Source organism: Streptomyces sp. NPDC006529, from assembly GCF_040611795.1.
Lineage (GTDB): Bacteria > Actinomycetota > Actinomycetes > Streptomycetales > Streptomycetaceae > Streptomyces.
Genome location: NZ_JBEXPB010000034.1, coordinates 1 through 56852, shown reverse-complemented (window position 1 = coordinate 56852; position 56852 = coordinate 1). Strand labels below are relative to the sequence as shown.

The following is a 56852-nucleotide window of genomic DNA, read 5'->3' as shown; positions in this document are numbered from 1 at the left end:
CGGGCCACCGAGGGCACCTGCCTGGTCGTGCGCCCCGACGGCCACCTCGGCGCCCTCGCCGACAGCGCCCGCCCGGAGCGGTACGGCGACACCCTCGCCCGCTGCGCGCTGGCCACGGCGGCCCCCGCCGGGGAAGCCGCCGCGGCGGACGCCCGGATCCCCGTCGGCGTCTGAGCCCGGCCCCCACCCCCCTTCGTAGGAGTACGCGATGACCGCCCCCCAGCTCCCCCAGCTCCCCACCCACGCCTGGCTCAACGGCTCCGTCGTGGACTGGGAGAACTGCACCGTCCACGCCCGCTCGCAGGGCGCCTTCTGGGGCGCCAACGTCTTCGAGGGCCTGCGCGCCTACCGCCGCCCCGACCGCGAGGGCCTCGCGGTCTTCCGCGTCGACGAGCACCTGGCCCGGCTGCGCCGCTCGATGAAGTCGCTGCGCATGGAGATCCCCTTCAGCGACGAGCAGCTGAAGGAGGGCGTGTTCGACGTCCTGAAGGCCAACGCCTTCGAGGAGGACGTGCACGTCTGCGTCGTCTCCTACTTCAACATGGGCCCCAACGGCGACCCGCTCAGCCACACCACCGACGCGGGCGCGCACATCACCTCCACCCGCGCCCCCCGCGGCCGCGGCTTCGACGGCGGGCTCTCCGCCACCATCTCCTCCTGGCGCCGGATCAGCGACGACAGCATGCCGCCGCGCATCAAGGCCGGCGCGAACTACCACAACAGCCGCCTCGCCCACCACGAGGCCGTCCGCAACGGCTACGACACCACGCTCCTGCTCAACCAGCGCGGCACCGTCTCCGAGGCGCCCGGCTCCTGCGTGGTCATGCTGCGCGACGGCAAGCTCGTCACCCCGCCCGGGACCAGCGGCGTCCTCGAAGGCATCACCGTCGCCACCCTCGGCGAACTCGCCGCGAACGAGCTGGGCATCCCCATGGAGCGCCGCGAGATCGACCGCACCGAGCTGTACACGGCGGACGAGGTCTTCGTCGCGGGCACCCTCGCCGAGGTCGCGCCGGTCACCACCATCGACCGGATCCCGGTCGGCGACGGCGCCCCCGGCGTGACCACCCGCAAGCTCCAGGAGCTCTACGACGCCGTGGTGCGCGACCAGCACCCCGACTACCGGCACTGGAACACGATCGTCCCCACCACGGAGACCGCCGCATGAGCACCGCGCCCGCCACCGCCCCGGCCGCCTCCGCCCCTGCCACCGGCGCCACCGCCCTCGGGCCGCTGCTGAGCGCCCTCCTCGACGGCTCCGTCGAGGTCGTCGACCTGACGTCGCCGCTGTCCGAGGAGACCCCGCTGATCCAGCTGCCGCCGGAGCGCGGCCAGCCCTGGCCGTTCGCGCGCGAGGTGATCAGCCACTACGACGAAGCCGGACCGACCGTCTACTGGAACAACATCCGCCTCTCCGAGCACACCGGCACCCACTTCGACGCGCCGGTCCACTGGCTCACGGGCCGCGACCTCGACGACGTCTCCCAGGTGCCGCCGCAGCGCCTGGTCGGCCCCGCCGCCGTGCTCGACTTCTCGGCCGAGGCGACCGCCGACCCCGACTTCCTGCTCACGCGCGAACACGTCGAGGCCTGGCAGCGGGACCACGGCCCGCTGCCCGCCGGCGGCTGGCTGCTCTACCGCACCGGCTGGGAGGCCCGCCAGGGCGACCAGGACACCTTCCTCAACGGCCGGCACACCCCCGGCATCGCCCCCGACTGCGCCCGCTGGCTCGCCGAGGAGACCGGGATCATCGGCATCGGCGTCGAGACGGTCGGCACCGACGCGGGGCTCGCGGGCGAGTTCGAGGACCAGCCCTACCCCTGCCACTGGTACTTCCACGGCGCCGACAAGTACGGCATCACCCAACTGCGCAACCTCGACCGGCTGCCCGCCCGGGGCGCGGTGCTGATCGCCGCACCGCTGCCCATCGTCGGCGGCTCGGGCAGCCCGGCCCGCGTCCTCGCCCTCGTCCCGGGCCCCGCCGCCTGACCGGCGCTCCCGACTCCCCCTCCCTCTCCCGCTTCCGCTTCCGTCTCCGCTCCCGGAAGGAAGGGCACCCATGAGCCCGACGCCCGACGCCCTGGCCGCGCTCCGCCGCAGGTCGGTCAACCGCATCCTGGTCCTGCACGGCCTGTCGTCGTTCTGCTACGGCATGGTCTTCCCCTTCATCGGCATCCACCTGGCCGCCCGGCCGGACATCGGTACGGCCGGGGTCGCCGTCTACTACGGCGCGTCCGGCCTGGCCAACCTCGCCGTGTCACTGCTGCTCACCGCCGCGGTCGTCCGGATCCCCCGGCACGCCCTCGCCCTCCTCGGGCTGCTCCTGTGGGCCGGCTGCTTCGGCGTCCTGACCGGGGCCGGGACCCTGCCCGAGGCGGGTGCGGCGGCCCTGCTCGGCGGCGCGGGCCAGGGCGCCTTCATGGCCGCGATCATCCCGATCGTCAACTCCCTGGTGCCGCCCGAGCAGCGGCGCGGGGTCTTCGCCCGCCGCTACCAGATCCTGAACGCCACGCTCGCGGGCGGCTCCCTGGTGGCCGGGCTGTTCCTCGCCGTCTTCTCCCGGGAGGCCATCACCTGGCTGCTGCTGGTGAACGCGGCCGGGTACCTGCCGGTGGCCCTCGTCCTGGTCCTGGCCCGCAAGGTCCCCGGGATCCCGGAGGCCGAGACGGCGCCCGGGGCCGCGGCACCGGCGCAGGACGCCGGACCGGATGCCGGACCCGCCGCACCGGCCTTCGGCACCGGCATGCTGATCCGCGCCACGCTGACCGCCGCCCTCTTCCAGTTCGGCGCGTACCTCTTCGGCTTCAGCCAGTTCGAGGCCACCGTCCCGCTCGTCGCGGACCGGCTCATGGGCACCGGCATCGGCTGGATCTCGGTGATGCTCACCGTCAACGTCGTGGTGATCGTCGCCTGTCAGCGCCCCCTGGGGAAGCTGCTGGAGCGGCACTCCGAGGAGCGCGGCCTGCGCGTCGCCGTCGCCTTCTGGGTGGCCGGGTTCCTGACCGCCTTCGCCACCGCCTTCGGGCCCGGGCCCGTCCAGCTCGCCGGCCTGCTCGCCTACGCCGCCCTCTTCGGGCTCGGCGAATGCGCCTACTCCTGCTCGTTCCACCCCTGGCTGATCTCCAAGGTGCCCGACCGCGAACTGACCCGGGCCAGCGCCCTGTGCAACTCGATGATGGGCATCGGCATGTTCTTCGGCCCCTCCGCGGGCATCGCGCTCATCGGCTTCGGCGACCCCGTCTGGGTGTGGCTGCCGCTGGCCGCGCTGTGCGGGCTCGTCGCCCTCACCACCCTGCGCCGTACGCCCCGTACCGCCCCCGCCGCACCCGCCGACCCCGGCGCCCCCGAGCTCGTAGCGGCGCTCTGATCCGCCCGTGACCACCGCAACGGAGAACCCCATGCAGCCCGACGACATCGCCGTCCTCGACCAGCAGATCATCCACCTCGTCGGCCGCCGCGCCGAGGCCGCGCGCGAGAGGACCCACGCCCGCGTCACCTCCGGCGGCGCGCGCACCTCGCTGACAGAGGAGAACGTGGTCATCGACCGCTACCACGAGGAGTTCGGCCGCCCCGGGGTCAACCTGGCCCTGCTGCTGCTCGGCCTCCCGGACCGGCTCCCCCGGCGGTGACCGGCCCGGCGGTGAGGGTGCCGGCCCTGACGGCCGGGGCGCCGGGCGGCCCGCGTCCGGCGGCCGTCCGGTGCTACGTCTACGCCCGCGCCCCCGCGCCGTCCGGCGGCGGCCGGCCGGGCCCCTGGCTGGCCGGGATGCTGCCCGGCGGCGCGGCCGTCCTGCCGCACGCCCCCGTCTCCCGGGGGGACGACCCCGCCGCGGCCGCCGCCCTGGTCGCGCGGCTGACCGGCCGGACCCCGCGGCTGCTGGCCCCGCCGGTGCCGCCGCTGCCGGGCGCGGGGAGCGCCTGGTGGATCCGCGCACCGCGCGGGGGCCCGTACGCGAGCGAACACGAGTACGTGATGACCCTCCCCGGCACCCCGCCGCCCGGGCTGGAGTGGCGGGACCCGCGCGATCCCCCGGCCGCGGACCCGCGGCCCGCGCCCGCGCTCGCGCTGGCGCTGGCGCTCGGCGCCGTACTGGACGCCCTGATCGCCGGGAGACACACGGCCGGCGTCCTGCGGGCCATGACCCTCGGGCACAGCCGCCGCGACGTGGGCCCCCCTAGGCCCCTGCCCCGGTGGTGAGCGGGTCCGGGCCCTCCTCGGCACCCGCGTCGGCCGCACCCCGGCCGTCGACCGGCACGCCCGCCTCTTCCAGACCGACCAGGTAGCCGATCTGGAAGCGGCTCTTCGCGTCGAAGGAGCGCATGATCTCCGCGACGTGCCGCTGCACGGTCCGCACCGACATCCCCAGCCTGCGCGAGATGGCCTTGTCGTCCAGGCCCTCCGTCAGCAGCCGGACGATCGAGTGCCGCAGGTCCTCCGAGACCTGCTTGGCCCACTCGCGGTCGAAGCCCACCGGGAAGGGGTCGGCCGCCCGCCACGCCGTCTCGAAGGAGGTCACCATGAACGCCACGAGATTGGGCTCGTACACCGCCAGGGCGTGCGCCGAGTTGCCCTGCACGCTGACCACCGCCACCCGGCGGTCGTAGATCAGCATCCGGTCCGGGCCGTCCGCGAGGGTCCGCACCTCCGCACCGCGCTCCATCATCCACTCGGCGAACTCCACCGTGTGCTGGCTGTAGCGGGCCGGGTGCTGGTAGATCGACCGGCTGCTCACCCCGCGCTCCAGCAGCCGCTCCATGCTGCCGCGCGCCTTCTGCAGCGCCTCGGGGTCGCGCGCGCCGCCCGGCTGCACGTGCAGCGCCTCGGTCTGGCAGCTGTCGGTCAGCCCGTCGATGAGGCGTCGTACGTCGTCCAGATCGGTCAGCAGTTCCACGGCCTTGCGCTGCTGGCGCTGCTGGCCCTTCTGGTAGCAGGGCGCCAGCGTGGCGAAGGAGGTGCGGATCCGCTCCACGGCCTCCGACTGCCGGCGGATCCTGCGCTCCATCGGCCACAGCAGCTGACCCGCCGCGAACTGCGGCGAGACGACCGCCAGCCGGTTCGCGTTGTCGGCGTCCCGGCGCAGCAGCCGCAGTTCCTCCAGCTGCTCGACGGCGGCGAACAGCTCCAGCTCGCCGAGGCCGAGCACGCCCGCCACCTCTTCCGGGGTGAAGGAGGGCAAACCCGCCGCGAGCTCGTAGAGCCGCAGCCCGTCCACGGACAGCTCCGCTTCCGGGACGTACGTCTCGGCGGCGCCGTTCTCGGCGTACTTCATCGGCTTCGCCACCCTTCGTGTTTGCGACAGACGTGAATACCGCAGGTCAAGGGGGGTCCCCTGCGGCGGTCGGGCGCGGCAAGCTGCTCGAAGACAAGGCAGCCGGTCACCCGGTGAGATCAAGTCTGGCCGATCCGCGCCGCATGTCGACCCTCAAGCCAATGCTGTCCTGACCTCTCAGCATGAAAAGGACCCACACAATGCAGTCGATCTCCGCCAGAATCGCCCTGCTCATCGCCGGCGCGGCCGCGGCGCTGGCCCTCATTATCGGCCACTCCCCCATGGCCTCCAGCTCGGGTCAGGACGTGGCCGGGGACAACGGCTGGTCGGCCGCGACGGTGTCGGTCTCGGCCGCGGCGCCCGTGACGGACACGGCGCAGGACAACGGCTGGTCCTAGCCGGAACACACCGCCCCGGCAAGGCACCGGGGCGGGCGGTGGAAAACGCCGAGGGGCCCTTCCCCCGTCGCTCTCGCGACGGGGGAAGGGCCCCTCAGTGGTTGGCGCTCCGGAGAGCTGCCGGGTCAGATCAAGATCAGGCGTTGATCTTGGTGACCTGGCCGGCGCCGACGGTCCGGCCACCCTCGCGGATGGCGAACTTCAGGCCCTCTTCCATGGCGACCGGCTGGATCAGCGCGACGGTCATCTCGGTGTTGTCACCGGGCATGACCATCTCGGTGCCCTCGGGGAGGGTCACAACGCCCGTTACGTCCGTGGTGCGGAAGTAGAACTGCGGGCGGTAGTTGTTGAAGAACGGGGTGTGACGGCCACCCTCGTCCTTCGACAGGATGTAGGCCTGAGCCTCGAACTCCTTGTGCGGGGTGACCGAGCCGGGCTTGATGATGACCTGGCCGCGCTCGACGTCCTCGCGCTTGATGCCACGGAGGAGCAGACCGACGTTCTCGCCCGCCTGGCCCTCGTCGAGGAGCTTGCGGAACATCTCGATACCGGTGACCGTGGTGGTGGTCTTGGTCTCCTTGATGCCGATGATGTCGACGGTCTCGTTGACCTTCAGGACACCACGCTCGATGCGGCCGGTGACGACCGTACCGCGACCGGTGATCGTGAAGACGTCCTCGACCGGCATCAGGAACGGCATGTCGGTGTCACGCGGCGGCGTCGGGATGTGCTCGTCGACCGCAGCCATGAGACCGAGGAGCTTCTCGCCCCACTCCTTGTCGCCCTCGAGCGCCTTCAGAGCGGAGACCTGGACGACCGGAAGGTCGTCGCCCGGGAACTCGTACTCGGAGAGCAGCTCGCGGACCTCGAGCTCGACGAGCTCCAGGATCTCCTCGTCGTCCACCATGTCGGCCTTGTTCAGGGCGACGACGATGTAGGGGACGCCGACCTGGCGGGCCAGGAGCACGTGCTCCTTGGTCTGCGGCATCGGGCCGTCGGTGGCGGCGACCACGAGGATGGCACCGTCCATCTGCGCGGCACCGGTGATCATGTTCTTGATGTAGTCCGCGTGACCGGGGCAGTCGACGTGGGCGTAGTGACGCGCCTCGGTCTGGTACTCGACGTGCGCGATGGAGATGGTGATACCGCGCTGGCGCTCCTCAGGAGCCTTGTCGATCTGGTCGAAGGCCGAGGCCTCGTTCAGGTCCGGGTACGCGTCGTGCAGCACCTTGGTAATGGCGGCCGTGAGGGTCGTCTTACCGTGGTCAATGTGACCGATGGTGCCGATGTTGACGTGCGGCTTAGTCCGCTCGAACTTCGCCTTCGCCACGGGGTCCTCCTGGAGAGTGGTTCTGTACGCCTTACAGATTGGCGCCAGGTGATCTTTGCTGGAAAGCCGGTCCCTCCGGGGCAAGGGAGGGTTGCTCCTGTTGCCCCAGAGGCTCCGGTGACAAGCCTAAAGCGTGTACTCCGAAGAGTTATTCGCCCTTGGCCTTCGCGATGATCTCCTCAGCGACGTTCCGGGGAACCTCGGCGTAGGAGTCGAACTGCATCGAGTAGCTGGCGCGACCCGAGGTCTTGCTGCGGAGGTCTCCGACGTAGCCGAACATCTCCGAAAGGGGCACGAGGCCCTTCACGAGGCGAGCACCGTGACGCTCCTCCATGGCCTGGATCTGGCCACGGCGGGAGTTGATGTCACCGATGACATCGCCCATGGACTCCTCGGGCGTGGTGACCTCAACGGCCATCATCGGCTCGAGCAGTACCGGCGACGCCTTGCGCGCGGCCTCCTTGAAGGCCTGCGAACCGGCGATCTTGAAGGCGAGCTCCGAGGAGTCGACCTCGTGGTAGCCACCGTCGAGAAGAATGACGCGGACGCCCGTCATCTCGTAGCCCGCGAGGATGCCGAACTGCATGGCTTCCTGCGCACCCGCGTCGACCGAGGGGATGTACTCCCTCGGGATGCGGCCACCGGTGACCTTGTTCACGAACTCGTACGCGGGACCGTCGGCCTCGAGGATCGGCTCGATCGCGATCTGCACCTTGGCGAACTGACCGGTACCACCGGTCTGCTTCTTGTGGGTGTAGTCGTGACGCTCGACGGTCTTGCGGATCGTCTCGCGGTAAGCGACCTGCGGCTTGCCGACGTTGGCCTCGACCTTGAACTCGCGCTTCATACGGTCGACCAGCACCTCGAGGTGCAGCTCGCCCATACCGCCGAGGATGGTCTGGCCGGTCTCTTCGTCCGAGTGAACGTGGAAGGAGGGGTCCTCCTCCGCGAGAGACTGGATGGCGACACCCAGCTTCTCCTGGTCACCCTTGGACTTGGGCTCGATGGCGACCTGGATGACCGGAGCCGGGAAGTCCATGGACTCCAGGATCACGGGTGCCTTGTCGTCACACAGCGTCTCACCGGTGGTGGTCTGCTTCAGGCCCATGACGGCGACGATGTCACCGGCGCCCACCGACTCGATCTCCTCACGCTTGTTCGCGTGCATGCGGTAGATCTTGCCGATGCGCTCCTTCTTGCCCTTGACGGAGTTCAGCACCGCAGTGCCGGCCTCCAGGCGGCCCGAGTACACCCGGACGAAGGTGAGCTTGCCGAGGTGCGGGTCGCGCATGATCTTGAACGCGAGCGCCGCGAGGGGCTCGTCGTCAGACGGCTTGCGCTTCACGACGACCTCGGCGTCCTTGACGTCGTGGCCTTCGATGGCCTCGATGTCGAGGGGCGACGGGAGGTAGCGGACGACCGCGTCGAGCAGGGGCTGGACGCCCTTGTTCTTGAACGCCGTGCCACAGAACACCGCGGTGATCGTGGCGCCGCTGTCACCCTTGGAACCGATGATGATGCGACGCACGGCGGCGTGCAGCTGCTCGACCGAGGGCTCGACGCCCTCGAGGAACAGCTCCATGATCTGGTCGTCGTTCTCGGCGACCGTCTCGACCAGCTTGGCGTGCCACTCTTCAGCGGCTTCCTTGTGGGTGTCCGGGATGTCGACGATGTCGTACATCTCGCCCTTGGTCGCCTCGGCGGACCAGACGAACGCCTTCATGGTGACCAGGTCGACAACGCCCTGGAAGTCCATCTCGGCACCGATGGGGAGCTGCATGACGATCGGAACCGCACCGAGGCGGTCCTTGATCATCTCGACGCAGCGGTGGAACTCGGCGCCGGTGCGGTCCAGCTTGTTGACGAAGCAGATGCGCGGCACGCCGTAACGGTCGGCCTGACGCCACACCGTCTCGGACTGCGGCTCCACACCGGCGACACCGTCGAACACGGTGACGGCGCCGTCGAGGACGCGGAGCGAACGCTCCACCTCGACGGTGAAGTCGACGTGACCCGGGGTGTCGATGATGTTGATGGTGTGGTCGACGTCTTCGAGCGGCCAGTGGCAGGTCGTCGCGGCGGACGTGATCGTGATGCCGCGCTCCTGCTCCTGCTCCATCCAGTCCATCGTGGCAGCGCCGTCGTGGACTTCACCGATCTTGTAAGACACACCGGTGTAGAACAGGATGCGCTCGGTGGTGGTCGTCTTACCCGCGTCGATGTGAGCCATGATGCCGATGTTGCGCACCTTGGCCAGGTCAAGCGAAGTGGTAGCCATATCGGCTCAGTCTTCTCTCGGTCTCGATGTGGGTTGGGACTACCAGCGGTAGTGCGCGAAGGCCTTGTTGGACTCGGCCATCTTGTGCGTGTCCTCGCGCTTCTTGACAGCAGCGCCAAGACCGTTGGAGGCGTCCAGAAGCTCGTTCATCAGGCGCTCGGTCATCGTCTTCTCGCGGCGGGCGCGGGAGTAACCCACGAGCCAGCGCAGCGCGAGGGTCGACTGACGACCCGGCTTGACCTCGATCGGCACCTGGTAGGTGGCGCCACCGACACGGCGGGACTTGACCTCGAGGGACGGCTTGACGTTCTCGAGCGCGCGCTTCAGCGTGATGACCGGGTCGTTGCCGGTCTTCTCGCGGAGGCCTTCCATGGCGCCGTAAACGATGCGCTCGGCGGTGGAGCGCTTGCCGTTCAGGAGGATCTTGTTGATGAGCGACGTCACCAGGGGAGAACCGTAGACCGGGTCGATGATGACCGGGCGCTTCGGGGCGGGGCCCTTACGAGGCATTTCTACTTCTCCTTCTTGGCGCCGTAGCGGCTGCGGGCCTGCTTGCGGTTCTTGACAGCCTGGGTGTCAAGCGCACCGCGGATGATCTTGTAACGAACACCCGGCAGGTCCTTCACACGGCCACCACGCACGAGCACGATCGAGTGCTCCTGCAGGTTGTGTCCCTCACCCGGAATGTAGGCCGTGACCTCGATGCCGGAGGTCAGACGCACACGCGCGACCTTACGGAGCGCCGAGTTCGGCTTCTTCGGGGTGGTCGTGAACACACGCGTGCAGACGCCGCGACGCTGGGGCGAAGCCTCAAGCGCGGGGGTCTTTGTCTTCTCGACCTTGTCCTGCCGGCCCTTACGGACCAGCTGCTGGATCGTAGGCACTACTTCTCCGGTTTCTGTGTGCCGTTAGTGAAGCTAACCTGGAACATTTGCCGACCCACGCGGTCGGGTGTGTCGTACCCGCTCAGCCCCCGCTCAGCGCGGAGACCCTACGGATAACGGCGGCCAGTTTCGGCTCGCGTGCGGTTGATGGACACGCACGGGAGCCCAGGCACACCCCAGGCACAAGGTCTGAGCGTACCTACCGCATTCACTCCGGTCAAAACAAATGCCCCCGCCGGGTCCACCGCCCCCCGGGACGCGGGCCGCGGCCGCTTAAACTACCCGAAACCATCCATCGTACCGATCATGGAACAGCGCACACGAACAGTGCGCCGCCGAGCACCAGGAGCGAGACATTGGGCACCGTGGCATCCGAGCGGACAGCGGTCGGCGGCCCGCCCCCCGAGCCCGGCCGGCCCGCCCGCCGCCGCCTGCGGCCCGCCCTGCGCCGCCTGGCCGCGCCCCTGCTCGCCTTCGTCGTCACCACGGCCGCGTTCTGCTCGGCCTGGGCGCTGCGGGGCTCCTACCCCTTCGGCGACACCGGGCGCGCGCTGAACGACCAGGCCAACCAGTACGTCCCGTTCCACCGCGCCCTGTGGGACCTGGTGCACGGACAGGCCGCCGGGGACCTCCTCTTCACCTGGCGCGGCGGCTTCGGCCAGCAGTTCCTCTCCGACTACCACACCTACCTCGGCAACCCGGTGTCCTGGCTGACCGTGCTGGTCCCCCGGGCCCGCGTCGACCTCGCGGTGTTCCTGGTCACCCCGCTCACCATGGGGCTGGCGGCGGCCCTGATGGCCCTCTACCTCGGCAAGCTGGCCCGGGGCCCCTGGTGGCAGCGCGGGGTGCTGGGCGCCTGCTACGGCCTCTGCGGGTGGGCGCTCAGCGACGCCTCGTACATCCCGATGTGGCTGTGGGGCCTGGTGGCCCTGCCGATGCTCGGGATCGCGGTCGAGTGGTGCCTGGAGCAGCGCCGCTGGCCGGGCGTCGCCGTCCTCGTCGCGCTGGCCTGGTACGGCAACTTCTACACCGCGATGATGGCGACGATGGCGGCCTGCGTGCTGCTCGCCATCCGTCTCGGCACGCGGGACATGGAGTCCGGTGCGCGGCTGCGGGCCGTGGGGCGCGCGGCGAGCGCCGCGGCGGTGGGCATCATGCTCACCCTCCCCCTGCTGCTCCCGTCCTTCCTCTCCAGCGGCGCCGCGCAGCCCACCGACGTCTCCGCCTTCCACCCGCAGCGCATCGAGGTCTTCCTCACCGGCATGCTGCCCGCCACCCACCTGTGGGGCGGCCGGCCCCGGCTCTACATCGCCTCGCTCGGCCTGATCCTGGCCGGGTCCTTCCTGCTGAACACCGCGGTGGCCCGGCGCACCCGGCTGGTGTGGGGCGCCGCGACCGTGCTGGTGGCGGCCTCCTTCCAGTTCCCGCCGACCCAGTACGTGTGGCACGGCCTGGCGGTCCCGAACGGCAACCCGTACCGCGAGGCCTTCGTCTTCAGCGGCATGCTGGTGATGCTGGCCTGGCTGGCGCTGGCGCACCGGCCGCGCCCGCTGCACCTGGCGCTCAGCGCCGCCCTGCTGGTAGCGGCCGCCTTCGTGCTGCGCCACACCGACGACTTCGGCGGCGCCACCTGGGCCGCCGTCCTCGCCGGCGGCGGCGTCTCGCTGCTCGCCCTGCTCCTCCTCGGCCTCGGTCGTGGCGGGAACCGGCGTTGGCTGGTCCCCGTCGCGGCGGTCCTGATGGTCGGCGTCGTCCTCGCCGAGTCCACCCTCGCCGCGGTGAACGCCGACTCCCGCCGCGCCCGCGAGCGCTGGGCCACCCCGGCCGCCACCTCGAACGCGTCGATCGCCCGGCACGCCGAGGCCGTCCGCCAGGTGGACGGCTGGCCCGCCTACCGGACCGACTCGGGGGCGCCGCAGACCTCGTACAACGACGCGCTGGCCCTGCGGGCGGAAGGCCCGCAGTACTACAGCAGCTACCTCCCCGAGGCGACGTACCGCGCGCTCGAACCGCTCGGCTACGGCTACAAGAACGACGGCCGGACCATCTTCGGCGCCGACAACCCGGTCCTCGACGCCATCTTCTCGATCGGCGCACGGGTCCGTCCGGGGGACGCCGCGAACACCTGGACGGCCGAGCGCTTCCCGGCCCCGCCCCTGGTCACCCTGCGCAGCGCCCCCTACACCTCGCCGAACCCGGCCGACAGCGTGTACGCCCACCAGGAGAACGTCCTCGGCGCCACCGTCTACGAGGTCCCCGTAACCACCCGGACGGGGACGGACACCGCACAGACGTACGCCGCCCGGTGCACCCCCGGCTCCGAACTGTTCTGGTACTCCCCCGCCCTCTACGGCACGGTCGTCCACGAGGGCACCCGGCGCCCCATCGAGGACCGCGTCACCGGCGTCATGAAGCTCGGCCCGGTCCCCGCCTCCGGCCGCGTCGAGGTCACCGTCGAGACCCGCACCGACGCCCGCGCCCCGCAGTCCCCGGTCGGCTGCCTGGACCGCGCCAAGCTGACGGCGGCGGTCTCCCACCTCACCGCCACGGGGGCCACGAAGGTCACCACCGGCGGCCACTCCATCGAAGCCACCCTCCCCCGCGGCGCCTCGGGCACCGCCGTCCTCGCCATGACCGACGTCCCCGGCTGGCAGTGCACGGCGGGCTCCCGCACCACCGCGCCGACCTCCTTCCACGGCCTGGTCTCCCTCCCGGTCACCCCGGACACCACCGCGCTCTCCTGCTCCTTCACCCCCCGCGGCCTCACCCCGGGCCTCACCGCCGGCGCCCTCGCCCTCCTGGCCCTCACGTCGGTCACCGTGACCGGCCTGCGCCGGCGCCGCACATCCGGCTGATCTCGGCGTTCCGGGACCGCCCGCACCCGGTGTTCAGTACATTGACCGCCCTGATCACCGGGACGGGGGGCGACAGCGGATGACCGGGCAAGCGCATGTCATGAGCGGGGACGGCGGGCTCGACGACCGGGTCCCCTTCCTCGCACGGCTGGAGGACGCCGACGGCGCCGCGTTACGGGCCCTGGGGCACGAGGTGACCTACCCCGCCCGCGCGACCCTGCTCCACCAGGACGAGCCCACGGCCCACGTGCTGCTCGTGCTGCGCGGCTGGACCAAGGTCACCGCCGCGCACGCCAACGGCTACCAGGCCCTGCTGGCCCTGCGCGGCCCCGGGGACATCATCGGCGAATCCGCCGCCCTCACCCGGCGTCCCCGGTCCGCGACCGTCACCGCGCTCGAACGCGTCCATGCAGTGGTCATCGAGCACGAGACCTTCCGCGCCTACCTCGGCCGCAGCCAGGAGGCCTTCTTCCAGCTCGCCGCCCTCGTGTCCGACCGGAGCCGGGCCGCGGACCGGCGCGCCCTGGAGTTCGCCTCCCTGAGCGTGCGCGAACGGCTCGCCGTGCTGCTGCTGGACTTGGCCCAGATCCACGGCAGGCGTACCGACGAAGGCGTGGAGGTGGCCGTTCCGCTGACGAAGCAGGAGCTGGCGGGCGCCGTCAGCGCCTCCCGGGAGATGGTGCAGCGCGCGCTGAAGGACCTCCGTGACCGCGGCGTGGTCAGCACCGGCCGCCGGGCGCTGGTGATCGTACGACCCGATGTGCTGCGCCGGATCGCCCGGTCCCAGCCGCCGTCCGCGGGCTGACCCGTCGGCCCTTCAGTGCACACGGTCACACTCGGGGAGGGTCATACGACCTCACGCCGCGGCTCGCCGCTGCCGCACGCTCCTCCCATGACGACGACCCCGCACCCCGCGCATCCCCTGCCGTACTCGATCCTCCTGATCGACACCGAACGTTTCAGCGACCGCGACGACGTCCAGCAGACCTACCTGCGCCGCATGCTCTACGGCATCGTCGACCGCACGCTGCTGGCCGCGGGGGTCGACCAGACCCTGCGGCGGCGCGCCGACCGCGGCGACGCGATCACCGAGCTGATCGACTCCTCGGTTCCCCTCACGACGCTGCTCAGCACCCTGCTCACCACGGTGCCCGCCGAACTCCGCTCGGTGAACCGGCTGGCCGCGGACTCGGCCCAGATCCGTCTGCGCGCCGTCCTGGCCACGGGCTTCGTCCTCATCGATGAGCACGGTGAAGGGGTCGGCAGCGACCTCAACCAGGCCTACCGCCTGCTGGACGGGGACCCGCTGCGGGCCGCGCTGCGGGAGAGCACGGACGACTACGCGCTCTGCGTCTCCGAACCGGTGTACGCGGGCATCGTGCGCCACAACCACACCGGAATCCCGGCGGACCGGTTCCACCGGGTCGCCATGGAGAGCAAGAACGGCCCGCTGTCGGCGTGGCTCCACGGAGCGCCGACGACGTCCTCCGCGCCCGCCGCCCCCGCTGAGCCGACGGCGCCCGCGACCGCCCCGACTTCAGGGGCCGGGCTCGACTTCCGGGGCACCAACCACGGCGTGGTCGCGCACCAGATCCAGGGCGGCGTCACCTTCGGGAACCCCGGAGACCGGCGGTGAGCGCCGAACCCGAACCACCCGAAGCACCCAAGGAACCGGACGCACCGGCGGAGCCGGAGCAGGCGCAGCAGGAACAGACCCAGCAGGCATGGGACTCCCGCCGCGACCTGAACGACCACGCCCCGCCCTCGATGCGCTTCGACGGCGTGAACCACGGCGTCGCCGCGCACGACATCAGCGGCGGCGTACACCTCCACCACTACGGGAGCTACGGCTCGACCCCCACATCGGGGACGATCCCCCAGGAGACCCTGGACCGGCTGGCCGACGGCTTCGTCACGGAGGGGACCGGCTTCGACGCCCTGGTGGAGCGGCTGCGCGACGAGCACGTCCTGGTCCTGAGCGGTGATCCGCACACCGGTCGGCGCACCGCGGCCCTGATGCTGCTGCGCGCACTGGGCGTCGCACCGGTGAAATCCGTGGATCGCGACACGAAGCCGGAAAGCATGACGCCCGAGGAGCACTGCGGGCATGTGCAGTTCAACGTGGAGCCCACGCGCGCGGATCCACTGCGCGAGGCTCAGTTGCTCGCAGCCCGGGACTGTCTGCGCCGCAAGAACTCCTACCTGGTCATCACGACGGGGCACAGCCCCTACATCGAGGACACGGTCCGTCCCGCCCTCTGGGAGCCGCCGCCGGCACGGGCCGTACTGACGGCCCTGCTGCACCGGCGGGTAGGCGCCGGCACCGCCGACCGGTTACTGGGCCTCGGCGCCGTCACCTCGTTCCTCTCCCGGCAGCACCAGTTGCGCGAAGTGGCGGGATACGCCGAGGCCCTTGTCCGGGCCGACCCGGTCGAGATCGACGAGTACTCGCAGCGCGCGCTGGAGCGGCAGGTCCAGGAGTGGTTCGAGGAGTCCGAGGACACGATGGCCCTGCGGGAGCAGGCCTTCCTCATCGCCCTCGCCGCCTTCGACAACGGCCCGTATCCCCTGACCGCCGAACTCAGCGACAAGCTGTACGAGAAGCTGCGCCGGACAGGAGACCCGGAACACGGTCAGCGCATACCCGTGTTCGGCACCCACATCGCCAAACGCCTCCAGACCGCCCGCGCGCGGATCGACCGCAGGAAGGTGGAAACCGAGTGGGGTGAAGTGTTCCAGCTCAACGCCTCCTTCAAGGACGACAGGACCGCCCGGGTCCTGCTGAACCAGGTGTGGACCGGCCACCCGGCCGCCCGCCCCGCACTGACCGGATGGCTCGACGACCTGTCCGTCGATGGTCGTCCCTTCGTCCGCACCCGGGCCGCCGCCACCGTGGCGGTCCTGGCGCTCACCGACCTCCCGTCCGCGATGGCGCTCGTCATCGAACGCTGGGCCGACTCGGCGAAGCCCCGGCAGCAGCTCACGGCCGTCAGCGCCCTCACCCTCGCCCACCGGATCGACGCTCCCAACATCCCGCGGATCATCGACGGCTGGAGCGCTGACAGCGCCGCGCCGAAACGCTGCTGGGTCGCCGTCCGCGCCCACGGGCTGATCGGCCCGGAACGGCCGGTGGACACCCTCAGGGCCCTGCGGGCCCAGGCCCGCCGGCAAGCCGAGCTGGACAAGCCCGACCAGCGGATCAGCGAAGAACTGCCCCACTCCGTCGCCCTGCTGCTCCTCTCCCCGGCGGAGGACACCGTCCTCGCCGAGCTGTGCCGCACCCTCGGCGACCACCCCTCCACTCGCGCCCTCGCCCTGGACGGGTTCCTCGACGCCTGCTCCCGCACCGACGACCCCCGCTGCCCGCCCGTACTGGCCTGGTACGGGCGCGGCACGGCGTCCGCCGACGGGATCGCCCTCCTCCTGCGCACCGCTCTCGGCGACCACGACCGCGACCGCGGCCGCCGTGCGGAGGAAATCCTGCACGGCTGGGTACGGGCCGCCGACACGGATCCCGGCACGGAACGCGTCCTGGCCTCCCTGCTGCCCGCCCTCGTGACCGACAGCCGCGAGGCCGCCCGGCTCGACCACCTCCTCGCCACCGTCCCGGGCCTCGACGGCCGCCCCCCGCCCGCGGCGGCCGCCCGCCTGCGCGCGCTCACCCCCGCCTGAGAGGAGACCGACCATGGACAACCCCCTGCTCCGCGCCCCCGACTGGGACCAGCACGCGGACCGGCACACCCCGCTCGTCGATCCGGTGATCACCGTGCGCCAACTGGGCCGCTACGGTCTCGCCCGGACCGTCCCGACCCGCATCGATCACGCCCTGGTCTGTTCCACGGCGCGCGGTACCTACGACGCGTACCTGCCCCCGGACCGGCCGCGCCGGATCCGGCGCCGGTACACGGCCGTCTACGAAGTGGACATGGGCGTCCACCCCGTCGAGGCGCTGATTCCGCTCCCCAGCAGCGACGACGCCCACGAGTTCGACGCCACCGTGCAGCTCGACTGGCGGGTCACCGACCCGGTCCTTTACGTGCGCAGCGGCCACCGCCACGTCCCCCGCCTGCTGCTCGGCACCTTGGAGCGAGCGGCTCGCCCGGTCGCGCGCCGCTTCCCGATCGCCGAGAGCGCCGAGGCCGAGGCGGAAGTGCTGTCCGCCCTGGGGCACGCCCGGCTCGGCGCGGACGAAGGGCTGGGCGTGCGCTGGACCGTACGCATCCGCAGGGACGCGGACAACATCGCGCAGGCCCGGCACCTCCAGGGCATCGAGCACGCCACGGCCGCGGACGTGCTGACGCAGCAGGGGCAGCTGGAGGTCCAGGAGTACGAGGCCAAGCGCATCGCCTTCTACCGCGAGTACCTGGCCCGCGGTGGGGTCGACGCCTGGGCCCTGCACCTGGCTCGGCACCCGGACGACGCCAAGGAGGCCATGACCCACCTCACCCAGGACCACCGGGACGAGATCAATGCGCAGCTGCAGCTGGTGAAGGCGGTCCTGGACAAGGGCGGGGCGGAGCCCTTCGAGCTGGAGGCGATCAGGCGCCTCTCGATCACTGCCGCCCACGGCATCCTCGGCCAGTTCATCCTGGGCGAATCATCCCCGTCCGGGCCGCCCCCATCGGCCTCATCCGCCGGTGCACCGTCCAGGGCAAACGAATCGGACGCCCCCCGGTGAGCGGCGACGGGAACGAGGCCGCCGCCCGGCTGCTGGCCGACCTCCGGGTCGAGATCGCCCGGGCCGACAGCAAGGCGTCCCTGCTGGTCGGAGCGCTCGGAATGACCGCCGGGGTGCTCAGCGCCCAGCTCGCCGGACGGCACTGGCAGCCCGGCCTGCTGTCCGCGCCGGGCCGGGTCGTGTGGTGGGCGGGGGCGGTCGCGCTCGCGGCGTCGCTGCCCGCGCTGCTGCTGGCCGTACTGCCCCGCTCGCTCAGCACCGAATGGCGGGCCGGGGTGCCCCTCTCCTACTTCGGGGACGTCCGCTCCGCGGACCGGCAGGGCCGGCTCGCCGAAGCCCTCGCCGCCACCGACGACGACCCCGCCGCCGCGCTCCGCGCGGCCCTCGCCGCGAACAGCCGGATCGCCGTCCGTAAGCACCAGTGGATCCGGACCGGGCTGCTCGCCTTCTGCGCGGGCGCGCTCCTGCTGCCCACGGCCCTCCTCATCGGCTGACCGGAGACCTCCCATGGACCCGCTGTCCGACCCCGCGCCGGACCACCGACCGGCCGACGACCTCGCCTACCGCCACGCTCCCGGCACCCGGGTCACCTACCGGGCCCGCCAGCGCGGCCTCGACGGCACCACCTGGCTGCGGCTCGCGCTGCACCTGCCCGGCTTCCTGCTCGGTCTCGCGCTCGTGGGGGCCGCGGCCCTCGCCCTGGAGGCCTGGCTCGGACCGCCCGCCTGGGCCACGGTCGGGCTCTGGGCGGGCTCCGGCGCGCTCGTCTTCCACCGGCCCACCGAAGAGCGCATCGCCCGGCACCTGCTGCGGCTGCACCGGCCGCTCCCCCATGAACTGGCCGTGCTCACCCCGGTGTGGCGCGAGGTCACCGCCCGCGCCGGCGTCGACGGCGGCCGCTACCAGCTGTGGATCGAGGACAGCGACGACCTCAACGCGTTCGCCGCCGCCGGGCACATCGTGGGGGTCACCCGGCATGCGCTGGAGCGGCTGCCCCGCTCCCAGCTGGCCGCCGTACTCGCCCACGAGCTGGGCCACCACACCGGCGGCCACGCGTGGGCCGGGCTGCTCGGGCAGTGGTACGGGCTCCCCGCGCGGGCCTGCCGACAGGCGCTGGCCCGCGTGCGGGTCCGGGCCGCCCGCGCCCTCTCCCCCACCGCCACCCTCGTGGTCCTCGCGCTCGGCGGTTATCTGGCGTACCGCACCCTGGCCGCGACCTACGGGCTGCCGCTGCTCCTGCTCGCCCTCCCCTGGCTGGCGGCGGCGGTCGGGCGCCGGGCCGAGCTGCGCGCCGACGCGCACGCCGCGGGCCTCGGCTTCGCGCCGATGCTGGCCGCCCTGCTGCGCCGGTCGCTGGACGAGGAAGCAAGCGGCGGCCCGGAGGCAACCCGGCTCCTGTCCCGCCTCCTGTCGAGCCACCCCGACCACCGGACCCGGCTCCACCACCTCCAGCCGTACCTGGACCGCACAACGCCGCAGGGCGGTCACCCTCTCGGGTGACCGCCCTGCGGTTACTGCCTACTGCCTACTGCGGTACCGCGACTCAGCCGTTGTACGGGCCGTAGTCGTAGTCCTCCAGCGGGACGGCCTGGCCGGAGCCCGTGCCGAACGGCGAGTAGTCGATGTCGTCGTAGCCGACGGCCGAGTACATCGCGGCCTTGGCTTCCTCGGTCGGCTCGACCCGGATGTTGCGGTAGCGGGACAGACCCGTACCGGCCGGGATGAGCTTACCGATGATGACGTTCTCCTTGAGGCCGATCAGGGAGTCGGACTTGGCGTTGATCGCCGCGTCCGTCAGAACCCTGGTCGTCTCCTGGAAGGACGCCGCCGACAGCCACGACTCGGTCGCGAGCGAGGCCTTGGTGATACCCATCAGCTGCGGACGGCCGGAGGCGGGGTGACCGCCCTCGGTGACCACGCGACGGTTCTCGGTCTCGAACTTCGACCGCTCGACCAGCTCGCCCGGAAGCAGCTCCGCGTCGCCGGACTCGATGATCGTCACGCGGCGCAGCATCTGCCGGATGATGATCTCGATGTGCTTGTCGTGGATCGACACGCCCTGCGAGTTGTAGACCTTCTGGACTTCGCCGACCAGGTGGACCTGGACCGCGCGCTGACCGAGGATGCGCAGCACGTCGTGCGGGTTGGTGGCACCCGCGGTGAGCTTCTGGCCCACCTCGACGTGGTCACCTTCGTGCACGAGGACCTTGGCGCGCTTGGAGATCGGGAACGCCGTCTCCTCGGCACCGTCGTCCGGCGTGATGACGATCTTCTTGGTCTTCTCGGTCTCCTCGATCCGCACGCGGCCGGCGGCCTCGGAGATCGGGGCGACACCCTTCGGGGTACGGGCCTCGAAGAGCTCGACGACACGCGGCAGACCCTGCGTGATGTCGTCACCGGCCACACCACCGGTGTGGAAGGTACGCATCGTCAGCTGGGTACCGGGCTCACCGATGGACTGGGCGGCGATGATGCCGACCGCCTCACCGATGTCGACCAGCTTGCCGGTGGCGAGCGAGCGTCCGTAGCAGAAGGCACAGGTGCCGACCGCGGACTCACAGGTCAGGACCGAGCGGGTCTTGACCTCCTCGACGCCGTTGGCGACCAGGGCGTCGATCAGGACGTCACCGAGGTCGACGTTGGCCGGCGCGATGACCTTGCCGTCGATGACGACGTCCTCGGCCAGCATGCGGGCGTAGATCGAGGTCTCGACGTCGTCGGCCTTGCGCAGGACACCGGTCTCGTCCCGAACGGCGATCTTGAGCTTCAGACCGCGCTCGGTACCGCAGTCCTCCTCGCGGATGATGACGTCCTGCGAGACGTCCACCAGACGACGGGTGAGGTAACCCGAGTCGGCGGTACGCAGGGCGGTGTCCGCCAGACCCTTACGGGCACCGTGCGTGGAGATGAAGTACTCCAGAACGGTGAGGCCCTCACGGAACGAGGCCTTGATGGGACGCGGGATGGTCTCGTTCTTCGCGTTCGACACCAGACCACGCATACCGGCGATCTGTCGCATCTGCATCATGTTTCCTCGGGCACCCGAGTCAACCATCATGAAGATGGGGTTCGTCTTGGGGAAGTTCGCGTTCATCGCCTCGGCAACCTCGTTGGTCGCCTTGGTCCAGATCGCGATGAGCTCCTGCGTGCGCTCGTCCTTGGTGATCAGGCCGCGCTCGTACTGCTTCTGGACCTTCTCGTCCTGCTCCTCGTAGCCCTTGACGATGGCCTTCTTGGCCTCGGGCACGACGACGTCGGAGATGGCCACGGTGACGCCCGAACGGGTCGCCCAGTGGAAGCCCGCCGCCTTCAGGTTGTCGAGCGTCGCCGCCACGATGACCTTGGGGTAGCGCTCGGCCAGGTCGTTGACGATCTCGGAGAGCTGCTTCTTGCCCACCGAGTAGTCGACGAACGGGTAGTCCTCGGGCAGCAGCTCGTTGAAGAGCGCGCGGCCCAGGGAGGTGCGCAGACGGAAGCTGTCGCCCGGCTGGAACTCCTGCTCGCCCTCTTCCGCTACCGGCGGCACCCAGCCGCGCGGCGGGATGGTGCCCACCGGGAAGCGGATGTCGACCTGCGACTGGAGCGCGAGCTCGCCGTTGTCGAACGCCATGGTCGCCTCGGCCGTGGAGCCGAACGCGCGGCCCTCGCCCTTGGTGTCACGGAGGTCGCCGTCGGTGGTCAGGAAGAACAGACCGAGGACCATGTCCTGGGTCGGCATCGTGACCGGCCGGCCGTCGGCGGGCTTGAGGATGTTGTTCGAGGACAGCATCAGGATGCGGGCCTCGGCCTGCGCCTCCGCGGAGAGCGGGAGGTGCACGGCCATCTGGTCACCGTCGAAGTCCGCGTTGAACGCGGTGCAGACGAGCGGGTGGATCTGGATGGCCTTGCCTTCGACCAGCTGGGGCTCGAAGGCCTGGATGCCGAGACGGTGCAGCGTGGGCGCACGGTTCAGCAGCACCGGGTGCTCGGCGATGACCTCTTCGAGCACGTCGTAGACGACCGTACGGCCGCGCTCGACCATGCGCTTCGCCGACTTGATGTTCTGCGCGTGGTTCAGGTCGACCAGGCGCTTCATCACGAACGGCTTGAAGAGCTCCAGCGCCATGGCCTTCGGCAGACCGCACTGGTGCAGCTTCAGCTGCGGACCGACGACGATCACGGAACGCGCGGAGTAGTCCACGCGCTTGCCGAGGAGGTTCTGGCGGAAGCGACCCTGCTTGCCCTTGAGCATGTCGCTCAGGGACTTCAGGGGGCGGTTGCCGGGACCGGTCACCGGACGACCACGACGACCGTTGTCGAAGAGGGCGTCGACGGCCTCCTGGAGCATGCGCTTCTCGTTGTTCACGATGATCTCGGGGGCACCGAGGTCGAGAAGGCGCTTCAGGCGGTTGTTGCGGTTGATCACGCGGCGGTACAGGTCGTTCAGGTCGGAGGTCGCGAAGCGGCCACCGTCCAGCTGCACCATCGGACGCAGGTCCGGCGGGATCACCGGCACGCAGTCCAGCACCATGCCCTTGGGGCTGTTGCTGGTCTGCAGGAACGCGGAGACGACCTTGAGGCGCTTGAGCGCGCGGGTCTTCTTCTGGCCCTTGCCGGTACGGATGATCTCGCGGAGGCGCTCGGCCTCTTCCTCGAGGTCGAAGGACTCCAGGCGCTTCTGCAGCGCCGCGGCACCCATCGAACCGTCGAAGTACGTGCCGAAGCGGTCACGCAGCTCGCGGTAGAGCAGCTCGTCGCCCTCGAGGTCCTGGACCTTGAGGTTCTTGAAGCGCGACCAGACCTCGTCCAGACGGTCGATCTCGCGCTGCGCACGGTCGCGCAGCTGCTTCATCTCGCGCTCGGCACCCTCGCGCACCTTGCGGCGCACGTCGGCCTTCGCGCCCTCGGCCTCGAGCTCGGCCAGGTCGGTCTCGAGCTTCTTGGCGCGGCCTTCGAGGTCCGCGTCGCGGCGGTTCTCGATCTGCTGGCGCTCGACGGAGACGTGGGCCTCCAGCGACGGGAGGTCGCGGGTGCGGCGCTCGTCGTCCACGAACGTGATCATGTACGCGGCGAAGTAGATGACCTTTTCGAGGTCCTTCGGCGCGAGGTCCAGCAGGTAGCCAAGACGCGACGGAACGCCCTTGAAGTACCAGATGTGGGTGACGGGAGCGGCGAGCTCGATGTGGCCCATCCGCTCGCGACGCACCTTGGCGCGCGTGACTTCGACGCCACAGCGCTCACAGATGATGCCCTTGAAGCGGACACGCTTGTACTTGCCGCAGTAGCACTCCCAGTCCCGGGTCGGACCGAAGATCTTCTCGCAGAAGAGTCCGTCCTTCTCGGGCTTGAGGGTGCGGTAGTTGATGGTCTCCGGCTTCTTGACCTCGCCGTGGGACCAGGTTCGGATGTCGTCCGCGGTGGCAAGGCCGATCCGCAGCTCGTCGAAGAAGTTGACGTCGAGCACTGTGCGTCAATCCCTCTTTCGGGGTCGAGTCTCAATCATGGTCTGAACGGTCCCGGGGATGACGGGGGGCTCTTGAGCGAGCCCCCCGTCAGGCCCGTCAGACCTCTTCGACGCTGCTCGGCTCACGCCGGGACAGGTCGATACCGAGCTCCTCCGCCGCGCGGAAGACGTCCTCGTCGGTGTCGCGCATCTCGATGGACATGCCGTCCGAGGACAGCACCTCCACGTTGAGGCAGAGCGACTGCATTTCCTTGATGAGCACCTTGAAGGACTCGGGAATGCCCGGCTCGGGGATGTTCTCGCCCTTGACGATGGCCTCGTATACCTTCACGCGGCCGGTGACGTCATCGGACTTGATGGTCAGCAGCTCCTGGAGGGCGTAAGCGGCGCCATAAGCCTCGAGCGCCCACACCTCCATCTCACCGAAGCGCTGGCCACCGAACTGCGCCTTACCACCCAGCGGCTGCTGCGTGATCATCGAGTACGGACCGGTCGACCGAGCGTGGAGCTTGTCGTCGACCAGGTGGTGGAGCTTGAGGATGTACATGTAGCCGACCGAGACCGGCTCCGGGAACGGCTCGCCGGAGCGGCCGTCGAACAGGTGCGCCTTGCCGGAGGGCAGGACCAGGCGGTCGCCGTCGCGGTTCGGGATGGTGTGCTCGAACAAGCCGGTCAGCTCGTCCTCGCGGGCACCGTCGAACACCGGGGTGGCGACGTTGGTGCCGGGCTCGACGCGGTCGGCGCCGATGGCCTTCAGCCGCTCGGCCCACTCCTCGCCGAGGCCGGAGACGTCCCAGCCGCGGCTGGCGAGCCAGCCGAGGTGGATCTCCAGGACCTGTCCCGGGTTCATTCGGGACGGGACACCCAGCGGGTTCAGGATGATGTCGACCGGCGTGCCGTCCTCAAGGAAGGGCATGTCCTCGATCGGAAGGATCTTGGAGATGACACCCTTGTTGCCGTGGCGGCCGGCGAGCTTGTCACCGTCGGTGATCTTGCGCTTCTGGGCGACGTAGACGCGGACCAGCTGGTTCACGCCCGGGGGAAGCTCGTCGCCCTCTTCGCGGTCGAAGACCCGGACGCCGATGACCTTGCCGATCTCACCGTGGGGGACCTTGAGCGAGGTGTCGCGCACCTCGCGGGCCTTCTCACCGAAGATCGCGCGGAGCAGGCGCTCTTCCGGGGTCAGCTCGGTCTCGCCCTTGGGCGTGACCTTGCCGACCAGGATGTCGCCGGCGACGACGTCCGCACCGATGCGGATGATGCCGCGCTCGTCGAGGTCCGCGAGGACCTCCTCGGAGACGTTCGGGATGTCCCGGGTGATCTCCTCGGGGCCCAGCTTGGTGTCACGGGCGTCGACCTCGTGCTCCTCGATGTGGATCGAGGAGAGGACGTCGTCCTGTACGAGGCGCTGCGACAGGATGATCGCGTCCTCGTAGTTGTGACCTTCCCAGGGCATGAACGCGACGAGCAGGTTCTTGCCGAGGGCCATTTCGCCCTCTTCGGTCGCCGGACCGTCGGCGAGGACCTGCGCCTCGATGATGCGGTCACCCTCGTTGACGATGACCTTCTGGTTGACCGAGGTGCCCTGGTTCGAGCGGGAGAACTTCGCGACGCGGTACGTGGTGTACGTACCGTCGTCGTTCGCGACGGTGATGTAGTCGGCCGAGACCTCCTGGACGACACCGTCCTTCTCCGCCTTGATCGAGTCACCGGCGTCGACGGCGCAGCGGTACTCCATGCCGGTGCCGACGAGCGGCGCTTCCGCCTTGATGAGCGGAACGGCCTGGCGCATCATGTTCGCGCCCATGAGGGCGCGGTTGGCGTCGTCGTGCTCCAGGAAGGGGATCATCGCGGTCGCGACGGACACCATCTGGCGCGGGGAGACGTCCATGTAGTCGACGTCGTCACCGGCGATGTAGTCGATCTCGCCACCACGACGGCGGACCAGCACGCGGTTCTCGGTGAAGCGCATCTCGTCGCTCAGGCCGGCGTTGGCCTGGGCGATGACGAAGCGGTCTTCCTCGTCGGCCGTCAGGTAGTCGACGTCGTCGGTGACGACGCCCTCGACGACCTTGCGGTACGGGGTCTCGACGAAACCGAACGCGTTGACGCGGCCGTAGGACGCGAGCGAACCGATCAGACCGATGTTCGGGCCTTCAGGCGTTTCGATCGGGCACATGCGGCCGTAGTGCGACGGGTGAACGTCTCGGACCTCGAAGCCGGCCCGCTCACGGGACAGACCACCCGGACCGAGCGCCGACAGGCGGCGCTTGTGGGTGAGACCCGACAGCGGGTTGTTCTGGTCCATGAACTGCGACAGCTGGCTGGTGCCGAAGAACTCCTTGATGGAGGCGACGACCGGCCGGATGTTGATCAGGGTCTGCGGCGTGATCGCCTCGACGTCCTGCGTGGTCATGCGCTCGCGCACGACGCGCTCCATACGAGCCAGACCCGTGCGGACCTGGTTCTGGATGAGCTCGCCGACGTTGCGCAGACGACGGTTGCCGAAGTGGTCGATGTCGTCGGTCTCGACGACGATCGGACGGCCCGACTCGCCCACCGTCTCGGTCTCGCCGGCGTGCAGCTTGACCAGGTAGCGGATGGTGGCGATGACGTCGTCCGTCGTCAGCACACCGGCATCGAGCGGCTCGTCGGCGCCGAGCTTCTTGTTGACCTTGTAGCGACCGACCTTGGCGAGGTCGTAGCGCTTGGGGTTGAAGTAGAGGTTCTCGAGCAGCGTCTGCGCGGCCTCACGGGTCGGCGGTTCGCCCGGACGCAGCTTGCGGTAGATGTCGAGCAGCGCGTCGTCCTGACCCTGGGTGTGGTCCTTCTCCAGGGTGGCGCGCATGGACTCGTACTCGCCGAACTCCTCCAGGATCTGCTCGGTGGTCCAACCGAGAGCCTTCAGGAGAACGGTGACGGACTGCTTGCGCTTGCGGTCGATGCGGACACCGACCATGTCGCGCTTGTCGATCTCCATCTCCAGCCAGGCACCCCGGGACGGGATGATCTTGGCGGAGAAGATGTCCTTGTCGGACGTCTTGTCGATGGAGGAGTCGAAGTAGACACCGGGGGAACGGACGAGCTGCGACACCACGACACGCTCGGTGCCGTTGATGACGAAGGTGCCCTTGTTGGTCATCAGCGGGAAGTCGCCCATGAAGACCGTCTGGGACTTGATCTCGCCAGTCTCGTTGTTGGTGAACTCGGCCGTGACGAACAGCGGCGCCGCGAACGTGAAGTCGCGGTCCTTGCACTCGTCGACGGAGTTCTTCGCGGGTTCGAAACGGTGGTCGCGGAAGGTCAGCGACATCGACCCGGAGAAGTCCTCGATCGGCGAGATCTCCTCGAAGATCTCTTCCAGACCGGACTTGGTGGGGACGTCCTGTCCGCTCTCCAAAGCCGACTCGACGCGAGACTTCCAGGCGGCGTTACCGAGCAGCCAGTCAAAGCTTTCGGTCTGCAGCGCCAGGAGGTTCGGAACCTCGAGAGGCTCCTTGATCTTTGCAAAGGAGATGCGCAGCGGGGCGGTGCTGGCACCGTTGTTCGTATTGGTCGAGGCGTTGCGCGAGGCGGCCAAGAGGGGGTCCTTCCGAGGGCTCGGACTCACTACGCGCGTACCGGTCCCAGCTGACACAGAAGACGAACTTCCCCTATCCGGTCCAAAGAACCAGGTCAGGGTGATCAGTCAGGTGTGCTCTAGCGTAGGTATGCCCCTGGCGACGGGCAGGGGGCAGCTAACAGGCAGCGCAAAGGGTCAGTGTAGCCACTTGGCTCACTGATGTCCAGACCAGCCTTCTGGAGTCCGGCAACAGGCCTTCCCCTTGTTGGTAATGCTGCGGCCCTCGCACACAGAGCGCGTATCAGTACTGCCCTCTTTGTAACCGATCCATGCCTCGGGATACGGATCGGCTGGTCCAAGCTGGCAACGGCTCTGAGAATTGCGCGCCGCGTGCCGTTCGTCAAGGCCCCCTGCTCCGTGCGGATCATCACCGGGCCCTGTCACGGAGCAACGAAGATCACCCTACTCCCCAACGAGACCAGGGCAAATCAGGCACCGCGGGTACGCCGAAGGGCGACCACCCTTACGGGTGACCGCCCTTCGCAGAGGCCCTGTGAGGGCCTCAGAGGTGTTACTTGACCTCGACGCCGGCGCCGGCGGCCTTGAGGGACTCGGCAGCCTTGTCAGCGGCCTCCTTGGCGACCTTCTCGAGGACGGGCTTCGGGGCGCCGTCCACGAGGTCCTTGGCCTCCTTGAGACCCAGGGAGGTCAGCTCGCGCACGACCTTGATGACCTGGATCTTCTTGTCACCGGCGGAGGTGAGGATGACGTCGAACTCGTCCTGCTCCTCGACGGCGTCGGCAGGCGCGCCCGGGCCGGCCGGACCGGCGACGGCGACGGCCGCGGCGGCGGTGACGTCGAACTTCTCCTCGAACGCCTTCACGAACTCGGAGAGCTCGATGAGGGTGAGCTCCTCGAACTGGGCGAGCAGGTCTTCCTGGCTGAGCTTCGCCATGATGGGCGATCCTTCCACTTAATTCGGCAGGTGCCGGATGTATTGAGAGGCGGGCGTAACGGCCCGCTACGACCCACGCACTAGGCGGCGTGGATCAGTGCGCGAGCCGAATTACTCGGCACCGCCCTGCTCGGCGAGCTTGACGCGAAGCGCTTCCGCGGTGCGGACGAACTTCGACGGCAGCGCCTGGAAGAGCGAGGCAGCCTGAGACTGCTTGCCCTTGAACGCGCCGGCCAGCTTGCTGAGCAGAACCTCGCGGGACTCGAGGTCCGCAAGCTTCTTGATCTCATCGGCGGTCAGCGCCTTACCGTCAAGGACACCGCCCTTGATGATGAGGTTCGGGTTCTCCTTGGCGAAGTCACGCAGGCTCTTCGCCGACTCCACCGGGTCACCGGTGATGAAGGCGACCGCGGTCGGACCAGTGAACTGGTCGTCGAGCGCGGTGATCCCGGCCTGGTTGGCCGCAATCTTGGTCAGCGTGTTCTTCACCACGGCGTACTGGGCGTTCTCACCGAGCGAACGACGCAGCGTCTTGAGCTGCGCGACGGTGAGACCCCGGTACTCGGTCAGCACGGCGGCGTTCGAGTCGCGGAACTGGTCCGTGAGCTCGGCTACCGCGGCAGCCTTGTCGGGCCTTGCCATAGAGCGTCGGCCTCCTTCCGGGTGATGAGGACCGCTCAGAAGGGGCTAAAACGAAAACGCCCCGGCACAGGGCTCGGGGCGTGGCTCAACCGGAACGAGTTCCGGGAACTTTGCTCTGAACACCTGCGCAGGTCGTTCGCAGCTAGCGAATCCTTCGGCCGCCGTCCTCTTGCGAGCACGGCAACGACCAGCGGTCTTTGGCTTCTCCGGAAGAGTACGTGAACCACCCGATGCGGAGCAAATCCGCTCGGGGCACCGCCTCGACGGCGCCCCGGGCGGTGGCCCCCGAAGCGGCCTCGCGGGTCAGTAACCCAGGCCCTTCAGCTTGTCGTCGGTCTCTTTCAGGCTCTTGTCGACGTCCTTGAGGGTGTCGTCGACACCCTTCATGACGTCGTCGAAGGCCACCGTGTCCTCCGCCGGCGGCGCCTGGACCGCGGGCGTCGTGCCGAACCCGGAGAACTTCGCCGTGGTCTTGGACGGTCCCGCGTCCCCGCTCGCCGTGACGGTGTCGACGCGGACGGGGTAGCCGTCCTTGCTGATCCAGAGGTCGATCTCCAGCGACTTGACCTCCTGGACCGACTCGTGGAGGTACTGGCGGTTCTTCTCCTCCATGACCTTGCTGGAATCGTCCGCCTTGACGAGGTCCGCGTGGGTGAGGACGGCCTTGTAGTGCTCGGTGTCCACGCCGTCGAGCCGCTCCGACGCGACGTGCTTGAGGCCCTGCTGGCCCAGGGTCATCGCGAGGTACTCGGCCGGGTCCTCGTTGAGCCGGACACCGGGCTTGCCGTCCTTGGAGAGGTTCATCTTCATCCAGGACTTGCCCTGTACGGGCTTGTCCGACTTGGTGTAGACGAGATCGCCGATCATGATCGACCGGGCGGCCGGCCTCTCACCCTTGATCATGACGTCGTGGCTCGACGGGTACCAGCCCTTGGAGCCGGACTGGGTCGAGGTCTTGCCGTCGGCCTCGACGGTCGACAGCTCCGCCTTGGCGAACTTGGCCGCCACCGTCTTGAGGTAGGCCGCCTTCACCGCCTCCGCGGGCGTCCGGGCCTTCGCCTCACCACCCTTGGACCCGGTGGTCCCGCCCTTGCCCGCGTCGGCCTCGTCGCCGCCACAGGCCGTAAGGCCGCCCACGAGCAGTGCGGCGCCCGCCAGGGCGGCACCCGTTCGCGTCCAGACAGCCTTGTTCATCTCGTACTCCCCGTAAAAAAGTAAGATCTCGTTCGCGCGCGACCACGGCGGGACCCCCGTCCCCGGCATGATCGTTTGATTGAATCTTTACCCTATCGGGCGCTTGGATGATCTCTTCATGAATTTCGGGGCGGAACGCGAGAACGGGCCTCGCTCCCCCTGTGCAGGGAGAACGAGGCCCGTTCGGGCAACCAGCGGGCCGTCAGGCCCGGCCAGGTCAGACCGCGGCCGGGTCTTCCTCGACGAGGAGGTTCCGGGTGCGGTTCTGGTCCAGGATGATGCCGGGGCCCATCGTGGTGCTCAGGGCGGCCTTCTTGATGTAGCGGCCCTTCGCGGCGGACGGCTTCAGACGCAGGATCTCGTCCAGGGCCGCGCCGTAGTTCTCGACGAGCTGCTCATCGGTGAAGGAGACCTTGCCGATGATGAAGTGCAGGTTCGAGTGCTTGTCGACGCGGAACTCGATCTTGCCACCCTTGATCTCGGTGACAGCCTTGGCGACGTCCATCGTGACGGTGCCGGTCTTCGGGTTCGGCATGAGGCCACGGGGACCGAGCACGCGGCCGAGGCGGCCGACCTTGCCCATGAGGTCCGGGGTGGCCACAACGGCGTCGAACTCGTTGAGGCGGTTGCCCTTCGCGATCTCGTCGATCAGCTCGTCGTTGCCGACAATGTCGGCGCCGGCGGCTTCCGCGGCCGCTGCACGGTCACCGGTCGCGAAGACCAGGACCCGGGCGGTCTTGCCGGTGCCGTGCGGGAGGTTCACGGTGCCACGGACCATCTGGTCGGCCTTGCGCGGGTCGACACCCAGGCGGAAGGCGACCTCGACGGTGCTGTCGAACTTGGTCGCGGAGGTCTCCTTGGCGAGACGGACGGCCTCGAGCGGGGCGTAGAGCTTGTCCCGGTCGACCTTGGCGTCCGCAGCGCGGAGAGTCTTGCTGCGCTTCACTTCTGCTCCTGTTTGCAGATACACCATGCGGCTTCCGCCGCCTGGCAGGGTGTGGAGTCGTGGTGCGGACCAGCGCTGGTCCTACCACTGGGGGCGTGCGAGGGGCTGGATCAGCCCTCGACCGTGATGCCCATCGAGCGGGCGGTGCCGGCGATGATCTTCTCGGCGGCGGCCAGGTCGTTGGCGTTCAGGTCGGGCATCTTCAGCGTGGCGATCTCGCGGACCTGGGCGCCGGTGAGCTTGGCGACCTTGGTCTTGTGCGGCTCGCCCGAGCCCTTCTCCACACCCGCGTGCTTGAGGATGAGGCGCGCGGCCGGGGGGGTCTTCGTCACGAAGGTGAAGGAGCGGTCGTCGTAGACCGTGATCTCCACCGGCACGACCATGCCACGCTGCGACTCGGTCGCGGCGTTGTAGGCCTTGCAGAACTCCATGATGTTGACGCCGTGCTGACCGAGCGCGGGGCCGACCGGCGGCGCCGGGTTGGCCGCACCGGCCTTGATCTGGAGCTTGATGAGCCCCGTGATCTTCTTCTTCTTGGGAGGCATTGCTCTCTCCGGGTCCTGTGAGAGTTTTTCGCCGCCAACCGGTCATCCGGATGGAGGCATACCGCACCACGATAACGGGTATCAGGGCGGGGCTGAAAACCCAGCAGGTCAGACCGCCCTTTTCGGGGCGATCTGACCTGGCTGGAAGCGTGTGTCAGAAGGGCTGGACCGGCGGGACCGGATCAGTTCTTCTGGATCTGGTCGAAGCTCAGCTCGACCGGGGTCTCGCGGCCGAAGATCTCGACGAGGCCCTTGACCTTCTTCGAGTCCGGGTTGATCTCGTTGATGGTCGCCTGGAGCGTGGCGAACGGGCCGTCGGTGACGGTGACCGAGTCGCCGACCTCGAAGTCCAGGACCTCGATGGTGCGCTTGACGGCGGGCGCGGGCAGACCGGCCTCTTCCGCGGCCAGCTTGGCGGCCTTCTCCTGCGCCTCGGGGGCGAGCATCTTGACGATCTCGTCGAGGGTCAGCGGGTACGGGTCGTAGGCGTTGCCCACGAAGCCGGTGACGCCGGGGGTGTTGCGGACGACGCCCCAGGACTCGTTCGTCAGATCCATGCGGACGAGAACGTAACCGGGCAGCTTGTTCTGCCGGACGTTCTTGCGCTCGCCGTTCTTGATCTGGACGATCTCTTCCTCGGGCACCTCGGCCTGGTAGATGAACTCCTCGACGTTCAGCGAGACGGCGCGCTGCTCCAGGTTGGCCTTCACGCGCTTCTCGTAGCCCGCGTAGGTGTGGATCACGTACCACTCGCCGGGCAGCAGGCGCAGTTCGTCGCGCAGGGCCTGGATCGGGTCGACCGGCTCGGCGGGCTCTTCGGCCTCGGCCTCCGCCTCGTCGGTGACCTCGGCGTCCGCGTCGCCGGCTTCGGCGTCCTCGGCCTCGGCGTCGTCCGCGTCCACCTCGTCGGCGTCGTCCTCGACGGCCTCGGCGTCTTCGTCGGCGGCGTCTTCGTCAGCCTCGGCGGCCTCGGCGTCGTCCTCGACGTGCACGGCGGCCTCTTCGGCCGCGACACCGGCCTCGGCGTCGGCGATCTCGGCCTCGTCAGGGTTCGCAGCGTCCGCCGCCTCGACGATGTCGAGCGCGTCCTCGACGGACTCGACGGAGTCGGGGCTCGCGTTCAGGTTCGGGTCAGACACGGTGGCTGCTTCTTCCTGGATACAAAATGGGGTGGAACATGCGAAAACGGGCGGCACCCATCAAGGTGCCGCCCTCCGCGGGGACTAGCCGAAGACGAACTTGATGGCCGACTGGAACCCATAGTCAATCACGGTAACGAGACCGATCATGATGACCACGAACACGATCACGACCGTGGTGTAGGTGGTCAGCTGGTTGCGAGTCGGCCAAACGACCTTGCGGAGCTCCGCGACGATCTGCCGGTAGAAGAGCGCGAGACGGCCCAGGGGGCCCTTCTTGCCGCGCTTGCCGCCCTTTCGGGCCTTCTTCTCGCGGGTCTCGTCCTCGGCGTCAGGCATGTCGATGGAGCCCACGGCGTCCGTCACGTCTCTCACCTGAATCCGGGTCATGGCCGTGCCGCGCCCCGGTTGAGCCGCACGGCGGTGCATAGATGTACGTACCTGCGCACACATCCGGCGAAGGAGTGTGGAGCAGGGCCGGAGGGACTCGAACCCCCAACCGCTGGTTTTGGAGACCAGTGCTCTACCAATTGAGCTACGACCCTTTGTGTTCCCAACCTACCGCATCCGCCTGAGTGCACGCAGTGCACGCGTTTGGAGCGCCCGGTGAGGTCCAACGACAGGTGAGCATACGTGGTCGCGGCGCCGACGTCGAACAGAAGCCGCCCGGAGCTGCTCCGTCCGGTACCTGAAACGTTGTGCGGCGCCACTTTGCAGTCTGGGACGATTGGCCGCATGACCTCTGCAACGCCTTCTTCCGAGCGCCGGGTGTCCGCCCGTATCGGCGCCATTTCCGAGTCCGCCACCCTCGCCGTCGACGCCAAGGCCAAGGCCCTCAAGGCCGCCGGCCGTCCGGTCATCGGCTTCGGCGCCGGCGAGCCCGACTTCCCGACCCCCGACTACATCGTCGAGGCGGCGGTCGAGGCCTGCCGCAACCCGAAGTACCACCGATACACGCCGGCCGGCGGTCTGCCGGAGCTGAAGAAGGCCATCGCGGAGAAGACCCTGCGCGATTCCGGCTACGCCGTCGACCCGGCCCAGATCCTCGTCACCAACGGCGGCAAGCAGGCCATCTACGAGGCCTTCGCCGCGATCCTCGACCCGGGCGACGAGGTCATCGTCCCGGCCCCCTACTGGACCACCTACCCGGAGTCGATCCGCCTCGCGGGCGGTGTCCCGGTGGACGTCGTCGCCGACGAGACCACCGGTTACCGGGTCTCCGTGGAGCAGCTGGAAGCGGCGCGCACCGACCGTACGAAGGTCGTCCTCTTCGTCTCGCCCTCCAACCCGACCGGCGCCGTCTACTCGGAGGAGGACGCCCGCGCCATCGGCGAGTGGGCCGCCGAGCACGGCCTGTGGGTGCTGACGGACGAGATCTACGAGCACCTGGTCTACGGCGACGCGACGTTCACCTCGCTGCCCGTGCTGGTGCCCGCGCTCGCCGACCGCTGCATCGTCGTCAACGGCGTGGCCAAGACGTACGCCATGACGGGCTGGCGCGTCGGGTGGGTCATCGGCCCGAAGGACGTCGTCAAGGCGGCGACGAACCTCCAGTCGCACGCCACGTCCAACGTCTCCAACGTGGCGCAGGTCGCGGCGCTGTCGGCGGTATCGGGCAACCTGGACGCCGTCGCGGAGATGCGCAAGGCCTTCGACCGCCGCCGCCAGACCATGGTGAAGATGCTGAACGAGATCGACGGCGTCTTCTGCCCGACCCCGGAGGGCGCGTTCTACGCGTACCCCTCGGTCAAGGAGCTGCTCGGCAAGGAGATCCGCGGCAAGCGCCCGCAGACCTCGGTCGAGCTGGCGGCCCTGATCCTGGACGAGGCCGAGGTCGCGGTCGTCCCGGGCGAGGCCTTCGGCACCCCGGGCTACCTGCGCCTCTCCTACGCCCTCGGTGACGAGGACCTGGTGGAGGGCGTGACCCGGATCCAGAACCTGCTGGCCGAGGCCAAGGCCTAGAGCGGCCCGCAGCGTGAGGAAAGGGGGTCCCGGGTTCACCCGGGGCCCCCTTTCCCGTCCCTCCGGGGGCGCCTCAATCGCCGGCGGGGCCGATTTTCAGCCCCGCCGGCGGGCCCGAACTGCGTTCGGGCGGCCCCTCGATCGGGAAACGGGCTCCCGCGGACGCGATTCGTACGGCAGGATCACCGGATGGAGCACGTACGCGATCTCACGCTTCTGCCGAAAGCCCACCTCCACCTGCACTTCACGGGTTCCATGCGCCCGTCGACCCTGCTGGAGCTGGCCGACAAGTACGGCGTGCGGCTGCCCGACGCGCTGACCGGCGGAGAGCCACCCAAGCTGCGAGCCACCGACGAGCGCGGCTGGTTCCGCTTCCAGCGGCTCTACGACGCCGCCCGCTCCTGCCTGCGCGAGCCCGACGACATCCGGCGCCTGGTGCGCGAGGCCGCCGAGGAGGACGTCCGGGACGGCAGCGGGTGGCTGGAGATCCAGGTCGACCCGACCTCCTACGCCCCGCTGCTGGGCGGGATGATCCCGGCCGTCGAGATCATCCTGGACGCCGTGGACGCCGCCTCCCGCGAGACCGGCCTCGGGATGCGCGTGGTCATCGCCGCCAACCGCATGAAGCACCCGCTGGACGCCCGCACCCTGGCGCGGCTCGCCGTCCGCTACGCCGACCGCGGCATCGTCGGCTTCGGGCTCTCCAACGACGAGCGCCGCGGCATGGCCCGCGACTTCGACCGGGCCTTCGCCATCGCCCGGGAGGGCGGCCTGCTCGCGGCCCCGCACGGCGGTGAGCTCGGCGGCCCCTCCTCCGTCCGGGACTGCCTGGACGACCTGCGCGCCTCCCGCGTCGGCCACGGCGTACGGGCGGCCGAGGACCCGCGGCTGCTGCAGCGGCTGGCCGACCGGCAGATCACCTGCGAGGTCTGCCCCGCCTCCAACGTGGCGCTGGGGGTCTACGAGCGTCCCGAGGACGTCCCGCTGCGGACCCTCTTCGACGCCGGGGTGCCGATGGCGCTGGGCGCCGACGACCCGCTGCTCTTCGGGTCCCGGCTGGCGGCCCAGTACGAGATCGCCCGCCGCCACCACGCCTTCACGGACGCGGAGCTGGCGGAGCTGGCCCGCCAGTCGGTCCGCGGTTCGGCCGCCCCCTCGGACGTGCAGGCCAAGCTGCTGGCCGGGATCGACCACTGGCTGACCGGCTGACCGGCCGAGCGCCGGGGCGGGCGTCAGCGGGTGAGGCGCAGGTCGCCTTCCCAGCAGTCGGCCCGGACCCGGTCTCCGTCGGTGAAGCCGATCTCCAGGTGGGTGCGGCCCTGCTCGGGCACCGCGAACTCGGCCACGGTCGCCACGGTGTCGCCCAGATGGCGCAGGAAGGGGTGGTCGCCGAGGTCGTCACCGACCTCGATGCGGCCCCACTCCCCCATGTCGTAGGGCTCGTGCGGCCGGGCGGACTCGACGATGAGGCACCAGTCGGACCCGGTGGTGATGCGGGTGCAGTCGCCCTCGCTGTCGGTCAGCCAGACGTCGAGCGGGGCCTCGGAGCGTTCGCCCTCGTAGACGTGCCAGGACGCGACGACGCTGCTGATCGCGCGCCCCACGAGCCGGGTGGGGTCGGTACCGGCCCCGTGCAGGGGATAGAGCATGGGCGGCCGGGACTCCTCAGATGCTGACGCCGACCGTCACCGGTTCGTTGACCAGGGTGACGCCGAAGGCCGCGTGGACGCCCGCGACGACCTCGCGGGCCAGGGCGAGCAGGTCCTCGGTGGTGGCCTGACCGCGGTTGGTGAGCGCGAGGGTGTGCTTGGTCGAGATGCGGGCGGGGCCGGTGCCGTAGCCCTTGGTGAAGCCCGCCTTGTCGATCAGCCAGGCCGCGCTGGTCTTCGTACCGCCGTCGGCGGCCGGGTAGGCGGGCGGGGCGGTGTCGGGGCCGAGCCGGTCGTGGACGCGGGCGAGGAAGTCGGCGTAGGCCTCGTCGGTCAGCACGGGGTTGGTGAAGAAGGAGCCGGCCGACCAGGTGTCGTGGTCGGCGGGGTCGAGCACCATGCCCTTGCTCGCGCGCAGCCGCAGGACGGTCTCGCGGGCGGTGGCGGCCGGGACCCGGTCGCCCGCCTCGACGCCGAGGGCGCGGGCGGTCTCGGGGTACTTGATCGGCGCGGAGAGCCCGCCGGCGGCCTCCAGGGCGAAGCGGACGCGCAGCACGACGTAGCGCTCCGGCTGCTCCTTGAAGGTGCTGTGGCGGTACGAGAACGCGCACTCGGCGTTCGAGAGGGTGACCGTCTCGCCGAGCGTGCGGTCGTAGGCGACGACCTCGGTGAGGGTGCTGGAGACCTCCTGGCCGTACGCCCCCACGTTCTGGACCGGGGTCGCGCCCGCGGAGCCGGGGATCCCGGCGAGGCACTCGATGCCCGCGAGGCCCGCTTCGACGGTGCGGGCGACGGCCTCGCTCCAGTTCTCGCCCGCGGCGAGTTCGAGCGTGGTGCCGTCGAGGGTGAAGCCGGTGGTCGCGATGCGCAGGGCGGTGCCGTCGAAGCCCCGGTCGCCGATGACCAGGTTGCTGCCGCCGCCGATGAGCAGCAGCGGCGTACCGCTCTCGTCGGCCGCGCGCACGGCGGCGACGACCTCGGCGTCGGTGGTCGCGGTGACCAGCCGGGTGGCCGGGCCGCCGAGGCGGAAGGTGGTCAGCGGGGCGAGGGGGGCATCGTGGAGTTCCTGCACGGGGACAAGAGTACGGTCCGTGCCCCCCTGGCGGTGCGGGGCCACGGACCGTACGGGTTCCCCCGTGTCCCGGATCTCAGCGCCCGGCCTTCTCCTCGGCGAGGCGGCGCTCGGCCTCGGCCCAGCTCACGGGCAGCTCGGCGGCGTCCTGGGTCCAGTAGGTGAAGACCGACTCCTTCATGTACGCGCTCGCGGCGCGGGAGCTGGTGCGGTGCGGCTCGCTGCGGGCGAAGCGGTAGAGCGCGTCCCGGTCCTCCCAGGCGGAGAGGGTCAGGAAGATCCGGCCGAGGACCCGCGCGCGCAGGGCGGCGCCGTGCGCTCCGGGGGCCTTGCGGATCTGGAGGACGATGCCGGGCGCCTTGAGGAAGAAGCGGACGGCGCCCAGGAGCGTGGTGGTCTCGAAGCTGGAGGCCATGACGTAGACCTGCGCGCCGGGGGCGGGCCGGCTGGGGGTCATCCAGGGGATGTCGGGCATGGTGCGCGCTCCTCGGCTGTCGGGATGGGCCGGACGGTACGGGCGGCGGTACGGGCGGCGGTACGGGCGGCGGTACGGCGGTACGGGCGGCGGTACGGGCCTCAGTTGGCCGGGACCTTGATCCGCTCCGGGGTCGCGGCGGCCCCGGAGCCGCCGACCGGGCCCAGGGCCTTGCGGCGCTGGGCGGCCCGGCCGGGGAGCAGCAGGGCGAGCAGCGCGGCCACGGCGACGGCGCATGCGCCGATCCACAGGGCGGGGACGGTTCCGTCGGTGAAGGTGCGGGCGCTCTGGTAACCGCCCTGGGCGGCGAAGACCGAGGCGAGGACCGCGACGCCGAGGGCTCCGCCGAGCTCGCGCAGGGCGGCGTTGGCCCCGGAGGCCCTGCCCTGGTCGGCGGGGGCGACGGTGGACATCAGGACGTTCGAGGCGGGGGCGAAGTACAGGGCCATGCCGATGCCGCTGAGGATCAGCGCGGGGAGCTGGGCGGCGTACGACACGTCCGGGGCGAGCACCATGGCGAACCAGCCGAGGCCCAGGGCCTGGAAGGCGAGGCCGGTGGCGACGACCGGGCGGCCGCCGATGCGGTCGGAGAGGATGCCGGCGATCGGGGCGACGATCATCGGCATGCCGGTCCAGGGCAGCATGCGCAGCCCGGCCTCGGTGGGCGAGTACCCGGCGGCGCCCTGGAGGAACTGGCTGAGCAGGAAGATCGAACCGAACATGCCGAGGAACATCAGCAGGCTGGCCAGGTTGATCCCTAGGAAGCCGCGGTCGCGGAAGAGGCGCATCGGGAGCATCGCGTTCGGGTTGCCGGAGCCGTGGTGGACGAATCCGGCGACGAGCGCGCCACCGAGGATGAGGCCGGTCAGCACCGGGGTGCTGGTCCAGCCGTCGGAGTTGGCGTTGACCAGGGCGTAGACGATGCCGAAGAGGCCGCCGCTGATGAGGAGCGTGCCGGGGAGATCCAGACGGGCGTTGGGCGCGGTGGACTCGGCGAGGCGCAGGCGGGCGAGCGGGATCAGGGCGAGGCCGATCGGCACGTTGAGCCAGAAGATCCACTGCCAGGAGATGTGCTCGGTGAGGCTGCCGCCGATGAGCGGGCCGCTGGCGACGGCGAGGCCGGTGACGGCGCCGTAGATGCCCAGCGCCATGCCGCGGCGGGCGGCCGGGACGGCCGCGGTCAGCAGGGTGAGGGTGAGCGGCATCATGATCGCGGCGCCTACGCCCTGGACGGCGCGGGCGGCGATGAGGGCGTCGATGCCGGGCGAGAGCGCGGCCGCGGCGGAGGCGGCGGTGAAGACGCCGAGGCCGGTGACGAAGAGCTTGCGGCGGCCGAACCGGTCACCGAGGGCGGAGCCGAACATGAGCAGGACGGCGAAGGTGAGGGTGTAGGCGTTCACCGTCCATTCGAGGTCCTCCAGCGCGCCGCCGAGGTCCTCGCGGATGGCGGGGAGGGCGGTGGTGACGACGAGGTTGTCGAGGGCGGCCATGAAGCTGGCGACGCCGGTGAGGACGAGGGCCCAGACGGCGGGGCCGCGCAGGCGGGTGTCGGTGGCGGGCTGGTCGTGCGTGTTCACGTTCACGGTTCCCCCATGTGGAACGTTAGTTATCAATTACTAACTTTGCTGCCCAAAAAAAGGGGAGGCGGCGCCCTGCGGTCCTCGCTGGGCGCGCCCCCGGCACTCACCCGGTGGGGCGGTGTTCGGGCCGCACGGACGGGTAGCAGTCGTCCCAGACCCGGTGGCCGGGCGGGAACCCCATGGCGGCGAGGGTGTTGATCAGCATGCCGTAGGCCATGAAGTCGGTGACCCCGACCGAACCCTCGCCCAGCGGACCCTCGACGGTGTCCCACAGCTCCATCCACCCGCTGCGGACCATCTCGCCGAACCCCGGCTCCCCGGCGGCCTCGGCGGCGGCGACGGTGACGTAGACCTGCAGCTGCATCTGGAGCTTGTCGGGCTGCTCCCTGATGAGCCGCATGTAGGCCTCGGCCATCGCCTGGAGGGCCTCCTCGCCGTGGAGGCCCTTGGAGGACTCGGCGAAGACGGCGCGGATGTCCTGCACGCAGCGGGTGGCGGCGGCGAGGAAGATGGCCTGCTTGTTGGGGAAGAGACGGAAGAGGTAGGGCTGCGAGACGCCGACGCGCTTGGCGATCGCCTCGGTGGAGGTCCCGTAGTACCCGCCCCGGGCGAACTCGTGCATCGCCGCGAGGATGACGCTCTCGCGTCGCTCGTCTGCGCTCATCCTGGCCATGCGGCTAAGTTAGTGGCCAATCACTAACTACGTCAACCGGTAGCCGGTGGCGAGTTGCGGGCGGGGCCGGGGCGGGGGCCCGGGGGGCGGGTCGGTGGCGCTCCCGACCCGGATGCGCGCCTCAATCGCCGGCGGGGCTGGGTGTGGCCGCCGGTGGCCCGGACGTGCCCCGGGGGCCAGGGGCGGAACGGCCGGGCGCGGCTCCCGACCCAGTACCGCGCCTCAAACGCCGGCGGGGCTGGCTATGGCTCGGGTGGCCCGGACATAGCCCAGAGGTGCCCCGGGGCCAGGGGGAGATCGGCCGGGCGCAGCCCCCTGGCCAGCACCGTCGCCTCAAACGCCGGCGAGGCTGGCTATGGCTCCGGCGGCCCAGAGGTTCCCCGGGGCCAGGGGCGGAACGGCCGGGCGCGGCCCCCCGACCCAGTACCGCGCCTCAAACGCCGGCGGGGCTGGCTATGGCTCTGGTTCGCCACGGGAGGGCTCGGGGTCGGCCGCGGGAGGGCCAGGGTTGGGGAACTGGGACCGGGCTGGCGGGGGAGTGGGGGTGGTGTGGGGTGTCCCCGCAGGCCGAGCAGAACCACTGCCGGTCAACCGGCCGACCCGGGTCGGGTTCTGCGAGCCGAGGAGACACCCCACAGCGCCCGCGCTCCCCCGCCCCACCCCGACCCCGCACGAACACCAGCCCCCACCACCCGCACCGCGCCGCGCCGCGCCGCGCCGCACCGCGCCGCACAACGCGCCGCGCCGCACCGCACCGCACCGCACCCAGCCGACGCGCCCCCACCCCCGACCCCGACCCCGGGTCACTGACGGCCATACCCAGCCCCGCCGGCGATTGAGGCGCGGGTACGAGCCCGGGGACCACGCCCGGCCGATCCACCCCCGCCCCCGGCAAGGCGGGACCCCAGGACCGCGCCCGGCCGACCCACCCCCGGCCCCGGCCCCGGCCCCGGGTCACCGACGGCCATACCCAGCCCCGCCGGCGATTGAGGCGCGGGCACGGGCCCCGGAACCGCGCCCGGCCGACCCACCCCCGCCCCCCGGAACGGCGAGGCAAGGCACCGCCCCTCAGCCCAGCTGGACCACCGCGCGCGACATGCCCAGCACCTTCAGGCCCGCGCTGGTCGCCGTCAGGTCCACCCGCACGCGGTCGCCCTCCAGCTTCGCCGCGACCTTGGCCGTGACCTCGATCACCGCACCCGCGTCATCGTTCGGCACGACCACCGGCTTGGTGAACCGCACCCCGTACTCCACCACCGCACCCGGGTCCCCCACCCAGTCCGTGACCACCCGGATCGCCTCGGCCATGGTGAACATGCCGTGCGCGATCACGTCCGGCAGCCCGACCTCCTTGGCGAACTTCTCGTTCCAATGGATCGGGTTGAAGTCGCCCGACGCCCCGGCGTAGCGGACCAGCGTGGCCCGCTGGACACCGAAGGTCCCGGCCGGCAGCTCGGTGCCGACCTCCACGTCCGCGTAACGGATCTGCGCACCCATCTCAGACCTCCCCGACGGCAGCGGTACCGGCAGCGTCGGCGGCCTCGGCCGGCGCCCGCGACACGAGCTTCGTCCAGGCCGTCACCACGTGCTCACCCGTCTCGTCGTGGACCTCACCGCGGATGTCGATGATGTCGTTGCCCGCGAGGGACTTCACGGCCTCGATGGTGGACGTCACCAGCAGCCGGTCCCCCGCCCGCACCGGGCGCGTGTAGGCGAACTTCTGGTCGCCGTGCACCACCCGGCTGTAGTCCAGGCCGAGCTGCGGGTCCTCGATGACCTGCCCCGCCGCCTTGAAGGTGATCGCGAACACGAAGGTCGGGGGCGCGATCACATCGCGATGACCCAGCGCCTTGGCCGCCTCGGGATCGGTGTAGGCGGGGTTGGCGTCACCCACCGCCTCCGCGAACTCGCGGATCTTCTCCCGGCCGACCTCGTACGGATCGGTGGGCGGATAGCTCCGCCCCACGAAGGACTGGTCGAGCGCCATGGCTCACAACCTCCTGTGTTGGATACGGCGGAACGGAAGCCGTACGAAAGACGTGGGAAAACGACACAAGGCCGCCCCCCTTGCAGGGGACGACCTTATGACGGAGCCTGTATTCGAGAAACCGCTGGGGTCAGCGGGTCTCGCGGTGCGCGGTGTGCGAGTTGCAGCGCGGGCAGTGCTTCTTCATCTCAAGACGGTCCGGGTCATTACGCCGGTTCTTCTTGGTGATGTAGTTCCGCTCCTTGCACTCCACGCAGGCCAGCGTGATCTTCGGGCGGACGTCGGTGGCAGCCACGTGAGTGCTCCTTGACGGAAATTGGGACGGATGAACGCATACAAGAGTAGCCGACCGGGAGACCGACCCCGCAATCGGCTACTGTGTGTAGCGGCGACCGGACTTGAACCGGTGACACAGCGATTATGAGCCGCTTGCTCTACCGACTGAGCTACGCCGCTTTGGTGTGATTGCTCCCCTACCTTAAAGCAGGCAGGGGACCTTTCTCACCAGAGCCCCAATGCGGAATCGAACCGCAGACCTTCTCCTTACCATGGAGACGCTCTACCGACTGAGCTATTGGGGCGAGCGAGGAAGACATTACACGGTCGCCCGCCGATCGCCCAAATCCTTTGCGGCGGCTGACCTCCGGCCCCCGCGCGGAGGCGTTGGGCCCCCTCGCGCGCCCCTCCGGAGCAACTCCGGAGCAACTCCGCACCGACCTCACCACGCGCCCCACGGGCACCACACCGGTACGACTATTGGCCTCCTCCGTGAGGAGCGCCACACCGCACCCTAGGCTCTGAGCACGCTGCGTGACCGCGGGCCGCAGGCCGCGGCCACGGGCCCAGGAACCGTCCGAGCCGCCCGCAGGAGCACGATGCCCGACAGTCAGCCGCCGCAGCCGTCCCCCTCTCCGCGCGGCGGCCGCGGCGGGGACGACGGCCAGGGCCCCGGTCCCACCGACTCCACCACCCTGCTGCTCACCGGCGCCCGTCTGAGCGACGGACGGACGGTCGACGTCCTGCTCGGCGCCGGCCGCATCCGGGCGGTCGCCCCCGCCGGGAGCCTGCGCGCCCCGGCTCCCTCCCGGGTCGAGCTGTCCGGTTACCTGCTGCTCCCCGCCCCCGCCGAACCGCACGCCCACGGCGACACCGCGCTCACCGCCGACGCCGAGGGATCCGTGTCTTACACGGCCGACGAGGTCCAGCGCCGGGCCACGGAGGCGGCGCTGCTCCAGCTCGGCCACGGCGCCACCGCCATCCGTTCGCACATCCGGATCACCGACGCCCACGGCCTCGGCCCGATGGAGGCGGTCCTCCAGGCGCGGCGCTCGCTGCGCGGGCTCGCCGATCTCACCGCGGTCGCCGTCCCCCGGCTGCTGACCGGCATCGCGGGGGCGGACGGCCGGGCGATGCTGCGCGACGCGCTCAAGATGGGCGCGGCCGTCGTCGGCGGCTGCCCGGACCTGGACCCCGACCCCACCGGCTTCGTCGAGGCCGTCCTGGAGCTGGCCGGTGAGCACGGCTGCCCCGTGGACCTGCACACGGATGGTGACGATCCCGGGCGTCTCGCCCGGCTCGCCTCCCTGGCCGGCGGGCTGCGTGCCGGCGTCACGATCGGCCCCTGCGGCGGTCTGTCCCGGCTCCCGCTGGACATCGCTTCGCGGGCCGCCGACCGGCTGGCCGCGGCCGGCGTACGGGTGACCTGCCTGCCCCAGGGCGACTGCGCGGCCCTGGAGCGGCGCGGGCTGCGCACTGCGCCCGTACGGCTGCTGCGCGCGGCCGGGGTACGCGTCGCGGCGGGCAGCGGGGCGCTGCGGGACGCCGGGAACCCGGTGGGCCGCGGGGACCCGCTGGAGGCGGCGTACCTGCTGGCCTCGCAGGGCGGGCTGCGGGCGGCCGAGGCCTACCACGCGGTGAGCACGGCGGCCCGGGAGGCGATGGGCCTGCCGGAGGTGCGCGTGGAGGCCGGTTTCCCGGCCGAGCTGCTCGCCGTGCGCGGGGACCGGATCGCGGCGGTGCTGTCCCTGGCATACAGCCGGATCGTGATCCACCGCGGGCGCGTGGTCGCCCGGACGAGCGCCGTACGGGAGTACTGCGACTCGGCCGTCGCGGTCGCCCTCGACCTGCCCCGGCAGGGCCGTACGGAGCCCGGTCCCTGAGCGTCGGCGGCGGCTACGGGCGCGGGGGCGCGCGGGGCGACGTACGGTCGAGTCATGCGCATTGTCATCGCTGGTGGACACGGTCGGATCGCGCTGCGGCTGGAGCGCCTGCTCTCCGCGCGCGGGTACGAGGTCGCGGGGATCATCCGCGATCCGGCACAGGGCGACGATCTCCGGGCTGCCGGGGCCGAACCGGTCCTCTGCGACCTGGAGTCGGCGTCGGTCGAGCACGTCGCGGGGATCCTGCAGGGCGCCCAGGTCGCGGTGTTCGCGGCCGGCGCGGGCCCGGGGAGCGGCGCCGCGCGCAAGGACACGGTGGACCGGGGCGCGGCGGTGCTCTTCGCGGACGCGGCCGAACGGGCGCGCGTGCCGAGGTTCCTGATGGTGTCTTCGATCCGGGCGGACGCGAACCATCCGGGTGACGACGTCTTCGACGTCTACCTGCGGGCCAAGGGCGAGGCGGACGACCACCTGCGGACCCGGCTGGGCCTGGAGTGGACGGTCCTGCGTCCGGGCGAGCTCACCGATGAGGAGGGGACGGGCCTGGTCCGCCTGGAGGCCGCCACGGGCCGCGGGCCGGTCCCCCGCGACGACGTGGCGGCGGTGCTGGCGGAGCTGGTGGAGACCCCCGCGACGGCCGGCCTGACGCTGGAGCTGGTGTCGGGGAGCAAGCCGGTCGCGGTGGCGGTCAAGGACGTCGCGGGCAACTGAGCGCGGGGGGCCGGAAGCCCGGGAGCCCGGGAGCCCGGGAGTCCGGAGCCCAGCGCCCCGAGCCGTCGTCAGAAGTCGGCGTGCACCTCGTCGTCGGAGCGCAGGACCGAATCCTGGGCGAACTCCTTCTCGTACGCCCGGCGGATCCGTTCGATGCGCGCGCCGCGCTCGTCGGCGCCCTTCTCCGGATAGAGCAGCACCACCTCGTACGAGGTCTCACGGACGGTCCGCCCGTCCGGCCCGCGCCACTGCCCGTGCCCCGGCTGCACGGTCAGCCCCTCGGGGAAGGCCGGCGTGACCTCCCGGTCCAGGAAGCGGTCGAACTCCCGCTCCGCGACCGGGGGCGCGCCGCGGGGGCGCTCGGTGCCGAAGTAGAGCCGGGTCTCGCGGTACGGGTCGCCGGTGTGCCCGTGCAGCGCGGCCCCGACCAGGGCCGGGATGCCGGCTCCGAGCAGGGCGAGCAGCACCCCGCCGCCGATCTTGCCGCGGGCGTCAGTAGTCCACATCACGCGGGGTGAACGACCGGCGGTCCGTGACGTTGCGGGACGTAAGCCCTCTGCGCGGCATCCGGGCGGTGGCGGCCCGCCGACGGCGCGGCGCCCCAACCCCCGGGCCGCGGGGGCGTTTTCACCCCGAGAAGCCGGGTAACCGCGCCGTCAGACAGCCAAACAGCGGAGGCAACTCATGGGCATAGGCGGATGCATCATCCTGATCGTGGTGGGCGCCATCCTCACCTTCGCCACCGACTGGAAGATGGACAGCGTCAACCTTCCCCTGGTCGGCCTGATCATGATGGCGGTGGGGGCGATCGGTCTCGCCGTCTACACGAGCATCTTCAAGCGGCGCCGCGCCGCGGGCGCGATCCCGGTGGTGGACGAGACCCGTCGGGACGTCATCTGAGCAGAGCGCCGCAGCCGGAGCACCGGCCCGGGCCGCAGCCGTACGAAAAAGTCCCCCTGATCGGCGTTTCCGCTGATCAGGGGGACTTCTTTACCACGTGGCGGCGCCAGGATTCGAACCTGGGTAGGCTAAGCCGACGGATTTACAGTCCGTTCCCATTGGCCACTCGGGCACACCGCCATGGGAGGAAGCCTCGATCTCCGCCTCGCGGCGGTGCTCTCTGGCAACGACGTAAACGATACCTGATGGACAGGGGTGCTCCGCCACCGCATTGATCGGACACGGAGCCCCGGGCTCTCCGGTCCCATCGGGGGCGCAGGCCCTAGGCTTGACGGCGCGGCCGGGGAACATCCGGCGCGTGCCCCTGCGGGGCATCACAGCCGACTTCAAGGAGCCACAGCACATGGCCGACTCCAGTTTCGACATCGTCTCGAAGGTCGAGCGGCAGGAGGTCGACAACGCCCTCAACCAGACCGCCAAGGAACTCTCGCAGCGCTACGACTTCAAGGGCACCGGCGCCACGATCGCCTGGTCCGGCGAGAAGATCGTCATGGAGGCGAACTCCGAGGACCGCGTCAAGGCCGTCCTCGACGTGTTCGAGACCAAGCTGGTCAAGCGCGGCATCTCGCTGAAGGCGCTCGACGCCGGCGAGCCGCAGCTGTCCGGCAAGGAGTACAAGATCTTCGCCACGATCGAGGAGGGCATCTCCCAGGAGAACGCCAAGAAGGTCGCGAAGATCATCCGGGACGAGGGCCCCAAGGCCGTCAAGGCCCAGGTGCAGGGCGAGGAACTGCGCGTCACCTCCAAGAGCCGTGACGACCTCCAGGAGGTCCAGGCCCTGCTCAAGGGCAAGGACCTGGACTTCGCGATCCAGTTCGTGAACTACCGCTGACCTGCGGGCCACGGCAACCGGTCGCGGCCGCCGAGGGCGCAACGGGGATCCTCCCCGTTGCGCCCTCGGCCGTGTCCGGGGTCCGGTGGCGGGCGCCCGGGCTCGGGCTGATCGCCGGTCAGCTGTACGCCTCGACCACACGTGCCCGACCGCGCTGGGCGGCCGGCAGGCGCAGCGGGCGGAGCGCGAGGCTTCCGCTGCCGGTCACGGGGGCGTCACCGGGGCGGGCTAGTCTCCCGGCCGTGACACATCGAGAGAGCGGTACGACGGCCGGCCGGCCGGGGGGCGGGCTGCGGCGGAGCCTCGGGGTGGGCGACGCGGTGGTCGTCGGGCTGGGCGCGATGGTCGGCGCGGGGATCTTCGCCGCGCCGGCCCCCGCGGCGCGCGCGGCCGGCGACGGCCTGCTGGCGGCGCTCGCCCTGGCTGCCGTGGTGGCCTACTGCAACGCCCGTTCCTCGGCCCGGCTGGCCGCCCGCTACCCGTCCTCCGGCGGGACGTACGTGTACGGGCGCGAGCGGCTGGGCCCCTTCTGGGGGTACCTGGCGGGCTGGGCCTTCGTCATCGGCAAGACGGCCTCGTGCGCGGCGATGGCGCTGACGGTGGGCGCCTACCTGTGGCCGGGGCGGGAGCACGTGGCGGCCGTCGTCGCGGTGGTGGCGCTGACCGCCGCCGGGTACGGGGGCGTGCAGAAGTCGGCCCGGATCGCCCGGCTGATCGTGGCGGCCGTACTGGCGGTGCTCGCCGGGGTCGTGGTGCTCTGCCTGACCTCCGGCGCGGCCGGGGGCGCTGTTCCGTGGGGCGCCGGGCCGCGGGGTGCGCGGGGGCTGCTGGAGGCGGCCGGGTTGCTGTTCTTCGCCTTCGCCGGGTACGCGCGGATCACCACCCTGGGCGAGGAGGTCCGGGACCCGCGGCGGACCATCCCGCGCGCCGTCCCGCTGGCGCTGGGGATCGCGCTGGCCGTCTACGCGGCGGTGACGGTGGCCGTGCTGTCGGTGCTGGGGACGGCGGGGCTGGCCGCCTCCGCGGCGCCGCTCTCCGACGCGGTCCGGGCGGCCGGCTGGGGCGGGCTGACCCCGGTGGTGCGGGCGGGGGCGGTGCTGGCGGCCGTGGGCTCGCTGCTGGCGCTGGTGCTGGGGGTGTCGCGGACCGCTCTGGCCATGGCCCGCGACGGTCATCTGCCGCGCGCGCTGGCGACCGTACATCCGCGGCGCGGGGTACCGCACCGGGCGGAGCTCGCGGTGGGGGCGGTGGTCGCGGTGCTGGCCGCGACCGTGGACCTGCGGGGGGCGATCGGTTTCTCGTCCTTCGGGGTGCTGGTGTACTACGCGATCGCCAACGCCGCGGCGTGGACGCTCGGCGGAAGCCGCGGGGCGGGGAGCGGGGCCGAGCCGGCCGCGGGCGCGGGTGCCGACCCCGTCGAGGGGCGTCGCGAGGGCCGCGTCGGGCGGGGGGTGGCGGTGGTGGGGCTGGCCGGGTGCGTGGTGCTGGCGTGCGCGCTGCCGCTCGCGTCGGTGCTGACGGGTACGGGGGTGCTGGCGCTGGGGGCCGTGCTGTACGGCGTGCGCGCCCGGCCCGGGTCCCGCGCGGGGTCCGGACCGGCGGCGTAGCAGCGCGAGGGGCGGCGGGTCAGACCCCGGCGTTCTCCCGGCCCTTGGCGGCCGCGCCCTTGCCCGGGGCGTCGGCGGCGGCGTCGGAGTCGTAGCCGATGAAGAACGTGGGACGGCGCTGCACGGCGGTGTAGATGCGCCCGATGTACTCGCCGAGCAGTCCGACGCATATCAGCTGGACGCCGCCGAGGAAGAGCATCGCCACGAACAGCGAGGTCCAGCCCGGGACGGTGTGCCCGATGAGCCAGACGACGAAGGTCACCGCCATCAGCACGAAGCAGGAGAAGAAGGTGAACACCCCGAGCCAGGTCGCCAGTCGCAGCGGGGCGGCGGAGAAGTTGGTGATGCTGTCGACGGCGAGGCGGACCATCTTGCCCAGCGAGTACTTGGTCTCGCCCGCCACCCGTTCACCGCGCTGGTAGGTGACCTCGCCGCTGGGGAAACCGAGCCACGGCACGAGCAGGCGGTACACCTGGTGCTGGTCCGGCAGGGCCTTGAGCGCCTCGACGGTCTCCCGGCTGAGCAGCCGGAAATCACCGGCCTGCGAGGGGACCTGCTTGCCGACGACGCGGCGCATGAGCCAGTAGTACAGGCCCGCGGTGCGCCGCTTGAAGCCGGTGTCGGTGCTGCGGTCGGTGCGGACGCCGTAGACGATGTCGAGGTTCTCGGCGACGGCCAGGTCGAGCATCTCCGGGATCTTCTCCGGCGGGTCCTGGAGGTCGGCGTCGATGCTGACGACGTACGCGCCCTTGGAGCTGTGCAGACCGGCGGTCAGGGCGGCCTGGTGGCCGGAGTTGCCCCGCAGTGCGACGACCCGCAGTTCGGGCCAGGTCCGCCGGAACTCCTGGAGCAGCTCGGCGGTGCGGTCGGCGCTGCCGTCGTCGACGGCGATGACCTCGTAGCCGGCACCCCTGCCGTCCAGTACCGGCCGCAGGCGTTCCACCAGCGCGGGGAGGGCTTCCTCCTCGTTGTACATCGGAACGACAACCGACAGGGTTGGCGTGGAGGACGCTGCCGACATGGGTCATCCTGCCCGTGGTTCGACCTGATGGTGCTGCGGTATCAGGGGCGCATCGTGGTACAAGCGAGCACCATCAGCCTATCCTGCCCTGCCGCCGCGGGGCTGCGGTACGGACCTCAGCGCCCGGCGAAGGGGGCGTCGGTCGGGACGATCTCGCGGCCGAGCGGGAGCAGCGACAGCGGGACCATCTTGAAGTTGGCGATGCCGAACGGGATCCCGATGATCGTCACGCACAGCGCGAGGCCGGTGACGATGTGGCCGATCGCCAGCCACCAGCCCGCGAGGACCAGCCACAGGACGTTGCCGACGCAGGACGGGGCGCCCGCGTCGCGTCGCTCGACCGTGGTGTAGCCGAAGGGCCACAGGGCGTAGACGGCGATCCGGAAGGCCGCTAGGCCGAACGGGATGCCGATGATGGTGACGCACAGGAGCAGGCCGGCCAGGGCGTAGCCCATGCAGAGCCAGAAGCCGCTGAGCACGAGCCAGATGACGTTCAGGATGGTTTTCACTGCGGGCGGCCTGCCATCTGTTCGAGCCGGGCGATGCGCTCGGCCATCGGGGGGTGGGTCGAGAACATCCTGGACATGCCCTCGCCGGGGCGGAAGGGGTTCGCGATCATCATGTGGCTCGCGGTCTCCAGGCGGGGCTCGGGGGGCAGCGGGAGCTGCTTGGTCCCGGCGTCGAGCTTGCGCAGGGCGCTCGCGAGGGCCAGGGGGTCGCCGGTGAGCTGGGCCCCCGACGCGTCCGCCTCGTACTCGCGGGAGCGGCTGATGGCCAGCTGGATGACGGACGCGGCGACCGGGCCGAGGATCATGATCAGCAGCATGCCGAAGACGCCCGGGCCGTCGTTGTCGCTGGACCGGCCGACCGGGATCAGCCAGGCGAAGTTCACCAGGAACATGATCACGGAGGCGAGGGCTCCGGCGACCGAGGAGATCAGGATGTCCCGGTTGTAGACGTGGCTCAGCTCGTGCCCGATGACTCCGCGCAGCTCGCGCTCGTCGAGGATGCGCAGGATGCCCTCGGTGCAGCAGACGGCGGCGTTGCGCGGGTTGCGGCCGGTGGCGAAGGCGTTGGGGGCCTCGGTCGGGGAGATGTAGAGGCGGGGCATCGGCTGGCGCGCGGAGGTCGAGAGCTCGCGCACCATCCGGTAGAGCCCGGGGGCCTCGAACTCGCTGACGGGGCGGGCGCGCATCGCGCGTAGAGCCAGTTTGTCGCTGTTCCAGTACGCGTACGCGTTGGTGCCCAGGGCGACGAGGACGGCCACGACGAGACCGGTCCTGCCGAAGAAACTGCCGATGACGATGATGAGTGCCGACAGGCCGCCCAGGAGTACGGCGGTCTTCAGCCCGTTGTGCCGGCGGTGCACGGTACGCCCTCCAAGTGGTGCGGCAGGGGACCCGTCCAGGATCTGTGGATCTGTGGATCTGTGGATCTGTGGATCTGTGAGGCGAGGACATGTGGGTGTGTGGTCGGAGGGTCTCCGGTCCAGTGGACCCTTCCTTCCTGGTCAACGCCAGGCGGGCGCGACGGGTTCCCGGCGCCGTCCCGGGCGGCGCGCGGCAGCGGCCGGGGCGGCCGCGAGCGGCCCCGGCGGGCGGCGCGGCGGAGGGCGCGGGCGGGCGGCGCGCGCGGGCCGCCCGCCCGGGTGTTACTCCGTACGGGTTACTGCGGGAACAGTGCGGTGGATGCGAAACGTAGTACCAGCTGAGGGGCGCCCGACAACACAAGAGCGACAGCAGCGGTGAGGGCGATGGCCGCCACGACGGGCAGCGGGGCCTTGGGGCGGGATGCCGCCGGGGCCGCCGCGGCGTCCGTGTCCCCGGCCGGGGCACGGAAGAGCAGCGCCGTCCACTGGAGGTAGTAGTAGAGCGCCACCACGACGTTCACCGCCATGACGGCCGCGAGCCAGCCCAGCCCGGCGTCCACGGCCGAGCGGAAGACGGTGACCTTGGCGAAGAGGCCGATGATGCCCGGGGGCAGGCCCGCCAGGCAGAGCAGGAAGAAGGCCAGCGACAGGGCGGCGAAGGGCCGCGTCGCGTAGAGGCCGCGGTAGTCGTCGATCCGGCCCAGCGGGCTCGTACGGGCCACCAGGGCGGCGACGGCGAAGGCGCCCAGGTTGACCGCGGCGTACATGAGCGCGTAGGCGACGGTGGAGCCGATCTGGTCCCGGCCGGCGTAGGCCGCCGCCGCGATCGGGACCAGCAGGTAGCCGGCCTGGCCGACGGAGGACCAGGCCAGCAGGCGGACGGCGCCGTGCGCGCGGTCCTTGGCCTGGCGCAGCGCGGCGGCGTTGCCCAGGGTCATGGTGAGCGCGGCCAGGACCGCCAGGGCCGGGCCCCAGACGTCGGAGTACGCCGGGAAGGCGATGACGGTGACGAGGACGAGGCCGGTGAAGCCGACCGCCTTGCCGATGACCGAGAGGTAGGCGGCGATGGGCAGCGGGGCGCCGACGTAGGTGTCGGGGACCCAGAAGTGGAAGGGGACGGCGGCCGTCTTGAAGGCGAAGCCGACGAGGGTGAGCGCGACGCCCGCCATGGCCAGGGTGTCGAGCTGTCCGGGGACGCGCTCCAGGCCTTCGGCGACCCGGGTGAGGTGCAGGCTGCCGGTGGCGGCGTAGACGAAGCTGACGCCGAGCAGGGAGACGGCGGTGGCCGTCACCGAGGACAGGAAGAACTTGAGGGCGGCCTCCGAGGAGAGCCGGTCGCCCCGGCGCAGGCCCACCAGGGCGAAGGCGGGCAGCGAGGCGACCTCCAGGGCGACGATCAGCGTCGCGAGGTCCCGGGAGGCGGGCAGCAGGGCCGCGCCCGCGGCGGAGGAGAGCAGCAGGAACCAGAACTCCCCGGCGGGCAGCCTGCTCTCCTCGACGGCAGTGACCGACAGCAGGGCGGTGACCAGCGCGCCGCCGAGCACCAGGAACTGCACGACCAGGGCGAAGTGGTCGGCGGTGTAACTGCAGGCGCCCGGGTCCGCGGTGAGGCAGAAGGTGGCGCGGTCCCCGGTACGCAGCGGCAGCAGGGCGAGGGTGGCGACGGCCAGGCCCGCGACGGCGGTCCAGCCGAGGAGGGCCTTCTTCCGCTCGGGCACGAAGAGGTCGGCGACCAGGATGGCCAGGCCGACGGCGGCCGCGATGACCACCGGCGCGATCGCGAGCCAGTCGACCGACTGGACCAGGCCGGCGCCCGGGTGCGGGCCGCCCGGGACCGAGGTCACCACGGTGGCCGCCGTGGTCGCGTACAGGGCCGTCATGAGGTGCCTCCTGCGAGGAGCTTCTGGACGGCCGGGTCGGTGAGGCCGAGGAGGACAGCGGGCCACAGGCCGGCGAGGACGGTGAGGGCGGCGAGCGGGGTCCAGGCCGCGAACTCGTAGCGCTGGACGTCGGCGACGGCGAGCGGGGCCTGGTCCGCGGGGCGGGCCAGCGGGTCGCCCATGCAGATGCGCCGGACGACGACCAGCATGTAGGCGGCGGTGAGCAGGGTGCCGAAGGCGCCGATCGCCATGAAGGTGAGGAAGGCGGGGCGGGACAGCCCGGCGGCGGGGTCGAAGGCCCCGAACAGGGTCAGCATCTCGCCCCAGAACCCCGCGAGTCCGGGCAGGCCCAGGGAGGCCACGGCGGCGAAGGCGAGGAGCGCGCCGAAGCGGGGGGCCCGGCCGTAGAGGGCCGCGCCGGTGGCTCCGGCGAGGGTGTCGAGGTCGCTCGTGCCGTAGCGGTCCTTGAGCGCGCCGACGAGGAAGAAGAGGAGGCCGGTGATCAGGCCGTGGGCGATGTTGGCGAAGAGCGCGCCGTTGACTCCCGTCGGGGTCATGGTCGCGATGCCGAGGAGCACGAAGCCCATGTGGCCGACGGAGGAGTAGGCGATCAGGCGCTTGAGGTCGCCCTTGGCCCCCTTGCGGGCCAGCGCGAGGCAGGCGAGGGATCCGTAGACGATCCCGACGACGGCGAAGGCGGCCAGGTAGGGCGCGAAGGTGTGCATGCCGTCGGGGGCGACGGGCAGCAGGATCCGGACGAACCCGTAGGTGCCCATCTTCAGCATGACGCCGGCCAGCAGCACGGAGCCGACGGTCGGGGCGGCCGTGTGGGCGTCCGGGAGCCAGCTGTGCAGCGGCCACATCGGGGTCTTCACGGCGAGGCCGGTGCCGATGGCCAGGACGGCCAGCACCTGAGTGGTGTGGGACAGCCCGCGGCCGTTGTCGGTGGCCAGTGCCACCATGTCGAAGGTGCCGCTGTCGAGCCCGATCAGCAGCAGCCCGAGGAGCATGACCACGGAACCGAGCAGCGTGTAGAGGATGAACTTCCAGGCGGCGGCCTGCCGCTGCGCACCGCCCCAGCGGGCGATGAGGAAGTACATCGGGATGAGGACCATCTCGAAGGCCAGGAAGAACAGCAGCAGGTCGAGGACGGCGAAGGTGGCGAGGGTGCCGGACTCCAGGACGAGCAGGAGGGCGACGAAGGCCTTCGGGGAGGGGCCCGCGGGGAGCTTGAAGTAGCTGTAGAGCGCGCAGAGGAAGAACAGCAGCGCGGTCATCAGGAGGAGGGGGAGCGAGATGCCGTCGACGCCGAGGTGGATCCGGACGTTCAGCGCCTGGATCCAGCTGATGTCCGTCGTCGCCTGGAAGCGCGCCGGGGCGTCGTGGTCGAAGCCCAGCGCGAGGGCGATGGCCGCGGCGAGGATCACGCCGGTCACGGTCACGCCGTGGCGCAGCACGGCCTGCTCGGGGCCGCGGCCCCTGAGCCCGGGCGGGGCCGGGAGCAGGGCCGCCACGGCACCGAGGAGCGGTGCGGCCACGATGAACGCCAGAAGGAACTGCATCACGGATGCGCTGATATCAATCACGGCTGACTCACGGCTCACGATCCGGCGTTGACGTTGGCGAGGACGGCGGTGGCGAGCGCCAGGACCACGGCCCCGGCGAGCAGGGCGCTCAGGTAGCTCTGCACGTTGCCGCTCTGGGCGCGGCGTACGAGGGTGCCGAGCAGCCGGGGGGCGCCGCCCGCGCCCCGGACGTAGGTGTCGACGACCTCGCGGTCCAGGAACCGGACGAGGCTCGCGGCGCCCCGGACGGGCCGGACGAAGAGCAGGTCGTAGAGGGCGTCCAGGTGGAACCCGGCGGCCGCGTGGCGGTGCAGGGGGCCGAGGAGCGCCTTGCCGGGGTCGGGCGCGGGTCCGGCGGGGACGGCGGGGTGGTCGTGGGTGACCTCGGCGACCTCGGGGGTCTCGGCGGCGGACTCGGCGGCGGCGGCCGCGGCGGGTACGCCGGTCCGGGCCAGGCCCGCTCCGGCGGCTGCCCGGGCGGCGGCGCGCTGCCACAGGCCGTAGGTCAGCAGCGCGCCGATGGCGGCGGCGCCGGTGCCGAGGACGGAGGTCTCCAGCGTGGGGGCGAGCTCGCCGCCGTCGAACCAGTCGGCGATCGGTCCGGCGGCTAGGCCGAGGCCGACCGACGGGATCGCCAGCAGCCACAGCACGCCCGTCATGGCGAGGGGTTCCCTGCCGTGGTCGGGGGCGGCGGCCCCGCGGCCGCGGAAGGCCATCAGCCACAGGCGGGTGGCGTAGGCGGCGGTGAGCAGCGCGGTCAGCACGGCGGCGGCCAGCACGAGCCAGCCGACGGCGCCGGGCACCGCTTCCGTGTGGCCGCGGGCGGCCTGCTCGGCGGCGACCAGCACGGTCTCCTTGGAGAAGAACCCGGCGAAGGGCGGGACGGCGGCGAGCGCGAGGAGCGCGATCGTCATCGTCCAGAAGGCGTCCGGGATGCGCCGGGCCAGGCCGTCCGTGCGGGCCATGGCGGCCAGGGAGTTCGTCCCGGCGGCGTGGATGATCACGCCCGCGCCCAGGAAGAGGAGGGCCTTGAAGGCACCGTGCGAGAGGAGGTGGAAGACGGCGGCGCCGCGGTCGCCGACGGCCAGGGCGCCGGTCATGTAACCGAGCTGGCCGATCGTGGAGTAGGCGAGCACCCGCTTGATGTCGTCCTGCGCGAGGGCGGCCAGGGCGGAGCCGATCATCGTCACGGCCGCCATCACGGCCATGACCACCAGCGCAGCCCGGGAGGCCGTGAAGACGGGCAGGAGGCGCGCGATGAAGTAGATGCCGGCGGCGACCATGGTCGCCGCGTGGATCAGCGCGGAGACGGGGGTCGGGCCCGCCATCGCGTCGGGCAGCCACGTGTGCAGCGGGAACTGGGCGGACTTGCCCGCGACTCCGGCGAGCAGGAGCAGCGCGATCAGGGTCGGGTGGTCGAGCCCGCCCGCCGTGACGGCCCCGAGGATCCTGGTGATCCGGAAGGAACCGGCGTCGGCGGCGAGGGCGAACAGGCCGATCAGGAAGGGCACGTCACCGAGCTTGGTGACGAGGAAGGCCTTGAGGGAGGCGGCCCGGGCGGCTTCGGTCTCCCAGTAGTGGCCGACCAGGAAGTACGAGCAGATGCCCATGACCTCCCAGCCCACCAGCAGCACCATCAGGTCGCCGGAGTAGACGACGAGCAGCATGGCGGAGGTGAACAGCGAGACCAGGGACGCGTAGGACGCGTAGCGCGGGTCCTCGCGCAGGTACGCCGTCGAGAAGAGCTGCACGCAGGTCGCGACGACGCCGACGAGGACGGCCGCCAGGACGGCGAAGCCGTCCAGGTGGAGCGCCAGTTCGATCGGCACGGAGCCGGTCGGGGTCAGTTCCGTCGCGGCGTCGACGGCCTTCCCGCCGCCGTGCCGGACCGCCACGAGGACGGCCAGTACGGCGGCGGCCAGCGTCGGCAGGACGGCGAGCGGGCGGACGAATCCGGGGGCCCTTCGGCCGGCGAGCAGTCCGGCCAGCGCGCCCAGGAAGGGCAGCAGCGGGACGAGGACGGCGAGGGTCGTGGTGCTCACGCGGTGACCTCGCTCGGGTTGCTCGGGTTGCTCGGGTTGCTCGGGTTGCTCGGGTTGCCCGGGTTCGCCGGGTGGCCGGGGGCGTTCGGGTCCGCGGGGTCGCCCGCGCCGTGCGGCGGCTCCGCCGTGTCGCGCAGCCGGTCGACGTCCGCGGTGCCGCGGTTGCGGTAGACCATCAGCACGATGGCCATTCCGATGCCGATCTCGGCGGCGGCGACGGCGATCGTGAAGAGGGTGAGGGCCTGGCCGGCGTGCAGGGTGTCGCGCAGCCAGATGTCGAAGGCCACCAGGTTCAGGTTGACCGCGTTGAGCATCAGCTCGACGGACATCAGGACCAGGATGGCGTTGCGGCGGGCCAGTACCCCGTACAGGCCGGTGCAGAAGAGGAGCGCCGCCAGTACGGCGGGATAGACGAGGTGCATCAGCGCTGCCCCTCCTTGTCGTCGCTGCCGCCGGCCGGGGCGGTGGCCGGGCGCGGGTCCGCCGGGTCGGACTTGCGGGACAGTACGATCGCGCCGACCAGGGCCGCCAGCAGCAGGACGGACAGCGCCTCGAAGGGCAGCACCCAGTGCTGGAAGAGGAACTCGCCGGACACCTTGGTGGAGCCCTGGGCCGGACCGTCGAGGCCGATCCAGGTGGTGCGGAAGGCGTCGGCGACCACCCACACGAGGCAGCCCGCGGCGCAGACGGCGACCGCCAGCGCGACCCCCCGGTTGCCGGAGTCGGCGTCCGGGGAGCGCCCGATGGGTGCCTTGGTGAGCATCAGCCCGAAGAGCAGGAGGACGACCACCGAGCCGACGTAGATCAGCACCTGGACCCAGGCGATGAACTCGGCGGTCAGCAGCAGGTACTCGACGGCGATCCCGCCGAGGGCGACGACCAGCCAGAGGGCGGCGTGCACCAGTTGCTTGGTGGTGACCGTGACGAGGGCCGCGCCGAGGGTGGCGAGGCCGACCAGGACGAATGCGATCTCGACCCCGGTCGGGGAGAGGAACCCGGGTCCTGCCGCGGTGGCGGCGGCCAGGGTGGCTGCGGGGCTCACGCGTCTGTCTCCGGAGTGGTCTCGGGCGGGGTCGGCGCCGCCGTCTCGGCAGCGGCGGCGGCCGCCGCGGCGGCAGCGGCGGCGGCCGCCGCGGCCGCGGGCCCCGCGTGGGGCGGCAGGGACGCCGGTGGGGGGGGGGCGGCCACC

Annotated in this window: 52 protein-coding genes and 4 tRNA genes (1 of these 56 running past the window's edge); 21 read left to right on the top strand and 35 right to left on the bottom strand. The window is 71.0% G+C overall.

Features of this window, described 5'->3' with window-relative positions:
- From ABZY31_RS22440 to ABZY31_RS22415, 6 genes are all read left to right on the top strand, one after another.
- Positions 1-174: the 3' end of an FAD-dependent monooxygenase gene (locus tag ABZY31_RS22440; protein WP_356412989.1), read on the top strand. The gene continues 1494 nt to the left of window position 1, outside the view; 174 of the gene's 1668 nt are visible here — the last part of the coding sequence; its start codon lies beyond the left edge, outside the window; its stop codon occupies positions 172-174.
- Between the two features lie 34 nt (positions 175-208).
- A complete protein-coding gene (gene ilvE, locus ABZY31_RS22435) occupies positions 209-1168 on the top strand; it encodes a branched-chain-amino-acid transaminase (RefSeq protein WP_356412988.1) in 960 nt (319 codons plus the stop codon).
- The gene (locus ABZY31_RS22430; RefSeq protein ID WP_356412986.1) at positions 1165-1989 is read left to right on the top strand and encodes a cyclase family protein; all 825 of its coding nucleotides are present in this window, start codon (positions 1165-1167) and stop codon (positions 1987-1989) included. Before ilvE ends, ABZY31_RS22430 begins: the two co-directional genes overlap by 4 nt.
- A gap of 70 nt (positions 1990-2059) precedes the next feature.
- On the top strand, positions 2060-3367 hold the full coding sequence (locus tag ABZY31_RS22425; protein ID WP_356412985.1) for an MFS transporter: 1308 nt from the start codon (positions 2060-2062) through the stop codon (positions 3365-3367).
- 7 nt (positions 3368-3374) lie between these two features.
- A complete protein-coding gene (locus tag ABZY31_RS22420; RefSeq protein ID WP_356412983.1) occupies positions 3375-3629 on the top strand; it encodes a chorismate mutase in 255 nt (84 codons plus the stop codon).
- Between the two features lie 11 nt (positions 3630-3640).
- Positions 3641-4198: a hypothetical protein gene (locus ABZY31_RS22415; protein WP_356412981.1), complete on the top strand. Its 558-nt coding sequence runs from the start codon at positions 3641-3643 to the stop codon at positions 4196-4198.
- Here ABZY31_RS22415 and ABZY31_RS22410 read toward each other — a convergent pair.
- Positions 4176-5282: a helix-turn-helix transcriptional regulator gene (locus tag ABZY31_RS22410; RefSeq protein WP_356412980.1), complete on the bottom strand. Its 1107-nt coding sequence runs from the start codon at positions 5280-5282 to the stop codon at positions 4176-4178. The genes ABZY31_RS22415 and ABZY31_RS22410 overlap by 23 nt on opposite strands.
- 188 nt (positions 5283-5470) lie before the next feature.
- On the opposite strand from ABZY31_RS22410, the gene ABZY31_RS22405 reads away from it, so the two are divergent.
- Positions 5471-5668 (top strand): hypothetical protein, encoded by a 198-nt coding sequence (locus ABZY31_RS22405; RefSeq protein WP_356412978.1) that lies wholly within the window; start codon positions 5471-5473, stop codon positions 5666-5668.
- Positions 5669-5804: 136 nt separating this feature from the next.
- Here ABZY31_RS22405 and tuf read toward each other — a convergent pair whose 3' ends face one another.
- From tuf to rpsL, 4 genes are all read right to left on the bottom strand, one after another.
- Positions 5805-6998: an elongation factor Tu gene (gene tuf / locus ABZY31_RS22400; protein WP_356412976.1), complete on the bottom strand. Its 1194-nt coding sequence runs from the start codon at positions 6996-6998 to the stop codon at positions 5805-5807.
- 148 nt (positions 6999-7146) lie between these two features.
- The gene (fusA, locus tag ABZY31_RS22395) at positions 7147-9276 is read right to left on the bottom strand and encodes an elongation factor G (RefSeq protein ID WP_356412974.1); all 2130 of its coding nucleotides are present in this window, start codon (positions 9274-9276) and stop codon (positions 7147-7149) included.
- Positions 9277-9315: 39 nt separating this feature from the next.
- Positions 9316-9786 carry a 30S ribosomal protein S7 gene (gene rpsG / locus ABZY31_RS22390; protein WP_330332013.1) on the bottom strand — a complete coding sequence of 157 codons (471 nt, stop codon included), beginning with the start codon at positions 9784-9786 and terminating at the stop codon, positions 9316-9318.
- 2 nt (positions 9787-9788) lie between these two features.
- Positions 9789-10160, bottom strand: coding sequence for a 30S ribosomal protein S12 (gene rpsL / locus ABZY31_RS22385; RefSeq protein ID WP_007265893.1), 372 nt, complete (start codon positions 10158-10160; stop codon positions 9789-9791).
- 365 nt (positions 10161-10525) lie between these two features.
- Here rpsL and ABZY31_RS22380 point away from each other — a divergent pair, with 365 nt between their 5' ends.
- The 7 genes from ABZY31_RS22380 to ABZY31_RS22350 all read left to right on the top strand — a co-directional run bounded on the left by ABZY31_RS22380 (position 10526) and on the right by ABZY31_RS22350 (position 19193).
- Positions 10526-13015, top strand: coding sequence for a YfhO family protein (locus ABZY31_RS22380; protein WP_356412972.1), 2490 nt, complete (start codon positions 10526-10528; stop codon positions 13013-13015).
- A 100-nt stretch (positions 13016-13115) separates the two neighbouring features.
- A complete protein-coding gene (locus tag ABZY31_RS22375; protein WP_356412970.1) occupies positions 13116-13820 on the top strand; it encodes a Crp/Fnr family transcriptional regulator in 705 nt (234 codons plus the stop codon).
- Between the two features lie 87 nt (positions 13821-13907).
- Positions 13908-14651, top strand: coding sequence for a hypothetical protein (locus ABZY31_RS22370; RefSeq protein ID WP_356412969.1), 744 nt, complete (start codon positions 13908-13910; stop codon positions 14649-14651).
- Positions 14648-16687 (top strand): hypothetical protein, encoded by a 2040-nt coding sequence (locus tag ABZY31_RS22365; protein WP_356412968.1) that lies wholly within the window; start codon positions 14648-14650, stop codon positions 16685-16687. The genes ABZY31_RS22370 and ABZY31_RS22365 overlap by 4 nt, the downstream gene beginning before the upstream one ends.
- Positions 16688-16700: 13 nt before the next feature.
- A complete protein-coding gene (locus ABZY31_RS22360; protein ID WP_356412966.1) occupies positions 16701-17693 on the top strand; it encodes a hypothetical protein in 993 nt (330 codons plus the stop codon).
- Complete coding sequence (locus ABZY31_RS22355) at positions 17690-18187, top strand: Pycsar system effector family protein (RefSeq protein ID WP_356412965.1); 498 nt, start codon at positions 17690-17692, stop codon at positions 18185-18187. Before ABZY31_RS22360 ends, ABZY31_RS22355 begins: the two co-directional genes overlap by 4 nt.
- A gap of 13 nt (positions 18188-18200) precedes the next feature.
- A complete protein-coding gene (locus tag ABZY31_RS22350) occupies positions 18201-19193 on the top strand; it encodes a M48 family metalloprotease (protein ID WP_356412963.1) in 993 nt (330 codons plus the stop codon).
- Between the two features lie 43 nt (positions 19194-19236).
- Here ABZY31_RS22350 and ABZY31_RS22345 read toward each other — a convergent pair whose 3' ends face one another.
- The 10 genes from ABZY31_RS22345 to ABZY31_RS22300 form a co-directional block, all read right to left on the bottom strand.
- Positions 19237-23136: a DNA-directed RNA polymerase subunit beta' gene (locus tag ABZY31_RS22345; RefSeq protein WP_356412961.1), complete on the bottom strand. Its 3900-nt coding sequence runs from the start codon at positions 23134-23136 to the stop codon at positions 19237-19239.
- Between the two features lie 97 nt (positions 23137-23233).
- Positions 23234-26716, bottom strand: coding sequence for a DNA-directed RNA polymerase subunit beta (gene rpoB / locus ABZY31_RS22340; RefSeq protein ID WP_356412959.1), 3483 nt, complete (start codon positions 26714-26716; stop codon positions 23234-23236).
- 553 nt (positions 26717-27269) lie between these two features.
- Positions 27270-27653, bottom strand: coding sequence for a 50S ribosomal protein L7/L12 (gene rplL / locus ABZY31_RS22335; protein ID WP_356412957.1), 384 nt, complete (start codon positions 27651-27653; stop codon positions 27270-27272).
- 111 nt (positions 27654-27764) lie between these two features.
- Entirely contained in the window at positions 27765-28295 is a 531-nt protein-coding gene (rplJ, locus tag ABZY31_RS22330; RefSeq protein ID WP_356412955.1) for a 50S ribosomal protein L10, read from the bottom strand.
- 303 nt (positions 28296-28598) lie between these two features.
- On the bottom strand, positions 28599-29489 hold the full coding sequence (locus ABZY31_RS22325) for a hypothetical protein (RefSeq protein WP_356412953.1): 891 nt from the start codon (positions 29487-29489) through the stop codon (positions 28599-28601).
- A gap of 217 nt (positions 29490-29706) precedes the next feature.
- Complete coding sequence (rplA, locus tag ABZY31_RS22320) at positions 29707-30435, bottom strand: 50S ribosomal protein L1 (protein ID WP_330332007.1); 729 nt, start codon at positions 30433-30435, stop codon at positions 29707-29709.
- 110 nt (positions 30436-30545) lie between these two features.
- On the bottom strand, positions 30546-30980 hold the full coding sequence (rplK, locus tag ABZY31_RS22315; protein WP_283452383.1) for a 50S ribosomal protein L11: 435 nt from the start codon (positions 30978-30980) through the stop codon (positions 30546-30548).
- Between the two features lie 182 nt (positions 30981-31162).
- Complete coding sequence (gene nusG / locus ABZY31_RS22310; protein ID WP_356412951.1) at positions 31163-32119, bottom strand: transcription termination/antitermination protein NusG; 957 nt, start codon at positions 32117-32119, stop codon at positions 31163-31165.
- An 84-nt stretch (positions 32120-32203) separates the two neighbouring features.
- On the bottom strand, positions 32204-32494 hold the full coding sequence (gene secE, locus ABZY31_RS22305; protein ID WP_356412950.1) for a preprotein translocase subunit SecE: 291 nt from the start codon (positions 32492-32494) through the stop codon (positions 32204-32206).
- Between the two features lie 97 nt (positions 32495-32591).
- Positions 32592-32664: transfer RNA gene (locus ABZY31_RS22300), tRNA-Trp, on the bottom strand.
- Between the two features lie 190 nt (positions 32665-32854).
- On the opposite strand from ABZY31_RS22300, the gene ABZY31_RS22295 reads away from it, so the two are divergent.
- Both ABZY31_RS22295 and ABZY31_RS22290 read left to right on the top strand, forming a co-directional pair.
- Entirely contained in the window at positions 32855-34081 is a 1227-nt protein-coding gene (locus tag ABZY31_RS22295) for a pyridoxal phosphate-dependent aminotransferase (RefSeq protein ID WP_356412948.1), read from the top strand.
- A 189-nt stretch (positions 34082-34270) separates the two neighbouring features.
- A complete protein-coding gene (locus ABZY31_RS22290; RefSeq protein WP_356412946.1) occupies positions 34271-35290 on the top strand; it encodes an adenosine deaminase in 1020 nt (339 codons plus the stop codon).
- A 23-nt stretch (positions 35291-35313) separates the two neighbouring features.
- On the opposite strand, the gene ABZY31_RS22285 is transcribed toward ABZY31_RS22290, so the two are convergent.
- The 10 genes from ABZY31_RS22285 to ABZY31_RS22240 all read right to left on the bottom strand — a co-directional run bounded on the left by ABZY31_RS22285 (position 35314) and on the right by ABZY31_RS22240 (position 42098).
- Positions 35314-35730, bottom strand: coding sequence for a hypothetical protein (locus ABZY31_RS22285; protein ID WP_356412944.1), 417 nt, complete (start codon positions 35728-35730; stop codon positions 35314-35316).
- 16 nt (positions 35731-35746) lie between these two features.
- Positions 35747-36802 carry a UDP-N-acetylmuramate dehydrogenase gene (locus tag ABZY31_RS22280; protein ID WP_356412942.1) on the bottom strand — a complete coding sequence of 352 codons (1056 nt, stop codon included), beginning with the start codon at positions 36800-36802 and terminating at the stop codon, positions 35747-35749.
- Positions 36803-36878: 76 nt separating this feature from the next.
- Positions 36879-37277 (bottom strand): DUF3291 domain-containing protein, encoded by a 399-nt coding sequence (locus ABZY31_RS22275; protein ID WP_356412940.1) that lies wholly within the window; start codon positions 37275-37277, stop codon positions 36879-36881.
- A 101-nt stretch (positions 37278-37378) separates the two neighbouring features.
- Positions 37379-38854: an MFS transporter gene (locus ABZY31_RS22270; RefSeq protein WP_356412938.1), complete on the bottom strand. Its 1476-nt coding sequence runs from the start codon at positions 38852-38854 to the stop codon at positions 37379-37381.
- 106 nt (positions 38855-38960) lie between these two features.
- Entirely contained in the window at positions 38961-39530 is a 570-nt protein-coding gene (locus ABZY31_RS22265; RefSeq protein ID WP_356412936.1) for a TetR/AcrR family transcriptional regulator, read from the bottom strand.
- Between the two features lie 1068 nt (positions 39531-40598).
- Positions 40599-41027 (bottom strand): MaoC family dehydratase, encoded by a 429-nt coding sequence (locus ABZY31_RS22260; RefSeq protein WP_356412934.1) that lies wholly within the window; start codon positions 41025-41027, stop codon positions 40599-40601.
- A 1-nt stretch (position 41028) separates the two neighbouring features.
- Positions 41029-41517 (bottom strand): MaoC family dehydratase N-terminal domain-containing protein, encoded by a 489-nt coding sequence (locus tag ABZY31_RS22255; protein WP_356412933.1) that lies wholly within the window; start codon positions 41515-41517, stop codon positions 41029-41031.
- 130 nt (positions 41518-41647) lie between these two features.
- Complete coding sequence (gene rpmG / locus ABZY31_RS22250; RefSeq protein ID WP_006604855.1) at positions 41648-41812, bottom strand: 50S ribosomal protein L33; 165 nt, start codon at positions 41810-41812, stop codon at positions 41648-41650.
- Positions 41813-41900: 88 nt separating this feature from the next.
- Positions 41901-41973 (bottom strand) — tRNA-Met (locus ABZY31_RS22245).
- 52 nt (positions 41974-42025) lie between these two features.
- A tRNA-Thr gene (locus ABZY31_RS22240) sits at positions 42026-42098 on the bottom strand.
- A 294-nt stretch (positions 42099-42392) separates the two neighbouring features.
- Between ABZY31_RS22240 and ABZY31_RS22235 the strand changes: the two genes are divergently transcribed.
- Positions 42393-43676, top strand: coding sequence for an amidohydrolase family protein (locus tag ABZY31_RS22235; RefSeq protein ID WP_356412931.1), 1284 nt, complete (start codon positions 42393-42395; stop codon positions 43674-43676).
- Between the two features lie 54 nt (positions 43677-43730).
- Positions 43731-44387: an SDR family oxidoreductase gene (locus ABZY31_RS22230; RefSeq protein ID WP_356412929.1), complete on the top strand. Its 657-nt coding sequence runs from the start codon at positions 43731-43733 to the stop codon at positions 44385-44387.
- Positions 44388-44455: 68 nt separating this feature from the next.
- On the opposite strand, the gene ABZY31_RS22225 is transcribed toward ABZY31_RS22230, so the two are convergent.
- Positions 44456-44893 carry a DUF3574 domain-containing protein gene (locus ABZY31_RS22225; RefSeq protein WP_356412927.1) on the bottom strand — a complete coding sequence of 146 codons (438 nt, stop codon included), beginning with the start codon at positions 44891-44893 and terminating at the stop codon, positions 44456-44458.
- Positions 44894-45071: 178 nt separating this feature from the next.
- Between ABZY31_RS22225 and ABZY31_RS22220 the strand changes: the two genes are divergently transcribed.
- Positions 45072-45287: a DUF6458 family protein gene (locus ABZY31_RS22220; protein ID WP_356412925.1), complete on the top strand. Its 216-nt coding sequence runs from the start codon at positions 45072-45074 to the stop codon at positions 45285-45287.
- 98 nt (positions 45288-45385) lie between these two features.
- Here ABZY31_RS22220 and ABZY31_RS22215 read toward each other — a convergent pair.
- A tRNA-Tyr gene (locus tag ABZY31_RS22215) sits at positions 45386-45467 on the bottom strand.
- Between the two features lie 223 nt (positions 45468-45690).
- On the opposite strand from ABZY31_RS22215, the gene ABZY31_RS22210 reads away from it, so the two are divergent.
- The gene (locus ABZY31_RS22210) at positions 45691-46179 is read left to right on the top strand and encodes a YajQ family cyclic di-GMP-binding protein (RefSeq protein ID WP_330331993.1); all 489 of its coding nucleotides are present in this window, start codon (positions 45691-45693) and stop codon (positions 46177-46179) included.
- A 242-nt stretch (positions 46180-46421) separates the two neighbouring features.
- The gene (locus tag ABZY31_RS22205; protein ID WP_356412923.1) at positions 46422-47786 is read left to right on the top strand and encodes an amino acid permease; all 1365 of its coding nucleotides are present in this window, start codon (positions 46422-46424) and stop codon (positions 47784-47786) included.
- 19 nt (positions 47787-47805) lie between these two features.
- On the opposite strand, the gene ABZY31_RS22200 is transcribed toward ABZY31_RS22205, so the two are convergent.
- The 8 genes from ABZY31_RS22200 to ABZY31_RS22165 form a co-directional block, all read right to left on the bottom strand.
- Entirely contained in the window at positions 47806-48807 is a 1002-nt protein-coding gene (locus ABZY31_RS22200; protein ID WP_356412921.1) for a glycosyltransferase family 2 protein, read from the bottom strand.
- Positions 48808-48923: 116 nt separating this feature from the next.
- Positions 48924-49316 (bottom strand): YccF domain-containing protein, encoded by a 393-nt coding sequence (locus ABZY31_RS22195; protein ID WP_356412919.1) that lies wholly within the window; start codon positions 49314-49316, stop codon positions 48924-48926.
- A complete protein-coding gene (gene htpX / locus ABZY31_RS22190; protein ID WP_356412917.1) occupies positions 49313-50176 on the bottom strand; it encodes a zinc metalloprotease HtpX in 864 nt (287 codons plus the stop codon). Before htpX ends, ABZY31_RS22195 begins: the two co-directional genes overlap by 4 nt.
- A 296-nt stretch (positions 50177-50472) precedes the next feature.
- The gene (locus tag ABZY31_RS22185; RefSeq protein ID WP_356412915.1) at positions 50473-52056 is read right to left on the bottom strand and encodes an NADH-quinone oxidoreductase subunit N; all 1584 of its coding nucleotides are present in this window, start codon (positions 52054-52056) and stop codon (positions 50473-50475) included.
- On the bottom strand, positions 52053-53618 hold the full coding sequence (locus tag ABZY31_RS22180; RefSeq protein WP_356413007.1) for an NADH-quinone oxidoreductase subunit M: 1566 nt from the start codon (positions 53616-53618) through the stop codon (positions 52053-52055). Before ABZY31_RS22180 ends, ABZY31_RS22185 begins: the two co-directional genes overlap by 4 nt.
- Positions 53619-53656: 38 nt before the next feature.
- Positions 53657-55663, bottom strand: a complete 2007-nt coding sequence (locus ABZY31_RS22175) for an NADH-quinone oxidoreductase subunit L (RefSeq protein ID WP_356412913.1) — start codon at positions 55661-55663, stop codon at positions 53657-53659.
- On the bottom strand, positions 55660-56085 hold the full coding sequence (gene nuoK, locus ABZY31_RS22170; RefSeq protein ID WP_356412911.1) for an NADH-quinone oxidoreductase subunit NuoK: 426 nt from the start codon (positions 56083-56085) through the stop codon (positions 55660-55662). Before nuoK ends, ABZY31_RS22175 begins: the two co-directional genes overlap by 4 nt.
- Positions 56085-56705: an NADH-quinone oxidoreductase subunit J gene (locus ABZY31_RS22165; RefSeq protein ID WP_356412909.1), complete on the bottom strand. Its 621-nt coding sequence runs from the start codon at positions 56703-56705 to the stop codon at positions 56085-56087. The genes nuoK and ABZY31_RS22165 overlap by 1 nt, the downstream gene beginning before the upstream one ends.
- Positions 56706-56852 lie beyond the last annotated feature (147 nt).

Bases quoted from the DNA above. Each gene is read 5' to 3' on its own strand.
- ABZY31_RS22220 (WP_356412925.1), top strand. From the start codon at position 45,072: ATGGGCATAGGCGGATGCATCATCCTGATCGTGGTGGGCGCCATCCTC.
- fusA (WP_356412974.1), bottom strand. From the start codon at position 9,276: ATGGCTACCACTTCGCTTGACCTGGCCAAGGTGCGCAACATCGGCATC.
- ABZY31_RS22265 (WP_356412936.1), bottom strand. From the start codon at position 39,530: ATGGCCAGGATGAGCGCAGACGAGCGACGCGAGAGCGTCATCCTCGCG.
- ABZY31_RS22375 (WP_356412970.1), top strand. From the start codon at position 13,116: ATGAGCGGGGACGGCGGGCTCGACGACCGGGTCCCCTTCCTCGCACGG.
- ABZY31_RS22200 (WP_356412921.1), bottom strand. From the start codon at position 48,807: ATGTCGGCAGCGTCCTCCACGCCAACCCTGTCGGTTGTCGTTCCGATG.
- rpsG (WP_330332013.1), bottom strand. From the start codon at position 9,786: ATGCCTCGTAAGGGCCCCGCCCCGAAGCGCCCGGTCATCATCGACCCG.
- ABZY31_RS22185 (WP_356412915.1), bottom strand. From the start codon at position 52,056: ATGACGGCCCTGTACGCGACCACGGCGGCCACCGTGGTGACCTCGGTC.
- ABZY31_RS22230 (WP_356412929.1), top strand. From the start codon at position 43,731: ATGCGCATTGTCATCGCTGGTGGACACGGTCGGATCGCGCTGCGGCTG.
- ABZY31_RS22285 (WP_356412944.1), bottom strand. From the start codon at position 35,730: ATGCTCTATCCCCTGCACGGGGCCGGTACCGACCCCACCCGGCTCGTG.
- ilvE (WP_356412988.1), top strand. From the start codon at position 209: ATGACCGCCCCCCAGCTCCCCCAGCTCCCCACCCACGCCTGGCTCAAC.
- ABZY31_RS22360 (WP_356412966.1), top strand. From the start codon at position 16,701: ATGGACAACCCCCTGCTCCGCGCCCCCGACTGGGACCAGCACGCGGAC.
- ABZY31_RS22180 (WP_356413007.1), bottom strand. From the start codon at position 53,618: ATGCAGTTCCTTCTGGCGTTCATCGTGGCCGCACCGCTCCTCGGTGCC.
- ABZY31_RS22275 (WP_356412940.1), bottom strand. From the start codon at position 37,277: ATGCCCGACATCCCCTGGATGACCCCCAGCCGGCCCGCCCCCGGCGCG.
- rplJ (WP_356412955.1), bottom strand. From the start codon at position 28,295: ATGGCAAGGCCCGACAAGGCTGCCGCGGTAGCCGAGCTCACGGACCAG.
- ABZY31_RS22325 (WP_356412953.1), bottom strand. From the start codon at position 29,489: ATGAACAAGGCTGTCTGGACGCGAACGGGTGCCGCCCTGGCGGGCGCC.
- ABZY31_RS22260 (WP_356412934.1), bottom strand. From the start codon at position 41,027: ATGGGTGCGCAGATCCGTTACGCGGACGTGGAGGTCGGCACCGAGCTG.
- ABZY31_RS22430 (WP_356412986.1), top strand. From the start codon at position 1,165: ATGAGCACCGCGCCCGCCACCGCCCCGGCCGCCTCCGCCCCTGCCACC.
- rplK (WP_283452383.1), bottom strand. From the start codon at position 30,980: ATGCCTCCCAAGAAGAAGAAGATCACGGGGCTCATCAAGCTCCAGATC.
- rplL (WP_356412957.1), bottom strand. From the start codon at position 27,653: ATGGCGAAGCTCAGCCAGGAAGACCTGCTCGCCCAGTTCGAGGAGCTC.
- nuoK (WP_356412911.1), bottom strand. From the start codon at position 56,085: ATGCACCTCGTCTATCCCGCCGTACTGGCGGCGCTCCTCTTCTGCACC.
- ABZY31_RS22425 (WP_356412985.1), top strand. From the start codon at position 2,060: ATGAGCCCGACGCCCGACGCCCTGGCCGCGCTCCGCCGCAGGTCGGTC.
- ABZY31_RS22235 (WP_356412931.1), top strand. From the start codon at position 42,393: ATGCCCGACAGTCAGCCGCCGCAGCCGTCCCCCTCTCCGCGCGGCGGC.
- ABZY31_RS22290 (WP_356412946.1), top strand. From the start codon at position 34,271: ATGGAGCACGTACGCGATCTCACGCTTCTGCCGAAAGCCCACCTCCAC.
- ABZY31_RS22370 (WP_356412969.1), top strand. From the start codon at position 13,908: ATGACGACGACCCCGCACCCCGCGCATCCCCTGCCGTACTCGATCCTC.
- ABZY31_RS22225 (WP_356412927.1), bottom strand. From the start codon at position 44,893: ATGTGGACTACTGACGCCCGCGGCAAGATCGGCGGCGGGGTGCTGCTC.
- ABZY31_RS22295 (WP_356412948.1), top strand. From the start codon at position 32,855: ATGACCTCTGCAACGCCTTCTTCCGAGCGCCGGGTGTCCGCCCGTATC.
- ABZY31_RS22210 (WP_330331993.1), top strand. From the start codon at position 45,691: ATGGCCGACTCCAGTTTCGACATCGTCTCGAAGGTCGAGCGGCAGGAG.
- ABZY31_RS22255 (WP_356412933.1), bottom strand. From the start codon at position 41,517: ATGGCGCTCGACCAGTCCTTCGTGGGGCGGAGCTATCCGCCCACCGAT.
- ABZY31_RS22405 (WP_356412978.1), top strand. From the start codon at position 5,471: ATGCAGTCGATCTCCGCCAGAATCGCCCTGCTCATCGCCGGCGCGGCC.
- ABZY31_RS22350 (WP_356412963.1), top strand. From the start codon at position 18,201: ATGGACCCGCTGTCCGACCCCGCGCCGGACCACCGACCGGCCGACGAC.